General features: G+C 70.1%; 54 protein-coding genes (2 of these 54 only partly in view). 16 read left to right on the plus strand and 38 right to left on the minus strand.

Annotation, left to right across the window (positions count from 1 at the left end):
- On the minus strand, positions 1–403 hold the 5' portion of the coding sequence (locus tag VFK57_24885) for a VWA domain-containing protein (protein HET7698978.1). The gene continues 530 nt to the left of window position 1, outside the view; 403 of the gene's 933 nt are visible here — the first part of the coding sequence; it begins with the start codon at positions 401–403; its stop codon lies off the left edge, out of view.
- 129 nt (positions 404–532) lie between these two features.
- On the opposite strand from VFK57_24885, the gene VFK57_24890 reads away from it, so the two are divergent.
- On the plus strand, positions 533–931 hold the full coding sequence (locus VFK57_24890) for a response regulator (protein ID HET7698979.1): 399 nt from the start codon (positions 533–535) through the stop codon (positions 929–931).
- 159 nt (positions 932–1,090) lie between these two features.
- Complete coding sequence (locus VFK57_24895) at positions 1,091–2,683, plus strand: PhoPQ-activated protein PqaA family protein (GenBank protein ID HET7698980.1); 1,593 nt, start codon at positions 1,091–1,093, stop codon at positions 2,681–2,683.
- Here VFK57_24895 and pabB read toward each other — a convergent pair.
- Positions 2,640–4,394, minus strand: coding sequence for an aminodeoxychorismate synthase component I (gene pabB / locus VFK57_24900; protein HET7698981.1), 1,755 nt, complete (start codon positions 4,392–4,394; stop codon positions 2,640–2,642). The genes VFK57_24895 and pabB overlap by 44 nt on opposite strands.
- Positions 4,395–4,560: 166 nt before the next feature.
- On the opposite strand from pabB, the gene VFK57_24905 reads away from it, so the two are divergent.
- On the plus strand, positions 4,561–5,472 hold the full coding sequence (locus tag VFK57_24905; GenBank protein ID HET7698982.1) for a universal stress protein: 912 nt from the start codon (positions 4,561–4,563) through the stop codon (positions 5,470–5,472).
- A gap of 33 nt (positions 5,473–5,505) precedes the next feature.
- Here the strand turns inward: VFK57_24905 and VFK57_24910 are convergent, their stop codons facing one another.
- Genes VFK57_24910 through VFK57_24920 form a run of 3 tightly spaced genes read right to left on the minus strand, consistent with a single transcriptional unit; the run spans position 5,506 to position 9,260 of the window.
- A complete protein-coding gene (locus VFK57_24910) occupies positions 5,506–7,980 on the minus strand; it encodes an HAD-IC family P-type ATPase (protein HET7698983.1) in 2,475 nt (824 codons plus the stop codon).
- Between the two features lie 16 nt (positions 7,981–7,996).
- Positions 7,997–8,653: a BON domain-containing protein gene (locus tag VFK57_24915; GenBank protein HET7698984.1), complete on the minus strand. Its 657-nt coding sequence runs from the start codon at positions 8,651–8,653 to the stop codon at positions 7,997–7,999.
- A 16-nt stretch (positions 8,654–8,669) separates the two neighbouring features.
- A complete protein-coding gene (locus tag VFK57_24920; protein ID HET7698985.1) occupies positions 8,670–9,260 on the minus strand; it encodes a VIT1/CCC1 transporter family protein in 591 nt (196 codons plus the stop codon).
- 208 nt (positions 9,261–9,468) lie between these two features.
- Between VFK57_24920 and VFK57_24925 the strand changes: the two genes are divergently transcribed.
- Entirely contained in the window at positions 9,469–10,668 is a 1,200-nt protein-coding gene (locus VFK57_24925; GenBank protein ID HET7698986.1) for a serine hydrolase domain-containing protein, read from the plus strand.
- Positions 10,669–10,680: 12 nt separating this feature from the next.
- On the opposite strand, the gene VFK57_24930 is transcribed toward VFK57_24925, so the two are convergent.
- A complete protein-coding gene (locus tag VFK57_24930) occupies positions 10,681–11,721 on the minus strand; it encodes a dihydroorotate dehydrogenase-like protein (GenBank protein ID HET7698987.1) in 1,041 nt (346 codons plus the stop codon).
- A 216-nt stretch (positions 11,722–11,937) separates the two neighbouring features.
- Here VFK57_24930 and VFK57_24935 point away from each other — a divergent pair, with 216 nt between their 5' ends.
- Positions 11,938–12,909 (plus strand): universal stress protein, encoded by a 972-nt coding sequence (locus VFK57_24935; GenBank protein HET7698988.1) that lies wholly within the window; start codon positions 11,938–11,940, stop codon positions 12,907–12,909.
- Between the two features lie 18 nt (positions 12,910–12,927).
- On the opposite strand, the gene VFK57_24940 is transcribed toward VFK57_24935, so the two are convergent.
- The 4 genes from VFK57_24940 to VFK57_24955 all read right to left on the minus strand — a co-directional run bounded on the left by VFK57_24940 (position 12,928) and on the right by VFK57_24955 (position 15,432).
- A complete protein-coding gene (locus VFK57_24940; protein HET7698989.1) occupies positions 12,928–14,034 on the minus strand; it encodes an ATP-binding protein in 1,107 nt (368 codons plus the stop codon).
- Positions 14,019–14,243 (minus strand): hypothetical protein, encoded by a 225-nt coding sequence (locus VFK57_24945; GenBank protein HET7698990.1) that lies wholly within the window; start codon positions 14,241–14,243, stop codon positions 14,019–14,021. The genes VFK57_24940 and VFK57_24945 overlap by 16 nt, the downstream gene beginning before the upstream one ends.
- Positions 14,233–14,823 carry a hypothetical protein gene (locus tag VFK57_24950; protein HET7698991.1) on the minus strand — a complete coding sequence of 197 codons (591 nt, stop codon included), beginning with the start codon at positions 14,821–14,823 and terminating at the stop codon, positions 14,233–14,235. Before VFK57_24950 ends, VFK57_24945 begins: the two co-directional genes overlap by 11 nt.
- 90 nt (positions 14,824–14,913) lie before the next feature.
- Positions 14,914–15,432, minus strand: coding sequence for a hypothetical protein (locus tag VFK57_24955; protein HET7698992.1), 519 nt, complete (start codon positions 15,430–15,432; stop codon positions 14,914–14,916).
- Positions 15,433–15,658: 226 nt separating this feature from the next.
- Here VFK57_24955 and VFK57_24960 point away from each other — a divergent pair, with 226 nt between their 5' ends.
- Complete coding sequence (locus VFK57_24960) at positions 15,659–15,994, plus strand: hypothetical protein (protein HET7698993.1); 336 nt, start codon at positions 15,659–15,661, stop codon at positions 15,992–15,994.
- Here VFK57_24960 and VFK57_24965 read toward each other — a convergent pair.
- From VFK57_24965 to VFK57_25000, 8 genes are all read right to left on the minus strand, one after another.
- The gene (locus VFK57_24965; GenBank protein ID HET7698994.1) at positions 15,919–16,833 is read right to left on the minus strand and encodes a CHAD domain-containing protein; all 915 of its coding nucleotides are present in this window, start codon (positions 16,831–16,833) and stop codon (positions 15,919–15,921) included. The genes VFK57_24960 and VFK57_24965 overlap by 76 nt on opposite strands.
- A complete protein-coding gene (locus VFK57_24970) occupies positions 16,826–18,028 on the minus strand; it encodes a Na+/H+ antiporter NhaA (GenBank protein ID HET7698995.1) in 1,203 nt (400 codons plus the stop codon). The genes VFK57_24965 and VFK57_24970 overlap by 8 nt, the downstream gene beginning before the upstream one ends.
- A 17-nt stretch (positions 18,029–18,045) precedes the next feature.
- On the minus strand, positions 18,046–18,912 hold the full coding sequence (locus VFK57_24975; protein HET7698996.1) for a metallophosphoesterase: 867 nt from the start codon (positions 18,910–18,912) through the stop codon (positions 18,046–18,048).
- Complete coding sequence (locus VFK57_24980; GenBank protein ID HET7698997.1) at positions 18,909–20,546, minus strand: PEP/pyruvate-binding domain-containing protein; 1,638 nt, start codon at positions 20,544–20,546, stop codon at positions 18,909–18,911. Before VFK57_24980 ends, VFK57_24975 begins: the two co-directional genes overlap by 4 nt.
- Entirely contained in the window at positions 20,543–22,480 is a 1,938-nt protein-coding gene (locus VFK57_24985) for a hypothetical protein (GenBank protein ID HET7698998.1), read from the minus strand. The genes VFK57_24980 and VFK57_24985 overlap by 4 nt, the downstream gene beginning before the upstream one ends.
- 1 nt (position 22,481) lies before the next feature.
- A complete protein-coding gene (locus VFK57_24990; protein ID HET7698999.1) occupies positions 22,482–23,018 on the minus strand; it encodes a YIP1 family protein in 537 nt (178 codons plus the stop codon).
- A gap of 144 nt (positions 23,019–23,162) precedes the next feature.
- Positions 23,163–23,789: a chemotaxis protein CheB gene (locus VFK57_24995; protein HET7699000.1), complete on the minus strand. Its 627-nt coding sequence runs from the start codon at positions 23,787–23,789 to the stop codon at positions 23,163–23,165.
- Positions 23,786–24,448, minus strand: a complete 663-nt coding sequence (locus tag VFK57_25000) for a BON domain-containing protein (protein HET7699001.1) — start codon at positions 24,446–24,448, stop codon at positions 23,786–23,788. Before VFK57_25000 ends, VFK57_24995 begins: the two co-directional genes overlap by 4 nt.
- Before the next feature lie 218 nt (positions 24,449–24,666).
- Here VFK57_25000 and VFK57_25005 point away from each other — a divergent pair, with 218 nt between their 5' ends.
- Together VFK57_25005 and VFK57_25010 are read left to right on the plus strand one after the other, a co-directional pair.
- Positions 24,667–25,788 carry an alcohol dehydrogenase catalytic domain-containing protein gene (locus tag VFK57_25005; GenBank protein ID HET7699002.1) on the plus strand — a complete coding sequence of 374 codons (1,122 nt, stop codon included), beginning with the start codon at positions 24,667–24,669 and terminating at the stop codon, positions 25,786–25,788.
- On the plus strand, positions 25,785–26,264 hold the full coding sequence (locus VFK57_25010; protein HET7699003.1) for a universal stress protein: 480 nt from the start codon (positions 25,785–25,787) through the stop codon (positions 26,262–26,264). The genes VFK57_25005 and VFK57_25010 overlap by 4 nt, the downstream gene beginning before the upstream one ends.
- A 57-nt stretch (positions 26,265–26,321) precedes the next feature.
- Here VFK57_25010 and VFK57_25015 read toward each other — a convergent pair whose 3' ends face one another.
- From VFK57_25015 to VFK57_25050, 8 genes are all read right to left on the minus strand, one after another.
- Positions 26,322–28,991 carry a GNAT family N-acetyltransferase gene (locus VFK57_25015; protein HET7699004.1) on the minus strand — a complete coding sequence of 890 codons (2,670 nt, stop codon included), beginning with the start codon at positions 28,989–28,991 and terminating at the stop codon, positions 26,322–26,324.
- Positions 28,992–29,025: 34 nt separating this feature from the next.
- Entirely contained in the window at positions 29,026–30,393 is a 1,368-nt protein-coding gene (locus VFK57_25020; GenBank protein HET7699005.1) for a sigma-54 dependent transcriptional regulator, read from the minus strand.
- Positions 30,394–30,550: 157 nt separating this feature from the next.
- Positions 30,551–31,063, minus strand: coding sequence for a hypothetical protein (locus VFK57_25025; GenBank protein ID HET7699006.1), 513 nt, complete (start codon positions 31,061–31,063; stop codon positions 30,551–30,553).
- A 5-nt stretch (positions 31,064–31,068) separates the two neighbouring features.
- Positions 31,069–31,317 carry a hypothetical protein gene (locus VFK57_25030; GenBank protein ID HET7699007.1) on the minus strand — a complete coding sequence of 83 codons (249 nt, stop codon included), beginning with the start codon at positions 31,315–31,317 and terminating at the stop codon, positions 31,069–31,071.
- 123 nt (positions 31,318–31,440) lie between these two features.
- Positions 31,441–33,189, minus strand: a complete 1,749-nt coding sequence (locus tag VFK57_25035) for an HAD family hydrolase (protein HET7699008.1) — start codon at positions 33,187–33,189, stop codon at positions 31,441–31,443.
- Positions 33,190–33,202: 13 nt separating this feature from the next.
- Positions 33,203–34,828: a chaperonin GroEL gene (gene groL / locus VFK57_25040; GenBank protein HET7699009.1), complete on the minus strand. Its 1,626-nt coding sequence runs from the start codon at positions 34,826–34,828 to the stop codon at positions 33,203–33,205.
- Between the two features lie 30 nt (positions 34,829–34,858).
- A complete protein-coding gene (locus VFK57_25045; GenBank protein HET7699010.1) occupies positions 34,859–35,341 on the minus strand; it encodes an Hsp20/alpha crystallin family protein in 483 nt (160 codons plus the stop codon).
- A 16-nt stretch (positions 35,342–35,357) separates the two neighbouring features.
- The gene (locus VFK57_25050) at positions 35,358–36,128 is read right to left on the minus strand and encodes a L,D-transpeptidase (GenBank protein HET7699011.1); all 771 of its coding nucleotides are present in this window, start codon (positions 36,126–36,128) and stop codon (positions 35,358–35,360) included.
- 166 nt (positions 36,129–36,294) lie between these two features.
- Between VFK57_25050 and VFK57_25055 the strand changes: the two genes are divergently transcribed.
- Positions 36,295–37,335 carry a hypothetical protein gene (locus VFK57_25055; GenBank protein ID HET7699012.1) on the plus strand — a complete coding sequence of 347 codons (1,041 nt, stop codon included), beginning with the start codon at positions 36,295–36,297 and terminating at the stop codon, positions 37,333–37,335.
- A gap of 7 nt (positions 37,336–37,342) precedes the next feature.
- Here the strand turns inward: VFK57_25055 and ppsA are convergent, their stop codons facing one another.
- From ppsA to VFK57_25110, 11 genes are all read right to left on the minus strand, one after another.
- Positions 37,343–39,781, minus strand: coding sequence for a phosphoenolpyruvate synthase (gene ppsA, locus VFK57_25060; GenBank protein HET7699013.1), 2,439 nt, complete (start codon positions 39,779–39,781; stop codon positions 37,343–37,345).
- A gap of 85 nt (positions 39,782–39,866) precedes the next feature.
- On the minus strand, positions 39,867–40,388 hold the full coding sequence (locus VFK57_25065; GenBank protein HET7699014.1) for a universal stress protein: 522 nt from the start codon (positions 40,386–40,388) through the stop codon (positions 39,867–39,869).
- 159 nt (positions 40,389–40,547) lie between these two features.
- Positions 40,548–41,765, minus strand: a complete 1,218-nt coding sequence (locus VFK57_25070) for a hypothetical protein (protein ID HET7699015.1) — start codon at positions 41,763–41,765, stop codon at positions 40,548–40,550.
- 1 nt (position 41,766) lies between these two features.
- Entirely contained in the window at positions 41,767–42,516 is a 750-nt protein-coding gene (locus VFK57_25075) for an ABC transporter ATP-binding protein (protein ID HET7699016.1), read from the minus strand.
- The gene (locus tag VFK57_25080) at positions 42,513–43,748 is read right to left on the minus strand and encodes an FtsX-like permease family protein (protein ID HET7699017.1); all 1,236 of its coding nucleotides are present in this window, start codon (positions 43,746–43,748) and stop codon (positions 42,513–42,515) included. Before VFK57_25080 ends, VFK57_25075 begins: the two co-directional genes overlap by 4 nt.
- Position 43,749: 1 nt before the next feature.
- Positions 43,750–44,982 carry an FtsX-like permease family protein gene (locus VFK57_25085; GenBank protein ID HET7699018.1) on the minus strand — a complete coding sequence of 411 codons (1,233 nt, stop codon included), beginning with the start codon at positions 44,980–44,982 and terminating at the stop codon, positions 43,750–43,752.
- Between the two features lie 4 nt (positions 44,983–44,986).
- Positions 44,987–45,733: an outer membrane lipoprotein-sorting protein gene (locus VFK57_25090; GenBank protein ID HET7699019.1), complete on the minus strand. Its 747-nt coding sequence runs from the start codon at positions 45,731–45,733 to the stop codon at positions 44,987–44,989.
- Positions 45,730–46,857, minus strand: a complete 1,128-nt coding sequence (locus VFK57_25095; GenBank protein ID HET7699020.1) for a hypothetical protein — start codon at positions 46,855–46,857, stop codon at positions 45,730–45,732. Before VFK57_25095 ends, VFK57_25090 begins: the two co-directional genes overlap by 4 nt.
- Positions 46,858–46,867: 10 nt before the next feature.
- Complete coding sequence (locus VFK57_25100) at positions 46,868–47,320, minus strand: CBS domain-containing protein (protein ID HET7699021.1); 453 nt, start codon at positions 47,318–47,320, stop codon at positions 46,868–46,870.
- Positions 47,321–47,352: 32 nt separating this feature from the next.
- On the minus strand, positions 47,353–47,520 hold the full coding sequence (locus VFK57_25105) for a hypothetical protein (protein HET7699022.1): 168 nt from the start codon (positions 47,518–47,520) through the stop codon (positions 47,353–47,355).
- 1 nt (position 47,521) lies between these two features.
- Positions 47,522–48,214, minus strand: a complete 693-nt coding sequence (locus VFK57_25110; GenBank protein ID HET7699023.1) for a hypothetical protein — start codon at positions 48,212–48,214, stop codon at positions 47,522–47,524.
- 228 nt (positions 48,215–48,442) lie between these two features.
- Here VFK57_25110 and mgtA point away from each other — a divergent pair, with 228 nt between their 5' ends.
- The 3 genes from mgtA to VFK57_25125 all read left to right on the plus strand — a co-directional run bounded on the left by mgtA (position 48,443) and on the right by VFK57_25125 (position 52,235).
- Positions 48,443–51,031 (plus strand): magnesium-translocating P-type ATPase, encoded by a 2,589-nt coding sequence (gene mgtA / locus VFK57_25115; protein HET7699024.1) that lies wholly within the window; start codon positions 48,443–48,445, stop codon positions 51,029–51,031.
- Position 51,032: 1 nt separating this feature from the next.
- A complete protein-coding gene (locus VFK57_25120) occupies positions 51,033–51,803 on the plus strand; it encodes a Crp/Fnr family transcriptional regulator (GenBank protein ID HET7699025.1) in 771 nt (256 codons plus the stop codon).
- Positions 51,804–51,938: 135 nt separating this feature from the next.
- Complete coding sequence (locus tag VFK57_25125) at positions 51,939–52,235, plus strand: hypothetical protein (GenBank protein ID HET7699026.1); 297 nt, start codon at positions 51,939–51,941, stop codon at positions 52,233–52,235.
- Here VFK57_25125 and VFK57_25130 read toward each other — a convergent pair.
- The gene (locus VFK57_25130) at positions 52,232–52,678 is read right to left on the minus strand and encodes a response regulator (GenBank protein ID HET7699027.1); all 447 of its coding nucleotides are present in this window, start codon (positions 52,676–52,678) and stop codon (positions 52,232–52,234) included. The two genes, VFK57_25125 and VFK57_25130, sit on opposite strands and share 4 nt — an antisense overlap.
- Positions 52,679–52,789: 111 nt before the next feature.
- Between VFK57_25130 and VFK57_25135 the strand changes: the two genes are divergently transcribed.
- The 4 genes from VFK57_25135 to VFK57_25150 form a co-directional block, all read left to right on the plus strand.
- Positions 52,790–54,247: a PAS domain S-box protein gene (locus VFK57_25135; GenBank protein HET7699028.1), complete on the plus strand. Its 1,458-nt coding sequence runs from the start codon at positions 52,790–52,792 to the stop codon at positions 54,245–54,247.
- Positions 54,248–54,449: 202 nt separating this feature from the next.
- Positions 54,450–55,064, plus strand: coding sequence for an outer membrane beta-barrel protein (locus VFK57_25140; protein HET7699029.1), 615 nt, complete (start codon positions 54,450–54,452; stop codon positions 55,062–55,064).
- Between the two features lie 164 nt (positions 55,065–55,228).
- Positions 55,229–57,391 carry a S8 family serine peptidase gene (locus tag VFK57_25145; GenBank protein ID HET7699030.1) on the plus strand — a complete coding sequence of 721 codons (2,163 nt, stop codon included), beginning with the start codon at positions 55,229–55,231 and terminating at the stop codon, positions 57,389–57,391.
- A 14-nt stretch (positions 57,392–57,405) separates the two neighbouring features.
- Positions 57,406–57,547, plus strand: the 5' end (the start) of a protein-coding gene (locus tag VFK57_25150) for a serine protease (GenBank protein ID HET7699031.1). 1,031 nt of this gene lie beyond the right edge of the window; 142 of the gene's 1,173 nt are visible here — the first part of the coding sequence; it begins with the start codon at positions 57,406–57,408; the stop codon falls past the right edge of the window.

Below are 57,547 nucleotides of genomic sequence, written 5' to 3' on the forward strand. Positions count from 1 at the left end.
GCAGCGCCTCGTCGAACGCGAACAGGGCGACTTCGTCCCGCCCGCCCACCAGCTGCGCCAGCACCGAGTCGTAGGCCTGCCGCGCCATCGCCACCTTGCCGCTCAACCGCATGCTGCCGCTCATGTCCACGAGGATCGCGAGGGTAATCGGGGACTCGCGATCGGCGCGCAGCGACAGGACGCGGCGGAGCTGGCCGTTGTCGCGGATCTCGAAGTCTTCAGGCTTGAGGCCGGTGACCAGCTTGCCCTGGCGATCGCGGACCGACGCGTTGATCGTCACCACGTCGAGCGCGCTGCGGAACGTCGCGCGCGGCGCCTGAGGGTCCTGCGCCGACGACGCTGCCGGCACACCGGCGCACAGGGCCGCGATCGCCGCGGCGGCGGCAAAATGTCTGATGGACATGGTCGTACACTCCGCTCGGACGCGAGCGAATCGGACGCAAGCTGCTGGGGAGGCCAGGATTGTAGCACGAACGGCGCGCGCCGCAGCCGCCGTGCAACGGCGTGAAGTTGTTGTAGACTCTCCGCCCCCATGCCCGACCGGTCGCGCGGCGGCGGAAAGCCGCCCCTAATCCTCGTGGTCGACGACAACCTCGACGCCCGCGAGATGTACTGCACGTACCTGCGGCACGAGGGGTTCGACTGCATCGAGGCGGAGGACGGCGCGGAAGCGCTGCGTCTCACACGCGCCCATCGTCCGGTGGTCGTGCTGATGGACGCCACGATGCCTGGCGTGGACGGCTGGCAGGCGATCCAGCAGCTGCGCTCCGAGCCGGAGCTTCGCGGCACGGCGGTGGTCATGCTGACCGCGCACGCGTTCGACGAGCATCGCCGCCGCGCCGAGGCGGTCGGCGCCGACGCGTTCCTCGCCAAGCCGGTGCTGCCCGACGAACTCGCCAACCAGATCCGCGACCTGCTGCGCCTCGCCTGACCGGAGCGGGCGCGAGCGACAAGCCGCCAAGTGTGGAGGAACGATGAATTCCCTGAGTTTCACCGTCGTCGGCCTGCTCATGGTGGCGGTCCAGGCCGCCTACTACTTCGCGATCGTCTACTTCGCGACGCGACTCGCGATCCGTCACGAGCGGCGGTAATGGTGCGCCTGTCTTCCCGGCTCCGTCCGCTGCCCGCGCTCGTCTTCTTCGTGCTGACCGCCGCGGCGGCATCCGCGCAGCCCGCGCCGCTCGACGCGCTGTGGACGCCGGAGCGGCTGCAGAAGATCCGCGACCGCTCGACGCTGAATCTGCAGATCGTCCCGCGCACGGGCTATTACGAGGTGTTCTACGACTCGGAGGCGGGGGACGCGAAGTGGGCCGACAGCGGTCCGCCGTACGCGGTGCACACCGGGGGGACGATTCGGATCCACGGCTACCTGGCGGCGCCGGCCGGTCCCGCGCCGCGTCCCGCGCTCGTCGTCGGACACGGGCACGGCGGGCACGGCGATCCGGACGTGCCGCGGGCGCTCGCCGCACTCGGCTACGGCGCGTTCTCCATCGACGGACCGCGTTCGGGGCTGTCGACCGGCGGCCCGGAAGATACCGAGCAGGCCTGGATTTCCGTCGAGGAGCAGGCCAATTCTCCGTCGCCCGACGTCAGCTTTCTCTATCATTGGGCCTACGCGGGCATGCGCGCGCTGACGGTACTCGAAGCGCTGGCAACGATCCCCGGCAACCCGCTGCACATCGACGCCTCACGCCTCGGCATCGTCGGCGCCTCGATGGGCGGGCAGCTCACCTACTACGTGAACGGCATCGACGACCGCGTCAAGGCAGCGGTGGGCATCGCGGTGGCGGGCGACTGGCGGAACGTGATGCAGTACGAGGGAGCCTGGCTGTATCACGGCCTCTACTACTACACGCGGGATGGAATGCCGTCGGGACAGGATGCGCTGAACGCGATCGCCGGCTGCGACGATCCGACGCTGCAGACGTTTCTCGACTACTTCGATCCGATCCGGTATGCCCCGACGCAGCACGGCCCGCTGCTGACGATCGTCGGCTCGCACGATCAGTACTTCGTCGCGCCGGGGATCAACACCACCTTCGACGCGGTCGAGTCCGCGGGCACTTCCGATCGCTTCATCAAGCGGTTGTTCATCGCCCCCAACGGCAAGCACGGCGTCGTGGACGGTCCCGACGCGGTGTCGACGATTCTCACCCTGATCGGCACGATCGACGGCTGGCTGAAGTATGCCTTCGAAGCCGGCCCGGTTCCGGTACAGACACCGACGCTGACGACGGCGGCCGGGGGATCGTGGATGGCATTCCGCGTCGCCACGACGGCGGGCGCGGCGCCCGTGCTCGGGATCCGGCTGCACGTCGCCTCGCAAATGGACAGCGTGCCCGACCTCGCCTGCGACTTCGCCACGGTGCCGACCTTCCGGCTCGGATCCGATTTCTACGGATTCGTGCCGATCGGGCAGGCGATGCCGTGCGGTCCGCCGCTCACGCCCGCCAACGTCGTGTACTTCGCATCCGCCACCGACACGGCAGGCTATACGGCAAGCTCGAAGCTGCACTACCGCGGCAGCGAGATGGCGTTCGGCCAGGGATTCGTGCCGCGCATCGAGCATTGGCGCGGCGACGACTTCCCGGTCCCGCCCGCACCGGTCTGCGGCGGCGTGGGGCTGCCGCCACTGTCTGCTACGGCGTCATGGTCGCACGCGTCCAGCCGCTCACGGAATTGACGATCCAGACTGCAGTCGCGGCGGCCAGATCGTCCGGCGTGATGCGGGCGATTTGGATCTCGCCTCTGTCGAGCAGTTCGGCGCGAAACGTGCCGGCGAGCAGTCCGCATTCGACGGGCGGCGTGACTTTTCGTCCGGCAATCTCGGCGACGACGTTGTGCGTGGTGGCTTCGGTGACCTCGCCGGCGGCGTTCCAGAGGATGACGACGTCCGCATCGGGACGCGACGCGCGCGCCGCGTCGTAGACATCGCGCCGCGTCGTCTTGTGGTAGAGGAACACGTCGAGGGCGTCGATCGGGCCCGGGGCGAGCGCCGCGCGAACCGCCGCCGGACCGGGGATCAAATCGCTGACGTCGCAAGCGGCGGCGCCGCTACGGCCGACGCGCAGCCGCACGCGCGCCGGAGCGGTCCGGCCGCGAACCGCGGCGGCGAGCGCGGCGTCCAGCTCTTCACGCCGCAGCGGAACGCCGAAATAGCGCGCCGAGTCCGTGAGGCGCGCGAGGTGACGATCGAGCAGCGCGTATCCGTCCGCCGCGGTCCATTTCATCGTCTCGAGCAGTTCGAACGCCCCGGCATCTGCCCGGGACGCGCCGCTGGTGAGAATCGCCGACTTCAGCAGACACTCCGCGTACTCGTCGCGATCGGTCGAGTCCCACACGATCCCGCTGCCGACGCCGAATTCCGCCCGGCGCGCGGCTTTGTCGATCGTCACCGTTCTGATCGCGACGTTGAAGTGCGCGTCTCCCGCCGGCGTCATGCACCCGATCGCACCGGTGTAGATGCCGCGCGGGGCCGTCTCGAGCGCCCGGATGATACCCATGGAGCTGTGCTTGGGCGCGCCGGTCACCGATCCGGACGGAAACAGCGCCTGGAAGATGCGGGACAGGCGCGGACGCGCCGGTTGATCGAGCTCCGCCGTCACTTCCGATGTCATCTGCCAGTGAGCCGGATAGCGTTCGACGTCGTATAGCGACGTGACCGCGACACTGCCGTACCGGGCGATCCGTCCGAGATCGTTGCGGACCATGTCCACGACCATGACGTTCTCGGCGCGGTTCTTCTCCGACTCGCGCAGCCGCCGCGCTTGCCGCTCGTCGTCTTCGGTGTAGAGGCCCCGCCGCGCCGTCCCCTTCATCGGCCGGCAAGTGAGCCGTCCGTCCACCAGCGAGAAGAACAGCTCCGGCGACGCCGAACAGATGGCATGCGCGTCCGTCTCGACGTAAGCGCCCCACTGCCCTGCCTGCGCACCGGCGAGGCGGCGCATCAGCGATGCCGGGTCGCCGCCGAACGACGCGCCGAGACGGAACGTGAAGTTGATCTGGTAGGTGTCGCCGCCGGCGATCCGTTCCTTGATCGCCTGGATCGCGCTGTCGTACTGCCCCCGGTCGATCGACGGCTGCCAGGCGCCGGCCCGGTGCCCGCATCCGTCCGGCAGGGCGTCGAGCGTGCTGACGTTGGCGGGACGAAACAGACCGAAGCAGACGAGCGGCAGATCCATGGCCCGCGGCCCGACTGGCAGACCGAACGCGGCCGCCGCTTCATACGACACGAAGCCGGCGGCGAACAGACGCTCGCGCCGGACGCGCTCTTCGATCGTGTCGAGACATGCCGTTACCGCGCCGGCGCCGTCCGCATGGACGATCGCAACGGGATCCACGAAGCGGCGCCACGGCCCGCCCCAGGGCGTCTGGATGATGGCCTCGAATGCCACGCGATCATTGTGTGCCGCTCAGCGCCGTTTGGGGACTTTTGCGCGCGCGGTGAAAGATTTCCCGTCGCGCCGCTGGCGGCAAGAGGAGATCGGCCGTCACGGCTCTCGCTGCGGGTGTCCTGCTTCTTGCACCACTTCACGCAGACACTCGCAACGGAGGTGTACGGTGACGGCCATCACGCAGATTCTCTGCCCCGTCGATTTCTCTCCGGTCTCGCGCCGGGCGCTCGACCACGCGCTCGGGGTCGCGCGGTGCTACGGATCCGCCGTGACCGCCCTGCACGTCGTCGCGCCGGCGCCGGTCGTCGTTCCCGTCCCGTACTATGTCGGAGCGGAGGTCGCACCGCCGATGAGGCTCCCGCCGGTGGACCGCGAAAAGGTCGCGGCGGCGCTCCAGTCGTTCGTCGCGGACGAGCAGGCCGGCGGGACACGGGCGGCCGCCCTCATCACCGAGGCGCCGGACGTCTATCGGGAGATCCTGACGCAGGCCGACCGGCTCGACGCGGACCTGATCGTGCTCGGAACCCATGGCCGGTCCGGTTTCGAGCGGCTGTTTCTCGGCTCGACGACCGAGAAGGTGCTGAGGAAGGCGCGCCGCCCCGTCCTGACGGTCCCGCCGCACGCCCCCGACGTGATGCCGCGCGGTCCGGCGCCGTTCACGCGAATCGTCTGCGCCGTCGATTTCTCCGAGTGCTCGGGTGTGGCGCTCGACTACGCCCTGTCGCTGGCGCGCGAGAGCAAAGCGGCGCTGACGCTGCTGCACGTCCTGCAGACGCATCCCCTGTACGCGGACTTCTCGCCCCCGGCCGCCATCGATCTGCAGGCGTGGACGCGTGAGGCGTGCGCCCGGCTGAAGGCAATGGTCTCCGACCCCGACCGCGCCGCCTGCCCGGTCACCGAGGTCTCGCGCGAGGGGATCCCTCACCGCGAGATCGTCGGTCTCGCCGACGCGCTCGAAGCCGACCTGATCGTGATGGGCGTTCGCGGCCGCGGCGCGACGGACCTGCTGCTCTTCGGTTCGACGACGCACCACGTCATCCGCGAGGCACGATGTGCCGTGCTGACGCTGCACAGTTGAGGCATTCCTGTTGTCTGGCTCGGACGCGCGCGCCTATGGAGTTGCCGCGCGGACGGGCCAGACGATCCGCGAGATCGCTTCCGCCAGGCCCCATGACAGGAAGGCGGCAGCGAAGACGACCGCCCACAGCTCCACCGGGATGGCAACGGTCCCGAGGAGATCCGAGACCGCCGGAATCGAAGCCGCAAGAAACTGGATGCCCACCCCGCCGACGACCGCGGCGTGGAGCGAGGGATTCGCGAGCGGGCGCATCCAGGTGTGCCTGGACGGGTAGGTCAGGAAGAGCTGCCCGATCGCGATGACGTGGAACGCCGCGGCTCGCGTGGTCTCGAGGCTGTAGCCCAGCTCCGGGAGCAGGCCGAGCACGCCCAGCGCGATGAGCGCCTTCATCGTGCCCACCGCCGCCACGAAGCGCAGCGAGCTTGGATCCAGCAAAGGGGACCGCGGCGCGCGGGGCGGCTGCTGCATCACGCCCGGCGTGCGATCGAACGCCAGCACGAGCGCCGGGAGGCCATCGGTCACCAGGTTGACCCACAGGATCTGCGCGGCGGTGAGGGGCACCATGAGCGCGCCGGCGGCGTCGCGAAGATCGAGCAGGTAGGCCAGCACCGCGCCCGTCGAAATCAGCAGCACCTCCGACAGATTCGTCGAGAAGAGGAAGCGGAGGAACTTCTGGATGTTCTCGTAGATGCCGCGTCCTTCGGCGACGGCTCCGACGATGGTGGCGAAGTTGTCGTCGAGCAACACCAGGTCCGCGACTTCACGGCTGACATCCGAGCCGCGCTGTCCCATCGCGACGCCGACGTCCGATCGTTTCAGCGCCGGTGCGTCGTTCACGCCGTCGCCGGTCATGGCGACGATCTCGCCCTGCGCCTGCAGCGCCTCGACGAGCTGCAGCTTCTGCTCCGGCCGCACGCGCGCGAAGACGTTCACCTCGGCCAGCGCGGCCTGCAGCGCCGGCCGCTGGTATCCCGCCAGGTCCTCGCCGGTCAGCACGCGCAGCCCGGGAATGCCAATCTGATGCGCGATCGCCAGCGCCGTCTCGGGATGATCTCCGGTGATCATGACGACGCGGATCCCGGCACGGAGCGCCGTCTGGATCGAGGCCGGCACTTCGGGGCGCGGCGGGTCCCAGAAGAGGACCAGCCCGAGCAGCGAGAGGCGATCCTCGGCCTCGCCGGGCGCGTGCGCGAGCGCGAGCACGCGCAGTCCCTCGTGCGCGTACGCCCGGGCCTTCTCCGCCCACGATTCGCGTTCCTCCCCGGACAGCTCGCACCGTTCGAGCAGGACCTCGGGCGCCCCTTTGACGTAGCTGACCGTCGCGCCGCCGTCGCGGACGGTGACGCGCCTGAACTTCCACGCGCTGTCGAACGGCCGCTCGGCGACGACGGGATGAGCGCTGCGCAGCGTCGGAATGTCGACGCCGTTCGCGGCAGCATAGCGAAGCAGCCCGAGGTCGAGCGGATCGCCGGTTCCCGTCGAGAGCTCCGCGTCGTTGGCCAACGTGATCGCGATGAGGGCACGCAGCCTGTCCGGCGCATCCAGCGACCGCACGTCCATCCGGCTCTCGGTCAGCGTGCCGGTCTTGTCGGTCGCGATGACGGTGACGGATCCCAGCGCTTCGACCGCCGAGAGGCGGCGCACCACGGCGCGCTGCCGCGCCATGCGCTCGACGCCCAGCGCCAGCGCGACGGTGAGGATGGCCGGCAGCCCTTCGGGGACGGCGGCCACGGCCAGCGCGACGGCGAAGATGATCGTCTGCGGCGCGCGGCTGAGACCCTCGGCGGCGATGCCGAGCACGCACAGCACCGCGGCGATGCCGAGCACCCACCGCGCGATCTGGCGGCCGAAGGCATCGACCCGCCGCTCGAGCGGCGTCTTTCCCAGCTGGATCTCGCCGAGCATCGCGGCGAGGCGCCCCATCGCACTGCGCGGGCCGGTCCGGGTCACGTGCAGGAACGCCTTGCCGCGGACGAGCAGCGTTCCGCTGAACGCCTCGTCGCCGGCCGCCTTGTCGACCGGGACCGACTCGCCCGTCAGAATCGACTCGTCGACGAGCGTGCCGGCCGCGTCTTCGAGCGTGCCGTCGGCCGGAACGCGATCGCCGGCCTCGAGACGCACTGCGTCGTCGGGCACCAGCGCGTGCGTCGGCACGCGGACGAGCTCGCCGTCACGCAGCACCCATGCCTGCGCGCCGGCGAGCGCTTTGAGGTGGGCCAGCGCCGCTTCGGCGCGCTGTTCCTGGTAGACGCCGAGGGCGGCGTTGAACAGCAGAATCACCGCGATGGCGCTCGCCTCGAGCGGCCATCCGTGCCCTCCCTCGTACACCCACAGGCCGGCATCGAATGCCAGGGCGCACAGGAGAATGAAGATCAGCGGGCTGTTGAACTGCCGCCCGAATCGTCGCCAGAGCGGCTCGGGACGCGGCTCCGGCAACGCATTCGGGCCGACGCGCGCCAAGCGGTCGAGCGCCTCGGCGGACGACAGCCCGCGGCCGGCAGCCGTCATGGAGCGGTGCGTGCGCTCAACGCACGATGTTCAGGCGATTGTCGACGCTCGACACGCCGGGCGCCGACCACGCCGCCTCGACCGCTTCGTAGCGCTCGCGCGGCGACCTGACGTTGCCGGTGAGAATGACGCGGCCGTCCTGCGCCTCGACGCGGATGCCCCGCGCCTCGAGGTCGGCATGACGATGCAGCGCCTCGACAATCCGCGCCCGCACGTCTGCCGGCGAGAGCTTCGGCCGGATCTCGATCTCGTTGCTGATCCCGCGCACGCCGCGGAGCTGGTCCACCGCTCTCTCGGCCGCCACCTTCTGGAACATCCATTCCACGCCCCCGACCAGCGTAATGTGGCCGTCTCGAACCGTCACGCCGATGCCGTGCGGAACGTCGCTGTGGGCGTCGAGCGCCTGCACGGCGTCGCGCGCGATGTCGGCGTCGATGCGTTCGTCGGCAATCTTCACCTGGAGGTCGTTGGCGATGCCGCGGACGCCGTAGACACGGCTGGCGGAGCGTTCGGCGGCGATCTTGGCGCTGTAGGACTCCACGTATCCGGTCAGCGTGACGATCCCATCCTGCGCCGACACCCCGACCATCGCGTCGTCGACGGAGGGTTCCCACGCGAGCTGCCGGCTGACCGCCTCAGCCAGATCGCGGTCCAACTGTGTAATCGTAGTCATGGTCCCTGCTCCTTCATTACCCGTCCCGCAGCAGCGATGCCGCCGCCGCGCCGCTGCCGTACGCGGCCAGCGCCACCGATCCGCCGAGCAAGAGCATCTCCAGTCCGCCGACCCACCACCGATCAGCGGTGACCATGGCGCGCAGCGCGCCGACGGTGAACAGCATCGCAAAGGTGAGCACGACGGACAACGCGAACGCAAGCTCCACGCCGATGGTGAACGGCGCCAGCGGCACGGCGCCGGCGGCGACGAACGCCAGCAGCGTCATCGCGCCGTGTCTCGCGGGATGCGCCTCTTCCGGCAGGCGTTGCTGGGCGGCCAGCGCGCTCTCGTGAGCGCGGATGCTCAGGTAGTTCCCCACGCCCATCGAGAGTCCGTCGGCAAAGAGGTTGGCGCTGCCGAGGATGAGCATCGCGCGCGGCGACAGCCCGCCTCCGACGGCGCCGACCACGACGGCGAAGGTGGTGATGAGACCGTCGTTCGCGCCATAGACGACGTCGCGGATGTAATGCCGGACGATCGCCAATGCGCCGACCGGCTCGCCGTCGCTCCGCTGCGCGCGCCGAAGACGCCGGATGACCAGACCCTCGAAGATCGGTAGTCGCACAGAAACTCCCTCGACCCGCCCAGGGAGCAGGAGGGATGCCACTTGCGCCGCGGGCATCTCGCGTCAGATTGCCGCGGCGCGCGGCGAAAATTCAGCAGCACGGCGGGATATTCCCCACCGCCGCGGGCGTCGCCCGGACGCCCCGTGCGCCGGTTTCGCCGCGAGGCCGGCGGCAGGGTTCGTGCGTTCTGCAGCCCGAGGGCACATCATGCGAACTGCTGCAGCACACGAGATTGAGGGATCCGTCAGCCGCGGCTTCGAACCCGTGCGGAGGGCGTTCGAAGACAACTTCGCGCGGCGGGCAGAGTTGGGCGGCGCCTGCTGTGTGTATCGCGGCGGGGAGAAGATCGTCGATCTCTGGGGCGGGTCGCGCAACGAACAGACGGGCGAGCCGTGGGAGCGCGACACGATGGTCGTCGTCCACTCCGCGACCAAGGGGCTGGCGGCGATGACGCTGGCGATTGCGCACTCGCGCGGCTGGCTGGACTACGAGGAGCGGGTCGCGGCGTACTGGCCCGAGTTCGCTCAGAACGGCAAGGAACGGATCACGGTGCGGCAGCTCCTCGCGCACCAGGCCGGGCTGTTCGCCTTCGACGAGCCGGTCGATCGCGATGTCGTCGCGGACCTCGATCGCCTGGCGGCGGTGATGGCGAGACACAAGCCGGCGTGGGAGCCGGGGTCGCGACAGGCGTACCATGGCCTCACCCTCGGGTTCTACGAGGGGGAACTGCTCCGCCGCGTCGATCCGCGCCATCGGACGCTCGGTCAGTTCTTCCAGCAGGAGATCGCCGCCCCTCTCGGCGAAGACGTCTACATCCGGCTTCCCGAAGCGATCCCGAACACGCGTCTCGCCACGCTGACCGCGCCCACCCGGATCGAGATGCTCTTCGGCTTCCGGCCGCTGCGGCTCATGGTCGAGGGGTTCAAGCCCCATTCGAACATCCACCGCGCGCTGGCCGTGAATCCGGGCACATCCGTCTATTCCGACCAACGGCGGATCTACGCGCGGAACCTCGAGGTGCCGTCGGGCGGCGCGGTCGGGACGGCGCGCGGCATCGCCCACGCGTATGGCGTCTTCGCCGACGGCGGACGCGAACTGGGACTCCGGCAGGAGACGCTGGACCTGCTGGCGGCGCCGGCCGTTCCCTCGCAGCACGGATTCCATGACGAGTGCATCAAGGGGGAGGTGCAGTTCTCGCTCGGCTTCATGAAGCCGTGCGAGAACTGGCCGTTCGGCGGCCGGCGGGCGTTCGGCTCGCCCGGCGCGGGCGGCCCTCTCGGCTTTGCCGATCCTGACGCCCGCATCGGCTACGCCTATGTGACCAGCCGCATGGGGACGACGTTCACCGGCGATCCGCGAGACGTGGCGCTCAGGGACGCGCTCTACCGCGCGCTGCGTCGTGAATGACGGATCGCGGCGTCACCGCGCCGGGCGCCGCCACTCGTTGAGCGTGCGGATGTAGCTCGCGCGTTCGAAGTTCGCCGGCGCCGCGGCGTTCTGCAGACTCACCCGTCCGCGCACGTCGTCCAGCCGCGCGACGTCGTGGCGCTCCATCCAGGCAGAGAACCCGTTCACGATCGCCGCCAGGAACCCGGGGCCGTGGCGAAGCAGGGCCGAGACGACCTGCACCGCGTGCGCTCCCGCGAGAACGGCCTTGACGCCGTCGTTGGCGCTCTCGACGCCGCCGGTCGCGGCCAGCGACGCGCGAACCCGTCCGTGCAGGATCGCGAGCCAGCGCAGCCGCAGCAGCAGCTCCGATCGGCGCGACAGGGAGAGCGCCGGCGTCGCGGTCAGCGTCCGCAGGTTGATGTCCGGCTGATAGAACCGGTTGAACAGGACGAGCCCGTCGACGCCCGCCTGGTCCAGGCGGCTCGCGAGATTCGCGAACGCGGTGTAGAACGGCGGCAGCTTGAGCGCGAGCGGGATCTTCAGCGTGCTCTTCAGGTCACGCACCGCCTGAACCAGGTCGTTCTCCACGGTCTCGGCGGACACGCTGAACTCGGACAGCACGCGGTAGATGTTCACTTCCAGCGCGTCGGCGCCCGCCTGCTCGAGCTGCACGCCGTATTTCATCCACTGCCCGCGCGACGTGCCGTTGAGCGACGCGATCACCGGAATGCCCACCGCCGCTTTGACCCGGCGGAGGTGCTCCAGATACTCGTCGGGCGCCAACCGGTACTCGCGCGCCGCCGGGAAGGTGTCGATCAGCGGCGCGAAGCCGGCGTCCTCCAACGGATCGACGCCGTGGATCTGACCGCTCTCGGCCTCGGTGATCTGTTCCTCGAACAGCGAATGCAGCACGATGGCGGCGGCGTTGGCGTCTTCGAGGCGCCGGACGTCCCGCAGCTTTGCGCTCAGCGGCGAGGCGCCCGCGATGAAGGGATGCGCAAGCCTGAGCCCCAGATACACGGTCTCCGTCGCGGTGGAGGTGACGATGGCGGGCGGCTGCGAAACGGCCATGGCGGTAATCCCGCCGGTACTCAGGGCAACCACCGTGCCGCACCGATCGCCCGGAGTTTCCGCGGCCGGCGGCGAATTCACGCGTGCCGCCGCGGCCATCGAGCGGGAGAAATTCCCCGCGAACCGGAATATTCATCCAGTGGGTAGACGCGCCGCGCCGGATTGGGCCGAGCGCCGCGGGGCACGTGCGTTGCACAAACGATCGGCGGAGGCGATATGAACGTCCGCCCCTCTATCCTCTGCCCCATCGACTATTCGGAGCCTTCGGCGGGCGCTCTGCACTACGCCGCGGCACTTGCCGAACACTTCGTCACCCGGCTGATCGTCCTCGGAGTCGAAGATCCCCTGCTCACGACGGCGCTCGATCTGGGCTCGGGTGTCCACTGGACGCGCGATCTGTCGGAGCGCGAGATCGGCCGGTTCGTGACCGGCGTGTTCGGCGAAGACGCCGCCGCGCTCCAGATGTGCGAGTACGACGTCGCCGTCGGCAAGCCGCCGGTCGAGATCCTGCGCGTCGCGCGCGAGCGGTCGTGCGATCTCATCGTCATGAGCTCGCACGGGCTCACGGGCGCGCGGAAACTGTTCTTCGGCTCGACCACCGAGCGCGTGCTGCGCGAGACCACCGTGCCGGTGCTCGTGACGCCGCCGCAGAATCCCGGACCGATTCACGTGGAGGACGCCAGACGGCTGCTGCACCGGATCGTGGTCCCGGTCGACCTTTCACCCGCGTCGCTGCATCAGACACAGGTCGCGCGCGGCGTCGCGGAAGCGCTGAACCTCCCCCTTCTGCTGCTGCACGTGATCGAGCCGGTCAGGAGCCGCCTGCTCTCGCGGCATCACCTGCTGGGACTCGATTCGAACCGCCGCGCCCTGGCGGAGGACGGTCTCGAGGAACTGGTCGCCACGCTGCCGCGGAAGCTTCGCCCGGAACCGCTCATCGTCTTCGGCGATCCGGCAGAAGAAGCGGCCAAGGTGGTCCGCGATCGGCAGGCGGGGCTCGTCGTGATGGGGCTGCACGGATCGCCGCTGCTGGGACCGCGGATGGGCTCGGTGACGTACCGGATGCTCTGCCTCACGCCGACGCTCGTGCTCGCGCTCCCGCCCAAGGCGATCGGGCGGCCGAAGACCGACGGCCGTGAGGAGGCCGCGGTCGCGCGAACCGCCGAGGCCGGCGGACCGGATCGTTGACGGGTCGCGATCCGCGCGCTACTGCGTCCGTGACGCCGGCAGGCTGATCTCTGCGATCGTTCCGCCTCCCGGCCGATCCCTGACGGCGATCGTCCCGTCCTGCAGCTCGATCAGCCGCTTGACGATCGCCAGCCCGAGTCCGGTGCCGCTGACGCGGGTCGTGAAGAACGGCTCGAAGATGCGTTCGCGGATCTCGGCCGGGATGCCCGGTCCGCGATCGCAGACCGCGAAACGGCAGACTCCGTCCGCCTCGCTCACGCAGATGCCGACCTCTTTGTTCCCGGCGGCCTGACACGCGTTGATCATCAGGTTCAGCAGCGCGGCGCGCAGCATGTCCGGATCGGCGACGACGCTGATGCGCCCGTCGACGACGACGCCGATCGGAGCGCCGGATCGCCCGGTGCTCGCCTGCGCGGCCAGCGCGACGTCGCGCGCCAACGCTCTCGAGTCGACGCTCTGCCGGCGCGGCGGCTTCGGCCGCGCGTAGAGCAGCAGATCGCTCAGCTTGTCGTTCAGGCTGTCGATGCGCTGGATCATCGCCGTGATGGTGCCGCGATCCCGCACGTCGCAGCGGCCGTCGATGACCTGGAGCGACGCGCGCAAGCCGGCCAGCGGGTTGCGGACTTCGTGCGCCACCACCGCGGCGAGCGCGCCGAGCTGCGCCAGCGAGGCCTGCTCGCGCAGCCGCGCCTCCGCTTCCTTGCGGGCGGTGATTTCGTACCGGATCGAGAGGTACTGCCGCGGCTTGCCCGCCCCGTCCATGAAGGGGACGATGGTGGTCTCGACCCAGTAGAACGATCCGTCCTTGGCCCGATTGCGAATCTCGCCCCGCCAGATGCGCCCGCCCGCGATGGTGCGCCACAGATCGGCCATGAACTCCTTCGGATGGAGGCCGGAGTTGACGACGCGGTGATCCCGGCCGAGCAGCTCCTCGCGCGAGTACTGTGAGATCTCGCAGAACCTGTCGTTCACGTAGGTGATGACGCCGCGGTGATCGGTCGCGGCGACGATCGCCGATTGATCCAGCGCGTAGCGGAGCTCGTCGAGCGTCCGGAGCGATTCGGATATCGCCCGCGCCGCCCCCGCGTCGGCCGTGGCTCGCGGCTCCATCACCGTAGCGAGCATGTGACGACGTGTTCTGCGGCGATGTCCTCGCCGACGCGCTGCAGCAGCCGGCCCAGCGGCCCGCCCGACCCGGCGGCCCGCTTCAGCCGGCAGCTGCCGTCCGCCCGCTGGTACTCGGGACAGATCACGTGATCGACCAGTCCCTCGAAGTCCACGACGCGAGTGACGTGGGCGCCGAGCACCGGGCAGCGGACGTTCTCAATGCGCATCGTGCCGCTCCGTCGTGATCACCGGAATGGCGTCCGGCAGGAAATCGACGATCAGGTTGGCGTCGATGTCGAGCAGCACCAGGGCGCGGTCCATGAATCGGTACTGCAGCCCCGCGGGCAGCGGCGGCAGCGCCGCCAGTACGCCCGGGAGCATCAGCGGCAGCGGCACGTCCGCCGGCCAGCGGGCGTGGACCGCGAGCGCCGGCAGCGGCCCGACCACCTCCTCGCGCACGAGCGCGAGCTGCGCGGCGTAGTCCCCCTCACACCCCTGGCGGATCGCACGCCGCAGTGCATACCCGATCTCCGGCGTGAAGATGTCTCCCTGCTTCGCCGCCCACCGCGCGCTCTTGATGACGGCGGCGAGCGCGTCGGTGCGGCGGCGGATCTCGGCGGGATCGCGAAGCTGCACGAGCGGCAGCACGGTCGTCGCCGCGGCAGACTTGACCTCGACGTACGCGTTCACGCGCCGGGCGAACTCCGCCAGCACCGGCCGATCGGTGTCGGGCGGCTGCTGCACGGGCGCCGGGGCGGCCGCGGCGGCGGCGACGAGAACGATGATGAATGCCTGGAAGTTGGCCATGGGAACCTCCCCGAACGCCTCCTCAGCGTGCGCCTCGCTCTTTCGGTACCTCGACCCAGAACCATCCGCGCAGGTCGCCGGTCGCGAAATTCAGCGCCCGATCCGACGGATACCGCGCGGCGATGGCGGTTCGTATTGCCGGCGCCAGCTTGTCGGCCGGCCCGTGACACGCGGCGCAGACCGGCTGCTCGACGATCGGCCGGAGCAGCCCGACACGGTCGCCGAGATCGACCGCAAAGCCATCCACCCCGGGGCCGTTCGGCCGTCGTATCGCGCGACGATGTCGGCGGCCCAGGGGCGCGGCGCGTTCCGCACGTTGCGCAGGTGCGCGGACGTGCGCCCCGCCTCAATCCCTTCCCGCCGCGAGATGGCGAGTGCGAGGGCCGCGGCTTCGACGTGACAGGACTGCAGCGCGTGCTCCGGCCCGCCATGAGCGATGGCCGCGTTCAACTCGCGCAGCACCGCGGACTGCAGCGACACGATCACGAGATCGCCTCGCTGGATCGCCGGCCTCAGCGCCGCGGGGGCCTCCGCCACCGGATAGACCTGCCGCCCGCCGGCGACGAGACCCGCGGCAAGCGTGGCGGCGAGCAGTGATCCGGTGGACATCATGGAACGCACCTTGTACTGCCCGAGAAGAGCAACGGTCGTACCGCCGCCCTGCGCTCCGGTGGCCGTCGTTCGCCGGGGGGATGTCCGCGGGGGCGCGAAGAATTTCGCACTGTGGGGAAACACTCCCCATCGCCGGAACCGCCCGCCCCCGGCATTGCAGGGGCGCAATCGGGCATCCGATTTGCGGAGGGCCTGGCTGGCTATCAGCGCTCAGGAGGCGTCCATGGATCTCTTCGTCACGCGCGCCGCCACCATCGCTCACGATGTGGAGGCGGCGGGTTCGTCACGGGCATTTCGCTCGGCGGTGCAGGATTTCGAGCGGCTGCTGTCGCGCATAGCGCGCTACCCGTCCGACTTCCTCACCGACGGCGACGCTCACGCCCTGGCGTCGCTCGCCGACATCGTGGTGAATCGCATCGAGGATCGGCTGGACGCGCACGCCGATCGCAGCAAGGTGCAGCTCGAGCTCGCCCGCCGGATCTATCAGGTCCGCCGCGATCTCGAGACCATCTTCGCGGTGGTGCGGACCGCCGACGAGGGTGCCGCCCTGCGCGCCTGAGGGCGCCGCACCAGACGCAGCGCCGCCTGCGCTTCCGCGGCGGCGCGCGTCCGCAGCTCCGACCGATAGTGCCGCAGCAGCCGCAGCGCCGTCGCGGTGTCCCGCCGCGACGCCACCCCTTCTTCGACGAGCAGCCGCTCCAGGATCGTCACGTTGTGCGCGTCGTCGAGGATGCCGTCGAGGACGTCCAGCCGCCGGCGAAGCGCCTGCAGCCCGCGACGATACGGTTCGAGCAGGCGCACGTGCAGCCACAGGCGCGTCGTGCTCCGCCGCCACTCGCGCTCCCGCCGCGGCGTCGGCCGATCGAGCGCCCGGGCGAGCGCCGCCGCCGCCTGCCGCCGGCTCTTCTCGAGCCCGGTCTCGACCGGCACGGTCTGCCGCTCGATCTCCCACGTGCCGATGCGCGCCCGCTCGACCGCCACCGCCGTCTCGGCTCTTTTCAACAGCCGCGTTGCGGCGGCGCTGAGGTCGGCGCGCTCCGCCCGCTGCACGAGGGCGGTCCTGACGGCGTCGAGCGCCGGCCGCGCGTCGCCCGCGTCCGGCCGCGACGCGAGCCGGGCGAGCGTCGCGAGCGCGGTGAACTCGGTCTCGACCGCCGCAAGGCGCCGGTTGAGCGTGCGCAGCCGGCGGTTGCCCTCGTCGAACGCCTCGTCGGTCAGCCGCGGGCGCAGCAGCCGCAGCAGCGCGCGCACCCGGCGGATGCGGCGGCGCGCATCGTGGACCCAGTCGCCGTGGTTCGATCCGGCGCGATGCAGATCGTCCAGCGCCAGCGCCAGCTGATCGTCCGCGAGCCGTGTCGCCTGCTCACCGAGGGCGGGCTGGCGTGACCGGTCATGCATGATGCGCCTCCGAGTGGTGCTTGCGTGAATACCTGCCGAGGCCGAATGCCCGCGCGGCGAGGAGCGCCGCCGGCGCCGCGACCACGGACAGCAGCGCGCCGAGCTTCAGTTCCGCGAGCATCGGGCCCACCGGCACCAGCCCGACGGAGAAGAACAGCGCGAACGTGAAGCCGCTGGACATCGCCAGCGCGATGACGATCATCGCCGGCCAGCCGAGGCGCCGCGGCAGATGGAAGCCGAGTGCGACGGCGACGGCGACGGCGGCGAGAATGCCGACAGGGCGGCCCACCAGCAACGCGGTCAACAGCGCCCAGGTCCCCGTATCGTACCCGCGCAGCATCACGCCGGCGTTCACCAGCCCGAAGGTGAAGAGAATCAACTGGACGGCGACGTTCCACCGCTGCTCGAAATGATGCACGTCGTCGGTGTCGTGCGGATCGGCGAAGAACTCGAGCCGCCGCGGCGCATGCGGCAGCAGCGGCACGATCGGAATCAGCGCCAGCGCCGGATGGATGCGGTTCAGGTACAGGCCCCACCACGCGAGCGGTCCGCAGAGCGCCAGGTACGGCCAGAAGACGTGCACGCGGCGCCGGCGCAGCATCGCCGCCGCCGCGACGGCGGCCAGCACCAGCACGAGACCGGCGGGGTGCGTCTCGACCCCGCGAGGGCGCAGCGCCATCGCGACGACTCCCGCGGCGTCGCTGGCGAGCGCGATCAGCAGGACGAACGGCAGCGCGGCGCTGCGGCGCCAGACGCTCTTGATCACGTAGTACGCGGCGGCGACGTCGACCGCTCCCGCGATCGGCCATCCCTGCCGCAGCACGAGCTGGTGGCTCATGCCGACGTAGATGACATAGGCGCCGTATGCCCCGGCGAGGCCGCCCCCGGCGGCGACCAGCGCCATGCCCCACCGCCGCCAGGTGTGCAGCGCGCCGCCCGGCATCATCGCGTCGTAGACTTCCTGCGCCATCAGCGCGAGGAACAGCGCCATCGCGATCTCGTTCACCGGAAAATCGAGCGCGCGCGCGAAGCGGAAATAGCTCTCCGGACTGACGTTCGCCCAGACCACGGCCAGCGCCGCGCCCAGGGGCAGGAGCAGGAACCGGTCGAAGACGAAACGGGCGATGCGTTCGAGCGGCGCCAGGCGCAGCTCCGGCAGCGTCATCGCCTCCTGCGCTTCGGTGTGGTGTCTCATGACGCACTCTCCGCTGTTCACGTCGTCGGGCGCAGGCGGATGATGCCCGCGTCCACGACCCGGCCCGTTCGCGAGATGGTCTGGAAGAACATCGTGGGTCCGGCGATCTCGACGAGCGTGAAGCTCTGATCCTGATCGAAGGCCGCCGCGGTCATGGCGCTCGGCTCGACGTCGCCGCGCCGCAGCTGCCCGCTGGCGCCCTGGACGAAGTGGGTGATGCCCTTCTGCGGCACCACGCGTTCGTAGATGTGCTCGTGCCCGGCGAAGACGACCGACACCCCGTAGCGCACCAGGATCGGCTCGAGCACGACGCGCAGCTCCACGTTCGAGCCGTGCCGCCCGCCATCCGAATAGAGCGGATGGTGGAAGTAGCAGATCTTCCACTCCTCCGTCGCGTCCCTCAGCGTGTTCTCCAGCCAGCCGACCTGTGCCCGATCGAGGGCGTTCGTATCGAGCACCACGAACCGCACGTTGCCGCGCGCGTAGGTGTAGTACCGCGCGCCGTTCATGTTGAAGCCCTTGTAGGTGCGATTGTCCGGATCGTCGTGGTTGCCGAGCGCGGCGTAGAACGGGAGCCCGGCCTCGAGCAGCGGCGCGTACGGACGCTCGAACTTCTGCACGAAATCCGCGGCCTGCTGGCGCCCGTACATGTTGTCGCCGAGCATGACGACGAACTCGAACGGGAAGCGCGCCCGTGCGGCCGTCATCTGGGCGCCGACTTCGTACTGCGGCCGGTCGCCGGTGCCGTTGTCGCCGATGACGGCGAATCGCACGGATCCCGGGACGAGGGGAAAGCCCGTGTCCTGCGCGGCCGTCCAGGCATGCCCCGCGAGCAGGATCGCGAGCAGCGCGAGGCAGCGTCGAGCGTGCGGCTGGATGGTCATGCCGGTCCCGTCCCTTCTGCTGTGGTCAGCGCTTCCGGAGGCGCCTGCCGGGTGCGCCAGCGCCGCACGAGCGCCAGATCCTCGACCGGCCGTTCCGTCACCACCGGCACGCGGCCGTCGTAGATCACGCCGCTCTCGCCGTCGAGCGTGATCTCGTCTCCTTCGCGGAGGCGGCGGCCGCCGAGCGACCCGCTGCGTCCTCCCTCGTCGCAGCGGAGCGACGCGCAGCCGACGAGACAGACCTTGCCCAGCTGCCGCGCCACGACGGCGGCGTGAGAGGTGCGTCCGCCGAAGGTCGTCAGCACGCCGGCGGCGGCGGCCAGCCCCGCAATGTCGTCGGTGGTCAGCTCCGATCGCAGCAGCACCGTCGGCCGTCCCCCGGGGTCGCGCGTCCGGGCGGCGTCGAAGACGACGGCGCCGGTCGCCACGCCGACGCTCGCCGGGATGGCCTGCGCGATCGGGCGGTCGAGCGGACCCGGCGCGACGACTACCCGCCTGATCGCGTCGAGGTCGTACGGCGCCAGCCGCTCGACCGCTGTGGCTTCGTCGAGCACACCTTCGCGTACGAGGTCGGTGGCGATTCGCAGCGCCGCCCACGGGGTTCGCTTCCCGGGGCGCGTCTGCAGGTAGAACAGGCGCCCGTCGTCGACGGTGAACTCGAGATCCTGCATGTCGCGAAACTCGCGTTCGAGCAGCGAGCGCGCCGACTGCAGCTGCGCCCAGACCGCGGGCAGAAGCGCCGGCAGGCGCGCGCCGCCGGCGACGGGAAGGCGTCCGGCGACGACGTCCTCTCCCTGGCCGTTGGACGCGAAGTCGACGTACAGCCCGGGGTTGCCGGTCGCGGGATCACGCGTGAACGCAACCCCTGATCCCGAGCGCGGACCGCTGTTGCCGAAGACCATGGCCTGAATGAGCACACCGGTGCCGGTCGCGTCGTCCAGGCCGTTCAAGCGCCGGTAGGCGCGCGCGGACGGCGAGGTCCACGACGCGAGCACCGCTGCGACCGCCTCGAGGACCTGCGTGACGCGATCCCGCGGAAGCGGCGCGCCGGTGAGTTCCTCGAACCGGGCGGCGGACGCGCGCGCCAGGCTGCGCATCGAGATCGGATCGAGATCCTGAAGCGTCTCGGCCCCCGCCGCGGCGAGATGCTCGGCGGCGATTCGTTCGAACGGCGCCGCCGGACAGTGCCGCACGCGCTCGGCAAAGGAGCGGATGAACCGCCGGTAGGTGTCCCACGCCAGCCACGGGCTGCCCGTCTGCCGGATGAGTGCGGCGACGGCATCCTCGTTCATGCCGGCGTCGAGCACGGTGCCCAGCATGCCGGGCATCGACTTGGGCGGGCTGGAGCGGATGGACACGACCAGCTGCGTGGGCGCGCCGAGCGCCGTCGACGCGGCGTGCTCCAGGCCGCGCAGCCACGGTGCAATGCGCCGGCGCAGACCGGCAGGCAGCGCGCTCCCGCGCATGAACGCACGCGCGAGATCGGTGGTCAGCGCCAGCGCGGGGGGCACGGGCAGCCCCAGCCGCTGCAAGCGGGCGAGGTTGGCTGCCTTGCCGCCGACGACGGCCGGGTCGAAGGCGGCTGGCGGCATCTGGCCGCCGATGAAGTACGCACGGCACGGGTCGCGGCTCACAGGTGGCCTCCTCCGAGTCCGAGGGCATGGTCGCGAATCGCCGTGGCGCATCGGGCCAGGCCGTCCGCGGCGTCCTCGAGGCAGCGCGCCGCGCCGGTCAACACGTGCAGATCGCGGGATGAGGCACTTCCGTCGAGGAACACCGCGCGGGCGGACCGCTCCGCGGCATCGACGGCGTGCTCCAGCGCCGTGATCCGGTCGACCGCGATCAGCACTTCGTCGACCGCGGCGGGGCCGGCGGCCCGGAGCGCCTTCGCATGCTCGAGCGCGCGGACGTAGTCGCGCGCGCCGGTCCCGACGAGCTCGGCGATCGATCGCAGCGAGGCGATTCCCGCCGGCGGCACGTCGGCGGACGCGAGCGTCAAGACGAAGGCGCACTCTTCCAGCGCGCCGGCGACGGGTTGGGCGCGGTCGAGCAGTTCCTGCAGGGCGGCGTCAGCGGCCGATCGCGCGAGCGTCCGGCTGAAGCCGGCGATCGCGGCATCGGCCCGCTCCTCCCACCGCGCGGCCAGCGCCGCGGTCTGTGCCGCCTTCCCGATCGCGAGACCCTGCTCGCTGCCGAGCGTCTGCTGCAGCCGCTCGATCAGCGCCGAGATCAGCATCGCGTGCTCGGCGACGACTTCGATCAGCTGCTCGGCCGGCGTCGCGAGATGACGCGCCAGCTCGACCTCCACTTGATCGGCGATCAATCGCACGGAGCGGCCCTGGTTCAGGGCGGTGGTGGCGATGCGCAGCACCGACTCGAGGAACGCCGTCGCGGCGTCCGCGCCGATCAGCTCGTCGAGCCGCAGGCCGTAGCGCGTGCGGTTCGGCGCGATGCGATCGAAGACGCTGCTGATCAACTGCGCGCCGCCGGCCTGAAGGAACGCGCGATGGCCGAACTGATTGTCGGCGGCCCATTTCAGCACGCGGACCGCCTCGCGGCGCGAGACGAACCGGCCCAGCTGCTTGCGCGCACGGTTCCAGTCGATCAGGAACACCAGGCGCGAGGCGACGAAGGTCAGGAACTGCTCCAGCTCCGCCTGTCCCGGTGCGGCGAAGTCGCCGACGATCGTTTCGAGCTCGTCGGTGCGCGACAGCGGACCCTCGCGCCACTCGACGCCGTACGGCGAGAGCGTCTCCTGCAGGAAGAGCAGACGCTTGCGGTGGACATCCGCATACGTCAGCCCGGCGGTCAGCCCGGCGACCCGGATGACGATCACGTGCCCGTCGGTCGTGCCCAGATCGTTCTGGATCGACAGCGCGTCGCGCGATCGCGCGGCGGTGGTGCCGAGGCCGGGATGATCGAACTTCAGCCCCGCGGTGGCGTTCAGCCCTTTCATGAACGCCGCGATGAGCGGACGATCCTGCGGGGCGACGCCGAGCACCCGCGCGCCGTCGATCGACTCGACGGCGACGCTGGCGAGCAGCGCGTTCAGCTCCTTGTGCACGTCCATGACCAGCCGATGGAAGGTCTCGTCGCCGACGCGGGTCAGCGCTTCGATCGCGCGAACGTCGACCTGGTCCTCCTGCCAGACCGGCGCTTCGGCGGCGCACGCCTCGAGACGGCGGACATACGAGTCCAGCCGCGTGTGCCCCGGGTATTCGGGAGGCGCGGCGCGCAGCGGTTCGAGCATGCGCCGCATATCGGCGAAGAGGGCCGCGCGAACGCGCTCGGCCCCGGGAAACACCAGCAGCGTGTCGGACAGGCTCTGACTGAGCGCGACGGCTTCGTCGAGCGCCGCGTCGGTGACGCCGGCGGCGGCGCGCGCTGCGCGCAGGTCGGGCACGGCCGCAAACGGCCGCCCGGCGTGCGCCGCGACCGCCTGCAGGAGCGTGAGGTAGTACTTGATCCGATCGTTGGCCGCCAGCCCGCCGCGGATCAGATCCGCCAGCTGCAGCGGCCCATCGGCAAGGGTGTCGTCGATCGAGTCGAGTCGTGGGGTCGGAGTCACGTCATCCTCCGGAGACGGCGACTGCGAGCGTGGCGGCGATGGCCAGCGGCAATCCCCACCCGACCAGGCAGACGGCAATCGCGCGGCCCGTGCTGTTGAAGTCGAGCGCCTGCCTGACGGCGACGACGCTCGCGGCTATGGTCCACGCGAGCGCCAGGACCGCCGTGGCGATCGGCGCGGGGCTGAACAGGCCGAACACCTGGATGACTCCGGGTGCTGCCGCGAATCCCAGGGTGCGCAGCAGCTCGCCGGCGTCGGCGCGGGTGCCGTCCACCGGCAGCAGCCGCGACCCGACGTGGAACGTCACCACCGCGAACGTCGCCCACGTCGCGAGCGCCAGCACGCTCGCAAGCGCGGCGAACGACAACGTGGCCGCCACGCCGCGCGCGCCGTTCAGGCCGATTCCCGCGGCGATGCTCGAGAGCAGGACGACACCCAGGGCCTGCTTGGTGGCGCTGCGGTCGGCTTCGACTTCTTCGTAGGTGGCGGCATCCAGCATGGCGGCGCCGGCGAGACGGCGCAGGAAGGTGACCAGCATGTCAATCTCCTGCGTCAGCAATCAGCACGGAGCGTGCCCGGTGCCGTCTTCGCCGCGTCCCCGGCGGATTCGGGCGGGCGCGGTATGGGTCGTCGATTTTTCCCCGGTGGTGGTGATTCTTCCGCGGCGCGCCCAGGCGTCACGTCATGCGATTCCTCCGGAAACGGCGGGAACGGCCTCGCCGCGGACGAGGTGGGCGATTGCGGGGGCGATGGCGTCGATCGGAAGCACGTAGTCGACGGCGCCGGATGCGATCGCGGAGCGCGGCATGCTCCAGTGCTCCGCGGTGGCCGGGTCCTGCGCGATCACCACGCCGCCGCAGGCCTTCACTTCCTGCACGCCGTCCGTCGCATCGCTGCCGCCGCCGGTGAGGACCACGGCGATGAAGCGCCCCTCGAAGACCCTCGCCGCGGACGCGAACAGCGGATTGGCGGACGAGCGGACGAACTTGATCTTGGTGCCGTCCCGGTACTCGAAGGTCCGGTCGGGACTGACGATCAGGTGTCGGTCAGGACGCGCGAGATAGATCTGCCCGGTACGAAGCGGTTCGCCTGCCGCGGCGAGACGTATCTGCCAGGGTGTGCCGCGGGTCAGCACGGCGCCCATGCCGTCCTGGCGGATGGGCGACCGGTGCTGCAGCAGCACGACCGCGGCAGGCAGATCGAGCGGCAGCGCCGCGAGGATCGTGCGGATCGCGCCGATGCCGCCGGCGGACGCGGCGATGCCGACGAGCCAGTCGGGGCGGCGCTCATCCGCCGGTATTCCGCTCACGGCACCACGTCGATGCGGTTGTCCACGCTCGAGACGCCGGGCGCCGACCACGCGGCATGCATCGCGTCGTAGCGTTCGCGCCACGAGCGGACGTTGCCGGTCAGGATCACCCGCCCGCCCTCGGCGGTGACGTGAATGCGGCGCGCCTCCAGGTCGGCATAGCGATGCAGCGCGTCGGCGATGCGCTTCTCGACGTCGCGGGGGGAGGTCCGCGGCTTGATCTCGATCTTGTTGGCGACGCCGCGCACGCCGCGCAGGTAGCGCACGGCGCGTTCCGCCGCCAGCTTCTGGAACATCCACTCGACCTCTCCGGTGAGCGTCAGGTGGCCGTTGCGCACCGTGACGCCGATGCCCAGCGGAACGTCGACGCGCTTCTTCAGCGCGTCCAGCGCTTCGCGCGCCAGGTCCGGATCGATGTGGTCGTGCGCCAGCTTGACCTCGAGCTCGTTGGCGATCCCGCGCACGCCGTAGACGCGCCGCACCGCGCGCTCCGCCGCCAGCTTGGCGCTGTAGGTGTCGACGAACCCCGACAGCGTCACGACGCCGTCCTCGGCCGAGACGCCGACCAGCGATTCGTCGAACGAGGGCTCCCACGCGAGCTGGCGGATCACCGCTTCGCGCAGGATCTGATCCTTGGTGGAGATGGCTGTAATACGCATGGCATTCCCCTTCGTCCGGCTCGCACGGCAAGCCGCGTACCGGCGGCGCCGGCCGTGCGGGTCCGGGCGCGTCGCCGCAGCAGGCGCGGAAAGTTTCGCGCCGGTGCGGATTGATCCGCGCGGCGCCGAGGCCCGCGCGGGCAGATCGCCGTCTTTCATGGGGGGCGTGTCCGGCACTCCGATTGCTCTCTGTCGCATGAACTCGAACAAGGCCGGACATGGACACGATGAAAGCGGTGCTGTTTCGTGGCGTCAATGACATCCGCGTCGAGGAGGTCGCCCGGCCGCGGCCCCGCGCCGGAGAAGCGGTCATCCGCATCACCGCCACGACCATCTGCGGGACCGACGTCCACATCGTAAAAGGGGAGTACCCCGTCAGGCCCGGCCTCATTCTCGGACACGAGCCCGTCGGCGTGATCGCAGAGCTCGGCGAAGGACTCAGCGACGACTACACGGTCGGACAGCGGGTCATCGCCGGGGCGATTACGCCGTGCGGGCAGTGCTTCTATTGTCTCAACGGCGCCCATTCGCAGTGTCGCGGCGCGCTCGGCGGCTGGCGTTTCGGCAACACCATCGATGGTGCGTGGGCCGAATACCTGCTGGTGCCGGATGCGCGGGCCAATCTCGCGGTCGTGCCGGGGGAGCTCACCGACGACCAGGTGCTGATGCTCCCCGATATCGCCTCGACCGGCATCGCCGGCGCCGAGAGCGGTCAGGTACGGCTCGGCGACAGCGTCGCAGTGTTCGCGCAGGGGCCGATCGGCCTGTGCGCCACGCTCGGCGCCAGACTGCGGGGCGCCGGCCTCATCATCGCCGTGGATCCGATCGCCGCGCGGCGCGACATGGCGCTCAAGTTCGGGGCCTCGGTCGTCATCGATCCCGGCTGCGTGGACGCCGTCGACGCGATTCGCGGACTGACGGACGGCCGCGGTGCGGACGTGGCGATCGAGGCCCTGGGGCGTCAGCAGACCTTCGAAGCGGCGCTGCGCTCCGTGCGCCCCGGCGGCACGGTCTCGAGTCTGGGCGTCTACTCGGGCAAGCTGGTCGCCCCCTACGACGCCCTGCACGCAGGTTTGGGTGATCAGCGCATCGTCACGACGCTGTGTCCTGGCGGCAAGGAACGCATGCGGCGCCTCCTCCGGATGGTGCAGCATGAGCGCGTCGATCTGACGCCGCTGATCACCCATCACTTCTCCCTCGAGCAGCTCCCCGACGCCTACGAGCTGTTCAGCCGTCAGGCCGACGGCGTCATGAAAGTGGCGATCCACCCAACCGCGCCGGACGCGCCGCACACGCCGTCCCGCGCCGCGGCCGCCGTGGCAGCCGGAGAACGACGATGACCGACTTGAACAAGATCCTGGTGCCGACCGACTTCAGCGATGCATCCGCCGCCGCCCTCAAGTACGCCTGCGGGCTGGCCGACGCGCTGCACGCCGAGCTGAGCGTGCTGCACGTCGTCGAGAACCCCTATCCGCTCGGCGCCTACACCGAGTTCTACACGCCGCCCGTGGAGTTCTTCGAGCGCCGCGAGCGGCAGGCGCGCGAACAGCTCGATGCGCAGCTCACGCCGGAACAGAAGGAGCGCTATCACGCCTCGATGGTGCTGCGCCACGGCGAGCCGGTGCGCGAGATCCTGCAGTACCTGCACGAGCACGGCGCCGTTCACATGATCGTGATGGCGACCCACGGCCGCGGCGGTGTGGCGCGGCTGATGATGGGCAGCGTCGCCGACAAGATGGTGCGGATGGCCCCCTGCCCCGTCGTCACCGTCAGAGTGCCGGAAGTCCACGCGCCGGAATCGACTCGCGCCGCATAGTCCGACTGCATGAGACGTGAGACGTGCGGCCGGCGCACGTCTCACCCCCCGCCCCCGTCAGTACTCCACCCTCCGGCCGTGCTTCGCCGCAGTGGCGGCGCCGATCCGCACCCGAACGTCGGCGGCGCAGGCTCCTGTGGGAAGGACGATCACCGGGTTGAGATCGAGCTCCTGGATTTCCGGCGCGATTCCCACGATCTCCGAGACGCGCAGCAACACCTCGCGCAGGGCCTGTTCGTCGGCGGGCGGCGATCCCCGGTAGCCGCGCAGCAGCGTGGCGCCGCGAAGCTCGCCGATCATGTCGGCGGCATCCGTCGCCGTCAGCGGGTGCAGGCGGAACGAGGTGTCGGCGAGCACGTCGACCATGACGCCCCCCGTCCCGCACGCGATCAGCGCGCCGAACAACGGGTCCTGCAGCGCGCCGACGATCATCTCTGCACCTGACGCGACCATCCGCTGCACGAGAACGGATGTCATGTCGGAGCCGAGGCGGGTCGCCAAGTCCGCGTACGCCGCCTCTACCCCGGCGGCATCGGTGAGATTGAGCGTGACGCCCTTGCGTTCGGTCTTGTGCAGCAGCGCCGGGCCGAGCGCTTTCAGAACGACGGGATATCCCATCCGCGACGCCGCCTCGACGGCCCCGGCGGGGCTGGTGACGACCCGAGATGCGGGGATGGCAATGCCCGCAGCCGTCAACAGCGCCTGCGCTTCCTCCGCCGAGAGCCAGCCCGGCCCCCGCGCGCCCGCCCCCTCGACGATGCGGCGGATGGCATCGCGGTCGAACCGCTCGAGCGCGGGCGCGGGCAGGATCGGCGTCTCCCGCCACTTCCCGTACGCGGTCACGCGGGCGAGCGCGAGGGCGGCCGACTCGGGAAACGCATACGACGGGATCGGCGCCAGCGATGCCGGCGCCCCCTCGGCGCGCATGAACACGCCGAGCACCGGCTTGTCGTGATGATCCGCCGCCGCGGCGGTGAGCGCGCCGGCGACCGCCTGCGGCTCGGTGACCAGCGGCGGAATGAAGATCGCGATCACGCTGTCGATCGCGGCGTCCCGCAGAATCGCCCCGAGCGCACGGCCGAAGTGCTCCGGCGTCGCCGAAGCCAGCAGATCGACCGGATTGTTCACGCTCGCCGCCGCGGGCAGGAACGATCGCAGTTCCAAACGCGTCGCCTCGCTCAAGGAGGGCAGCTCCAGCCCGTTCGCCTCGCAGGCGTCCGCCGCCAGGATGCCCGGACCGCCGGCGTTGGTGAGAATCGCGACGCGCGCGCCGCGGGGAACCGGCTGGTGCGACAGGAGCGCGGCCACGTCGAACATCTCTTCGAGGCGCTCCGTTCGAATGACGCCGGCCTGGCGGAACAGCGCGTCGACGACGACGTCGTTCGAGGCGAGCGCGCCGGTGTGCGACGCGGCCGCCCGGGACCCGGCGGTCGATCGGCCGGCCTTCACGGCCACGATCGGTTTCGTCCGCCCCACCCGGCGGGCGATCTCGGCGAACTTCTTGGGATTCCCGAAGCTCTCCAGATACAGCAGGATCACCGACGTGTGAGGATCCTCGGCCCAGTACTGGATGAGGTCGTTGCCGGACACGTCCGCCTTGTTGCCGACCGACACGAAGCTCGAGATCCCGATGTCGAGCCGCCGGGCGTAGTCGAGAATGGCGAGCCCCAGCGCGCCGCTCTGCGTCGACATCGCCACCGTGCCGCGCGGCGGGTAGACCGGCGAGAAGGTAGCGTTGAGCCGCACCGACGGATCCGTGTTGAGCAGCCCCATGCAGTTGGGGCCGATGAGCCGGCAGCCGGCGCGTCTCACCTTCTCCAGCAGCAGCGCTTCGCGGGCGCGTCCTTCCGTCCCGCACTCGCTGAAGCCGGCGCTGATCACGCAGATCGCGCGGACGCTCTTGGCGATGCAGTCGTCGACCGTGTCGAGCACGCGCCCGGCCGGGACGACGACGATCGCGAGATCGACCGGGCCCGGAATGTCGGTGACGCGCGGGTACGCTCTCCGGCCGGCGATCTCCTCCGCGGTCGGGTGGACCGGCACGATCGTCCCGGTGAACCCGGCCTCGACCAGGTTGTTCAGGATCTCCGATCCGATCCGTCCGCGCTGCCGGTTCGCGCCGATCACGGCCACGACCTGCGGCTCGAAGAAGGCGCGCATCGATGCCGCCGCGGCGTTCTGCGACCGGACAGCGGAATGCTCCACGAACTCGTCCGTGATCGCGAGAGACAGCGCGAAGTGCCAGGTCCCCGCCTGGAACGACACGGTGGCCGCCAGTCCCGAGTCGCGGAACACCTGCAGCATCTGCCCGTTGTCGCCGAGGACGTAGGCGTCGAACGTCTCGATCCCTTCCCGCCGCGCCAGGTTCGCCAGCTGCTCGAGCAGCCGGGTGCCGATGCCGTGCCCCTGGAACCCGTCGGCCACCGCGAACGACACTTCGGCGCGGGTCGACGGCCGCTGGACCTGGTGCCAGGTCGCGAATCCCACGATCCGCCCGCCCGACTCCGCGACCAGCGTCGTCGCCGGACAACCGTCGAGTCCGATCAAGGCGCGGATGCGCGGTTCGGTGAGCTGCGGGATGCCGTGGAAGCGGTAGTACAGACTCTGGGGGGACAGCGACTGCAGGAACGTCAGCAGGGGTTGCACGTCTCCGTCGGCGGCGCGCCGCACGGCGATCGTGGATCCGTCACGCAGCACGACGTCCGTGCCGCTCTCGGTGGTAATCATTCGCGGGTCCGTCCTTTTCGCCGGAGCGGCGAGATCAGCGCGAGCCGACCGGCGCCAGATTGAATTTCTCGATCCGATAGCGGATCTGATCGCGATTCAGCCCGAGGAAGGTGCCGGCCTTGGTCTGATTGCCGCCGCTGCGCTTGAGCGCCTGCACCACGAGGCTGCGCTCGAGCTCTTCGAGATCCACCCCTCCCGCCGGCAGCTCGAACTCGCTGGCGACGCTCGCGGCGGTCGCCGACAGCGTGAAGTCGTGCGCGTCGAGGCGGGTGCCGTCCGACAGCAGCATCGCGCGCTCGATGACGTTGCGCAGCTCGCGCACGTTGCCCGGCCAGCCGTACCCGCGCAGCAGTGCATGCGCGGCGGTGGTCGCGCCCTGCACACGCTTCTTCAGCTCGGCGTTGAAGCCGTCGATGAAGTAGTCGACCAGCAGCGGAATGTCGTCCGGCCGCGACCGCAGGGGCGGCAGCTCGATCGGCAGCACGTTCAGCCGGAAGAACAGGTCGGCGCGGAAGCGGTGGCGGCTGACTTCCTCCTCGAGGTTGCGGTTGGTGGCCGCGATCACCCGCACGTCGACGCGGATATCCTGCGCGCCGCCGACGCGCTTGAAGCTCTTCTCCTCGAGGAACCGCAGCAGCTTCGCCTGCAGGCCCGCCGACATCTCGCCGATTTCGTCGAGGAAGACGGTGCCGCCGTCCGCGATCTCCAGCAGCCCCTTCTTCTGCAGCCGGGCGTCGGTGAAGGCGCCGCGCTCGTGGCCGAACAGCTCGCTCTCCAGGAGCTGTTCGGGCAGCGCGGAACAGGTGATGTTCATGAACGGCCGGGACGCCCGCGCGCTCGCGTAGTGGATGATCTTGGCGACCAGATCCTTGCCGGTGCCGCTCTCGCCGGTGAGCAGGACGGTCGATGCCGGGCTCGCCGCGACCCGCCCGACCAGCGAGCGCAGCGCGCGCATCTCCGGCGATTCCCCGACCAGCCGCTGCAGGCTGTACGGCCGCGCCGCATTGGTGCGGTACTGCCGGACCTCGCGCCGCAGCCGCGTCGTCTCCAGCGCGCGCTCGACCATCGCCGCGACCTCGTCGAGGTTGAACGGCTTGTGAGCGAAATGATAGGCGCCCTGCTTCATCGCCTCGACGGCAGTGTCGACGTTGGCATAGGCGGTGAGCATCACGATCAGGATGTCCTGGTCGAATTCCTTGATCTTGCGGAGGACGCTCACGCCATCGGTATCCGGCAGCCGGTAATCGAGCAGCACGAGGTCGATCCCCTCGGCCAGTTTCTCGAGCGCCTCCTCGCCGGTGCCCGCTTCCAGCACGCAATACCCGTCGGAGGTCAGCCGTTCCCGCAGCGACCAGCGAATCAGCGCCTCATCATCGACGACGAGAATGTTGGCTTTCGACATGACTCACCCGGGCCTCAGTGCAGGCAGGATGCCGGGGCTGGATCCGCGGATTCCGGCCAATTTTCGCCAATCGCCCCTGGGTCATGCGGATTTTTCCCCAGCGCCGGCAGAATATTCCCCGCGGGCCCGACGGCGTGGGCGGCCTGGACGGGCCTGGTCAATGGCTGCGGGAACGGCGTCGGGTGACTTCCCACCGGCCGCTGGCGATCGACTCGCCGAACCGGGAGACGAACGTGCCGGCCACGCGGCCGTCGCCGATCTCCCCGTGAAACGCGGTGAGCACCCAGCAGGCGCATGCCGGGTCCCAGTAAGGGTCCAGGACGCCATCGACGCGGCCATCCGCGGCGCGGACGAACCGGATCGTCAGGAACGCCTCGTTCGGCGGGCGTCGATCGGACGGGTGGAGATATCCCTCGGGCCCCTGCCGCCCGTAAGCCGTCGATGCGCCGGCCGCCGTCATGACGACGTCGCCGTGCGCGTGGTCTTCCCCGTCGATCAACTTGAACCAGATGGACCCGCTGCGGCCGGTCGCGCGGCTGCTGTAGGTGCCGTCCCACTCCCCGGCCAGCGACGCGACGGCTGCAGGCGCTCCCCGCAGCGGAACCGCCGGCGCGGACGCGCAGCCGCTCGCCAGCAGCGCCGCGGCGATCGCGCGATGGAGGATGGTCATCGCCGCTATGCCGAACGCCGGCCGCTCCAGGCCCAGACGAAGGTCCTGCCGTTGGTGGCCAGCGTCCCCTCCTCGACGAGCGTGCCGAGCACACGCTCGCATCGCACGACGTCGATAGCGAACAGGCGCGCGGCCTGCGGGAGCGTCAGCGTGAGTCCCGGCATCTCGCGAAACTCCGCCTCGACGCGGGTGCGCAGGCGGGTCTCGTCGTGCGGATCGGCGGGTGACGATTCGGGCTGGTGCAGTGCCGACATCGTGAATGATCTCTGCGGCCACCTCAGCAATCGCTGTGCCCGGCTTGGATCGCGCATTCGGGCCCGAGTCGGACGGAAGGCGGACCTACGGTGCGGAGGAGTTCGCAGCGCGGTGGGAAGAGTTCACGCCAGTGCCGGCTGGGGTTCCCCGGCGAGGTCGTAGCGGGCGCGCACGGCGTTGGCCAGGTCCGGCACGATCTCGTCCCGCGAGCCGGATCGATAGCGCTCCTCCACCGCCCGCAGATCGCTGGCGAGCGCACGGTCGCCGAAGACGTCTGCAATCCAGCGGGAGAAGTCGCCCCGCGTCAGGTGGCCGGCGAGCAGCGCCGGCGGCGTGCCCTCGAGTTCCTCGACGAACTGCCGCAGGGTGCGGGCGCGGAGCGGCTGCCCGTTGGTGTTGAACACGAAGGCGCGGTGCGCGCTCACCGGCACGTCGACGTATTTCTCGCGGTGCCGGACGTGCGGGGTGATGCGGGGGGCGATCGTGAACAGCCGGAGCTCACCGCCCGCCTCCTCGGTAATCGGCAGGGCGATGGCCTGGCCGGCGTGCAGCCGGGACAACCCCACCCAGGCCGCGGGGTCGACGGCGCCGCACCCCGCGCACTTGGCGCGCAGCGCCGCGATCTCCGCCGGGTCCGACTCGCACGTGACGATCATGACCTCCGTCGCGGCCAGCAGCGCCTTCGGCAGGTGCGACGCGCAGTAGGTCACGACGGTGTAGCCGTTCCGCTCCAGATCCAGGAGCTGCGGCGCGTCGGCGTCGTGCAGGTAATAGTGCGCCTCGTCGAGCAGGATGCGATGCGGCAGCCCGGTCCGCCGCCGCAGCACGTTCAACGCCGGCAGAACGGAGCGTACGTACTGCAGCTTCTCGTCGTGCGGCAGCCGGCACAGATCGATGACCACGCTGCGATCGGGATAGCGCAGCGCCCGCAGCAGGTCGCGCGGCGTGGGCGGAGCGTCTTCGCGGCCGAGCACCGTGACGCCCGGCAGCCCTTCCAGCGAGCTGTAGTCCCCTTCCGGATCGATGGCGCAGACGCAGTAGCCCTGGAGAATCAGCTGCTCGCACAGCAGCCCCGCGACCCAGGACTTGCCCGATTTCGCGTCCCCGGTGATCAGCACGTTGCGGCCGCGGGCGGCGAGCGAGAACTCGCGGCCGTCCTCGAGATGGCCGAGCAGCAGCCGGCGGCGGGCCTGCCGCGGCACCGGCAGTCGGGCCGTCGGCGTCACGCGGTTCACGTACTCGGCGATCGCCGCCGGCGTCGCGCCGGGAACGACCACGTCCGCCGCGGCCTGCAGCGCCGGGCTGCCCCATGCCACGGCCGCGCCGACTTCCGCCAGGCGCAGCAGCTCGTGATCGTTCTCGGCGTCGCCGATCGCCAGGGCGTTGCGCGGCGACAGCCGCAGGGTCTCGAGCGCCGCGCGGAGCCCCGTCGCCTTGCTCATCCCCTGCGACGTCACCATGACGCGGCCGCGGTTGAAGATCAGCACCAGCGGCAGCTCGCAGGCGCGGATGACCTCGAGCAGACGCGGGGCGTCGTTGGCGTCCGCGTCCACCAGGCACTGCCCTGCGACGAACGGCAGGCCGCGCAGCCGCAGCTCCGCCAGGAACCGTTCCGGCACCACCGGCGCGAGCAGCGACGTCCGGCCGCTCTCCGGCAGGTGCAGCACCGCCCCGTTCTCCGCGACGACGCCGTCGACGAAGTGCAGATCCCCGGCGACGCGCTGCAGCTCGGCGAGAATCCTCCCGGTCACGAGCAGCACGACGATGCCGCGCGTGCGGGCGGCGGCAATCGCCGTGCGCACGCCGGGATCGAGCACGTCGTTGCGTGCGATCGTTCCGTCGTAATCGAGTGCGAGGACCGCGAGTTTCACCGGCCGCTCCGCGTCACAGGTCGCCGTCGCCTCTCGAGACCGCCGACTCCGCCTTCGGATCGGGGACGTCGGTCAGCGTCGCTTCCGTCAGCAGCAGGACGCCGGCGGTCGACGCCGCGTTCTCCAGCGCCAGCCGCACCACCTTCGTCGGGTCGATGATGCCGGCCTCGACGAGATCGACGTAGCGGCCGGCCGCGGCGTCGAACCCGAAGTTGCCCGTCCCCGAGCGCATCTTCTCGACGACCACGCCGCCGTCGACGCCGGAGTTCTCGGCGATCTGCCTGGCCGGCGCTTCGAGCGCGCGGCGAAGGACGTGGGCGCCCGCCCGCTCGTCTCCCTGCAGCGTCGCCGCTTCGGCTTCGACCGCCGGGATCGCCCGCAGCAGCGCCAGTCCGGCGCCGGGAACGACCCCCTCGACGATCGCCGCGCGCGTCGCGTGAATCGCGTCGTCGAAGGCTTCGCGCCGGCTCTTCATCTCGGCCTCGGACGGCGCGCCGACACGAATGACGGCGACGCCGCCGGAGAGCTTCGCCAGCCGCTCTTCGAGCTTCTCGCGGTCGTAGTCCGAGGTGCTGTCGGCGATCTGACGCCGCAGTTCCTGGCAGCGGCCGGCAATCGCCGCCTTCTCCCCTTTGCCGCCGACGATGGTGGTGTGGTCCCGATCGACGACGACCCGCGACGCGCGCCCCAGCTGCTCCAGCGTCACCGTCTCGAGCTTGATGCCAAGCTCCTGCGCGATCAGCGTTCCACCGGTCACGACGGCCAGATCCTGCAGCATCGCCTTGCGGCGGTCGCCGAAGCCCGGCGCTTTCACCGCGACGTTGGCGAGCACGCCGCGCAGGCGGTTGACCACGAGCGTGGCGAGCGCCTCGGCTTCGACGTCTTCGGCGACCACGAGCAGCGCCAAGCCGCGCTTGGCGATCTGCTCCAGGACCGGCAGCAGATCCTTGAGATTCGTGATCTTTCCTTCGTAGAGCAGGACCAGCGCGTCGTCCAGCACCGCTTCCATCTTCTCGGGATCCGTGACGAAGTACGGCGACAGATAGCCGTGGTCGAACTGCAGTCCCTCGACCACTTCCATCGTCGTTTCGGTGCCCTTGGCCTCTTCGACCGTGACGGCGCCCTCCGAACCGACCTTCTCGATCGCCCGGGCGACGAGCTCGCCGATGGAGGGATCGTTGTGGGCCGAGATGGTGGCGACCTGCTGCTTCTCCTGCTCGCTCTTCACCGGACGTGACTGCGCCCGCAGCGCGTCGATGGCGGCGCGCGTGGCGCGATCGAGGCCGCGCTTGAGATCGATGGCGCTCGCGCCGGCGGCGATGTTGCGGACGCCGTCGGCGACCATGGCGTGCGCCAGCAGCGTCGCCGTGGTCGTCCCGTCGCCGACGGTGTCGCCGGTGCGCTCGGCGGCGCCCCGCAGCATCTGCGCGCCGAGGTTCTCGTCGGCGTCTTCCAGCGCGAACTCCTTCGCGATGGTGACGCCGTCGTTGCAGACGAGGGGCTTGCCCCACTTCTTCTCGATGAGCACGCAGCGGGACCGGGGGCCCAGCGTCACCCGCACGGCGTCGGCAATCGCGGTGGCGCCGCGGAGGACCTTCTCACGTGCTTCCGACCGGAACAACAGATGTTTGTGCGACATGATCCCGCTCCCGTGCTCTGCGCGGCCGCTTCAGGCCGCCGTCCTGGCCGGCGTCTGCGGCTCGTCGATCTGGATTCGCTGCGCCTCCGCCTTGATGCGGGCGGGCAGCGGCATGCTGACTTCGAGCACCCCATCCGCGAAGGTCGCGCGGATGTCTTCCGTCTTCACTCCTTCGGGCAGCGGAACGGTGCGGTAGAAGCTGCCGTACTCGCGCTCGCTGCGGAACATCTGATCCTTCTTCTCCTCGATCTCGCGCTTCCGCTCGCCCGAGAGCGTCAGCTGCCCGTCGATCACCTCGACCGCGACGTCTTCCTTCTTCATGCCGGGAAGATCCACGCGGGTGATCAGCCGGTTGTCGCGCTGAAAGACGTCCACCTTCGGGAACCACGGTGCCGGCTCGGGCGTCGTCACCCGGGCGAAGAACGGCCGGCGGAAGGAGGTCCAGTCCTCGAACATGCGATCGATGTCCGACGAGAGGTTGCGAAGCCGTGCGATCGGGTTTCGCTCAGACATACTCGCCTCCTGAACGCTAGGGATTGGAAAAGTGTGCCGGGGGCGGCAGCGTGATCTCGCGCGAGAGCCACTCGATCGATCGCCACGGCGGCGGCGCCGCGAAGTCGTACGTGCCGACGAACAGCACCGGCGTGCCGGACGCGAGCAGACGCAGCCGCGAATCGATCGCCCACCCGTCGCCCCACTGGTACAGCCACTGCGCATCGCTGTCGAGCAGACGGATGCAGCCGTGGCTCGCGGGATACCCGGGAAGCGAGTAGGCGTGGAACGCCAGTCCTTCCCGCACGTCGAAGTTGAAGTACCACGGCATGAACCAGTCGGGATTCACCGTGCTGTGGCGTCCCGGCGAGCGCCAGGTCAAGTGAAAGAGCCCCGGCGCGGTCGCACTGTCACGCCGGCCGGAACTGATCGGTCCCCAGCGCACCAGCGCCCCGAGCTCGTAGGCGCCGAAGAGCTGGCCCGGCAGGTGGACGACCAGGAACGTCGGCGACGACGCGGCCGGCTCGTAGCGGCGCGGCAGCACGCTGTCGGCGAGGCCGTCTTCCGCCGCGGACAGGGGAATGACGAGCGCCCGCAGCCGCGGCAGGTGCGCTTCGTCGGCGCGATTCAGCCGCTCGAGGCGCGCGATGTCCGGCGGCGCGGCTGTCGCGAGAACGCCCGCGATCTCCTGCCGCGACTCGATCACGCGATACCGTTCGCCGCCGCTGCGTCCGCTGGCGGTCCCGTCCGCCAGCCACAACGCCGCCAGCATGCAGACCAGCGGTGCGCAGACCTGACGCCTCGACATACCGTGCGAGTGAGCAAGCCGGGTACCTGCGGCGGCGCAGCCGTGCGCCGCGCGCGCGCCCGCCGCGGCGCGGAGAAGTCCGCAGGCGCGCGAAAGAATCCACGGCACGGATGCCGACTTCGCCGCGCGGCCGTGCTGGTCTGTTCTGTGCTTCCGGACTCTCCAGATGCCTCGCCTTCGAATGCTGCTGCCGCTGACCCTCGCGATGCAGGCGGCCGTCCTGGCCGCGTCGCACCTCGACCCGTTCGACATCTTCCGGCCGGCGATCGTGCTGCGGCCGGCCGAGCGGCGGGCGCTCGATCGCGGAACGCCGGTGCTGACGCTGCCGCGGGCCGGGGGCCGCCAGCTGGCGGTGTTCTCGGCGATCGGGATCGACAGCCGCGACGACCGCCATCGCGCGCGCGGATGGATTCGGCGCACGGAGCAGCTGCGCAACAACCCCAACGTGATCGCGACCGGCCGCTTCTCGACACCGCTCGCGGCGACCGACCTCGGCGCCGCGACGCTCGACGATCGCGACCTCGAGGACATCCGGACCTGCCGCCCGGGCCACTGCAACGTCAAGCTCACCGCGGCGGAGATTCTGGAGCTGCAGCGGACGATCGCCGGGGCGGGGACGGACTGGCGCAATGCCGTGCAGCGCGGGTTTCGCGCCATCGTGCTGCGGCGGGTGGCCGCCTACCTGCGCGGCAGCCACGCGGCCCTCGATGACAATGCCGATCACCGCGTGCCGCGGTCTCCGTCAGCCGCGTTCAGCTCGATCGCCGCGAACACGTCCGTGCTCGAGCAGATCGCTCCGGGGATCCTCGACGAAGCCGCCCGCTGCCCGGCGGCCTTCATCGGCCCGCACCAGGGCTTCATCTACTGGTCGAAAGAGCTGCTCGGCGGCAAGACCATCGTCAGCGCGACGCACGTGCTGCTCGTCGAGCCGGACGCCGGCTCGCCGGTCGAGACCTTCGCGATCGCGATTCAGATCTTTGCCACCCATTACCTCGATGCCTCGCTGGAGATCTTCGCCGTGGTGAGGAATGCGGACTGGTCCAGGCGGTACCTCGTGCACGTTCACAGGTCGGAAGTGGACCTGCTGGACGGGTTCTGGGGAGGCGTGGCGCGTGCGGCGATCACGTCACGAATCAAGAGCGACGGTCCCGCGATACTCGAGGCGGCGCGCCGCCGTCTCACCACCGTCGATCCGCCGAGTCCGTAGCCCGCGGTCACGCCCCCGCAACGGCGGGCATCGCCGCTTCGGCCGATGCGATCCGCAGCAGCGCGCCGATGGCGGCGTCGGGGTTCAGTGAAATCGAGTCGATGCCCTGGTCGACCAGCCACGCGGCGAACTCCGGGTAGTCCGACGGCGCCTGGCCGCAGATCCCGATCGGCTTGCCGGCATGGTGCGCCGCCGCGATCGCCCGGGCGATCAACCAGCGCACCGCCTCGTTGCGTTCGTCGAACAGGTGCGCCACGGTCCCGGAGTCGCGATCGAGCCCCAGCGTCAGCTGCGTCAGATCGTTCGATCCGATCGAGAAGCCGTCGAACACCTGCAGGAACTCGTCGGCGAGGATCGCGTTGGACGGTACTTCGCACATGACGTAGACGTCCAGGCCGCCCTCACCTCGCTTCAGGCCGTGCTCCGCCATCGCCGCCAGCACGCGGCGCCCTTCGTCCACCGTCCGGCAGAACGGGATCATGACCTTGATGTTCGTGAGTCCCAGTTCGTGCCGCGCCCGCGCGATCCCCTGGCACTCGAGCGCGAAGCCGTCGGCGTATCGCGGATCGTAGTAACGGGAGGCGCCGCGGAACCCGATCATCGGGTTCTCCTCCGCCGGCTCGAACTCGGCGCCGCCGAGCAGCCGCGCGTACTCGTTGGTCTTGAAGTCGCTCATCCGCACGATCACCGGCTTGGGATGGAACGCCGCCGCCAGGCGGGCGACACCCTCGCTGAAACGCTGAACGAAGAAGTCTCGCGGCGCCTGCTCGCCGATCCTGGCGGCAATCGCCGCAACCGTCGTCGGACTCTTCAGCCGGGGAAAGCGCGCCAGGGCCATCGGATGGATGCCGATGTGGTTCGTCACGATGAACTCGGTGCGGGCCAGTCCGACGCCGGCATTCGGAATGGCGGCGAGCGCGAACGCCTGGCTCGGATCGCCGGCGATCAGCATGACCCTGGTGCGGGTCTGCGGAACGTTCGTGACGTCGACGTGCGCCACCTCGAACGGCAGCGCCCCGGGATACACGTGGCCTTCGGTTCCCTCCGCGCAGCACACCGTGACGTGCTCGCCCTCGCGGAGCGCGGCGGTCGCATTTCCCGTTCCGACGATGCACGGCAACCCGAACTCGCGGGAGACGATCGCCGCGTGCGCGGTGCGTCCTCCCTTGTCCGTGACGATGGCGGCGACTCGCCGCATGACCGGTTCCCAGTCCGGATCGGTGATCTCGGCGACCAGCACGTCGCCGGGGGCGACGTCCTGCAGTGCGGCGACGTCGCGTACCACCCGCACGCGGCCGGCGCCGATGCGCTCCCCGACGGCCTGACCGCGGACCAGCGGGGCGGGCGGCGCCTCTTTCAGCCGGTACACCTCCGCGGCGGCGGTGCGCGGCTTGTTGGCGTGCACGGTTTCCGGCCGGGCCTGCACGATGAAGAGCGCCCCGGTCACGCCGTCCTTCGCCCACTCGATATCCATCGGCTGGGGGTGCCCGGCCAGCGCCGAGTAGTGCTCCTCGATCAGGCAGGCCCATCGGGCAAGCGTCAGGACGCCGTCGTCATCCAAACAGAATCGTGCGCGTTCGGCCGCGAGCACCGGCTCGCTGCGCGTCGCCTTGCTGCCGTCCGCGTAGACGAGACGGACTTCCTTGGTGCCGAGGCGGCGGCCGATGATGGCGCGATGCCCGGTGGCCAGCGTCGGCTTGAACACCGTCCATTCGTCGGGGGACACGACGCCCTGCACGACGAACTCGCCGAGCCCGTAGGCCCCCGACAGCGTGACGACGTCGCGGAATCCGGACTCGGTGTCGAGCGTGAACATCACGCCGGAGCTCGCGCGGTCCGAGCGCACCATCGGCATGATTCCGACCGACAGCGCGACCTGCAGCTGGTCGTAGCCGAGCCGCGCCCGGTAGCTGATCGCGCGATCGGTGAAGAGCGACGAGAAACAGGCGTGCACGGCGCGCAGCAGCTCCTCGCGGCCGCGCACGTTGAGGAAGGTCTCCGCGGCGCCGGCGAACGACGCCTCGGGGAGGTCTTCCGCGGTCGCCGACGATCGTACGGCGAGCTCGGGCTCGCGCCCGAGCCGGGCGCACAATCGTTGATACCCGTCGAGGACCGCGGTCCGCACGTCGTCCGGGATTGGCGTTTCGAGGACGGCGGCGCGCGCCAGCTGGCCGCGCCGGGCGAGCTCGGCGAGGTTCTCGGGATCGAACGCGGAGAAGATCGACCGCAGCCGCGACTCCAGGGCGCCGGCCCGCAGCAGGCGCCGGTACGCGGCGGCGGTCGTCGCGAACCCGTCGAGCACGCCGACGCCCCGCGGTCCGAATGTCCGGAACAGTTCTCCGAGCGACGCGTTCTTGCCGCCGACGCGCGCGACGTCGTTCAGCGTGATTCCCGCGAAGTCGAGCACGAACAGGGTGTCTTGCAGGCCGACAGAACCGGCGGACATACGGTACCTCGCTGTGCGCCGGGACATCCGGTCCCGGCCGATGGCTGACCCGACCAACCCGCGCGGCTCTGTCCCGCGCGCGCTCTCAGTCGCGCGATTTCGCCGCCGGCTCGTACTCCGCGGCGGGCACGAGGGCGTCGGGCAGCACGAACTCGTGCTCGTGCTCGCGGACCGTGAGCACCGGGCACGGCGCGATGCGGACCACCCGCTCCGCCACGTTGCCGAGCAGCAGGTGCGCGACCGGACCGCGTCCGTGAGTGCCGATGATGACGAGATCGATCGCATGCGTCCGCGCGTACTCGACGATCGCGTCTGCCGGACTGGTGCTGGTCATCGTCGCCGCGACGGCATGCAGGTCGCGACGGTCGTCGTCTCCGAGCAGCGCCTCGGCCTGGCGCCGTCCCGCCCGCTCGAGGTCTTCCTGCACCGCCGGTGATATCGCGGCATACGCATAACCCATCACCGCCCGGGCGAACAGGTTGTCGACGACGTGCAGGAGGTGCAGCTCGGCGCCGAATCCTCGGGCGAGCGCCCGTCCGTAGCGCAGGGCCGACTCCGCGGCCGGGCCAAAGTCGGTCGCCACCAGAACTTTCTTGAGCGCGATCATGATTGCCTCCGTCACTCCTGGGCTTGCCCGGCGCGCGCCGCCGCGCATTCCAACGGCAACATGGCAACGGCCATGCCACGCGGACGGACGGCTGTGCGGGATGCGAAGCACGCGACGCTGAGGAATTGTTCGCGGTGGTGCGGAGCTTTACGCGCCGTCTCAGCGGTACATCCGGACCTGGAGGAACGCGGCGACGGGCGTCGCGCCGAACTCGCGCGCCACGCCGTCACGTCCGCCGCGGCCGTACGGCAGGTAGATGCTGGACAGCACCGACCAGCGATCGTCGACGGTGTAGGTGATCGACGGCACGACGAGGCCGGACGCGTCCGATGGGCTGTGAAGCCACTGGGCGCTCGCGCTGACGGCGGCGGAGTGCTCGTAGGAGGCGAGCACGGCAAGGGCGTGGCGGCCCAGAATCTGTGTGTCTCCACGCAGGTACCGGGCGCGGAATCGCGGATCGCCCAGGGCGGCGGCGATGCCCGAAGAGGCGCGGGCGCCGAAGCCGGAATAGTGGTACTCGGCGCACGTGAAGATCCCCTTGCCGAGCGGGATCCGGTACGATCCGCCGGCGACCGCCTTGCCGACGGCCGCGCCGTCCGCGCGAAAGAACGACGCGTCGGCGTGGAACTCCATGTCCCCGATCGCGGCGGAGGCCGCCGTTCCGGCGAAGGGCTCGCCGGCGCGCGAGCCGCCGAGCACCTCGAGGTCGATCCGGCGGGAGTAGCCGCGCACCCGCACCGCGCCGGTCGACCCGGCCCGCGTGCGATCGAATGCGGCCACCGCGTCCATCGAGACCCGATCCGTGATCTTGATCTCGGCGCGGACCGCGTCCACGCCGCGCCGCCACTCGCGATCCACTTCGAGCGGCGTGAACGGCGCGAACAGGTCGACCGCGCCGAACAGGGTGCCGCGCCCCCAGCCGATCGCCTGGCGTCCCGCCGTCACGTCCATGCGCGGGAGGCGCAGCCGCACGGCCGCGCGATCGATCTCTGCGCGCCATTCCGCGCTGCCGCCGGATGCCACCGTCCAGTCCAGTTGCGCGATCCGATACGGTGCGTCTCCGCCGGACGGCGCGAACATCGCTCCCGCCCCGGACGCGGACGAACGCACCTGGATCCGCTGCTCGAACGCGAGCTCGAACCCGATCGGGCCGTCCAGGCGCGGCTGCGGCTCGAGACGGAACCGCCAGAACCCCGCCGCCAGCGTGCCCCCGGCGGACACCGGCGGGGCGTCCGGCAGGCGCGCCAGAAGGGCGCTGCTCTTCATCGAATAGCGCCACGCGACCGCCGGCGCGCCCGCCTCCGGCTGCTGCGCGCTGACGGCGGCCGGCTGAAGCGCCAGCGCCATCAGCGTGAGCCGCAGCAGGCGCGCCCGCACGCTACCTCCGGGCGGCAACGGCGGGCACGCCGGTGCCGGGCACGATCTCGTGCGGCGCTTCGCCTGGCGTCGCTTCGTCGCGCGCGACACGGCCGTCGACGAGCGTCACCACCCGAACCGCGTGATTGACGACGCGCTGATCGTGCGTCGAGAAGATGAACGTCATCCCGTGGCGCTCGCGAAGATCCCGCATCAGGTGCATCAGGATCTCCGCGTTCTCTCCGTCCAGATTGGCGGTCGGCTCGTCGGCCAGCACGAGACGCGGCCGGGCCGCGACCGCTCTTGCCACGGCGACGCGCTGCTGCTGCCCGCCGGACAGCTCCCCGATCCGCCGGTCCGCCAGATCTCCCAGTCCCAGCTCGCCGAGCACGTCCTTCGCGCGCGCCCGCCGCCCCGCGCCCATCCCCTGCAGCTCGAGCACGAACTCGACATTCTCGAGCGCGGTCAGCACGGGCACCAGGTTGTAGGCCTGGAACACGAAGCCGATCGAGTGCAGCCGCAGGTGCGCCCGCGCACGCTTCGAGAGCGCGGCCACGCGTTCGCCAAGGACGGTCAGCTCCCCGGCGGTGGGAACGTCGAGCGCGCCGATCAGATTCAGCAGCGTCGTCTTGCCGCTGCCCGACGGGCCCACGAGCGCGAGAAACTCGCCGGGCGAGACGTCGAAGTCCACGCCGCGCAGCGCGAGCACGCGCTGCCGGCCGGTCGAGAACTCCTTGGTGAGGCCCCTCGCAGAGACCACGGTCCCGGTCATTGCGCCACCCGCAGCGCCACCGCAGGATCCGTCCGCGCCGCGTACCAGGCCGGATACAGCGACGCGACGATCGTTGCGCCCATGGCGACGATGAAGACGTAGGGAACGATCCAGAAGCCGAAGTCCCCCAGGATCACGGGATCGAACAGCACGCCTTGAAACGCGTACGCGCTCCCCACATAGCGGCGGAAGTCGAGGCCGGTCCGCGCCAGGCGCCAGACCATCGGGACGCCGACGGTGAGCGCCAGGAGCCCCGCGGCGGTGCCGAGGATTACCGCCTCCTGCACGACCAGCTTCACCATCCCGGCGGCGCTCATGCCGAGCGCCGACAGCACGGCGAATTCGCGGCGGCGTTCGAGCACGGCGGCGAGCTGCGCGCTGGCCACGCCGAGCACGACGATCAACAGGATCACGAGGCTGACGAACCGCGCCGAGGCCGCGTCCTGTCTGAAGTGCCCCTCGATCTCCGGCGCCAGCTCGGTCATGGTCATGACCCGGTCGCCGGATGCGATGCGCGCCGCCAGCGCCGCCCGCACCACGTCCGCCTGCCGGTAGTCCGCGAGAACCAGGCTGACCTCACCGGTGCCCGCCGATCCGCTGAGCCGCTCGACGTCAGCCTGCGGCACCTGGCACACCGTTGCGTCGGCGTCTTCGCTCCCCGTGCTGACGATCCCGACCACGCGGAACAGCGCGCTCTGAATGTCGCCGTGCGGATCGACGGCGGTGGCGACCACTTCGTCGTCGACCGTGATCGACAGCCGTTCGGCGATGGTTCTGCCGAGCACGAGAGTGTTGGATTCGCCGGCGTTGAGATACCTCCCCTGCTCCACGCGGCGGACGTAGCGGAAGAGGTGCGGCTCGATCTCCGGATCGACGCCGACCATTTCGATCGGCACGACGTGAGTGCCCACGGCAAGCAGAACGTCTGCGCGGGTGCGCGGCGCCGCCCGCAGCACGTCGCGGCGGGCGCGGGCGGCCGCCAGCGCGGCATTGGCATCGGCCAGCCGCAATCCCGGATCGCGCCGGACCGGCCAGCCGGCCGGGACGATGCGCAGATGGCCGACGCCGCTGGTGGCGCCGACGCGGGCGAACAACTCGCCGCGTCCGCGGTTGAGACTCTCCATCAGCAGCGCGAGCACGCAGCCGACGGCGATGCCGACGATCGCCAGCACCGTGCGCCGGGCGTTCCGGCGTACGCTGCGGCCGGCGTAGCGGCTGGCAACCCAGATCATGTCAGTCTCGCAGCGCGCGCGCCGGCTGCAGCCGCGCCGTGCGCGCGGCAGGCCAGGCGGACGCAATCGTCGACGTGATCGCCACGGCCACGACGACCCTCACGATGTCGATCCATTCCAGGCGCGGATAGACCCGCAGCGACCAGTTCATGCCGAACGCGGAGAACTGCTGCGGGCCGCCGCCGGTGAGGGTGGCGTAGTCGACGCCGTTCTGATGCGCCCACAACACCAGCAGGCCGCCGGCCACCGTCCCGAGCAGACTTCCGATCGTCCCCAGCGCCACCGATTCGAGCAGGATCATCTCCACCAGACGGCGAGGCGCCACGCCGAGCGCCAGCAGCATGCCGAGTTCGTGCGTGCGTTCGTAGGTCGCCATCAGCATGGTGTTGGCGACGCCCGCCGCGGCAGCCACGAGTACCAACAGCAGCACGAACACCCACGCGATCTCGACCAGCTCGATCAGGTCCACCATCGACGGGGCGAGCGTCTGCCAGTCGAGCGCTTCGGCCCCCTGCACGGCGGGCGATCCGTTCAGCCGCGCCGCCAGCGCCGCGGCCTTCTCCGGATCGCGCGCGTAAATCACCAGTTCGTGGGCCTCGCCCGGCATCGCGAACAGCGCCTGGGCTTCCTCCAGCGCCATCATCACCGCCTGGCGGTTGACGAAGTCCACCGGCGTGTCGATCACCGCCGCCACGGTGAAGAGATCGTTCGCCAGCGACCCATCCACCGCCTGCCCCACAATCGCGATCTCGACTCCGGGGCTGACCTGCATCTGCTCCGCGAGCGCGCGGCCCATCAGCACGCGGCGCCCCTCGGCGCGGGCGGCGCTGCGCTCGAGCAGTCCGCCTCGGCGCGACTCGGCGCTCATGTCGAGGCCGAGGACGATCACCGCGAATCCCTCCTGTCCCATCGCCGCAAGCGCCGGACCGTAGACGCGGGGATTCACCGCCGCGACATCCGGATCGCGCGCCAGCGCCGCAACCGTGGCCGGGACATCCCGCAGCGTGCGATCCATGGCGCGGTTCCGCCGCCATTCCGGGGCATGCACCTGGACGTGGCCGAGCATCGGTCCGGTCACGGTCTCGCGCATGTAGTCTCCCTCCCAGCGCAGCATGCCGTCGTAGAGGAGCACGAGCGTCACCGACAGCGCGATCGCCGTCAGCGCCAGACCGGTGCGGCGCCGGTTGCGCCACAGGTTGCGCCAGGCGATTCGCACGATGGTCCGGGTGGTCATCCGCTCAGCGCCGCCTCTCCAGTCGCGCCAGGCTGAAGGTGTCGTCGGGGATCGGGAGATCGAACTGCGCCTCGAGGTAGCGCATCTCGGTGCGCTGCCCCTCGGCATCGGCGGGGACGAGTGTCATGTGAGCCGGCAACCGGCGGCCGCCCAGCACCCGAATCTCGTCGAAGAACAGCGTTCGCGCCAGCCGTCCCTTGCGATCGAAATGCCGCTCCTCGATCGGCAGGCTGTCGTCCGACACCAGCACTTCGATGCGGGCCCAGCGTCCGACGATGCCGGGCTTGACGTCGAGCGTCAGCCACCACCCGGCGGGCGCCTCCGAGCGGCGCGCGATCCGTCCGCTGAAGTCCTTGCGCAGCGACGACTCCTTCACCAGATCGTCGTTGGTGAAGTCGGTCCCCATCCACGAGCCGAGCATCATCGAGGGGGGGACGCGGATGGTGCGGGCGATCCGCGGCAGGTAGTTCCACAGATTGGATCCGACGCGCAGCGTGGCCGTGCCCTCCTCCCGCGGCGGCGCCTCGATGACGATCAGCGCCTCGTCCTCTCCGCGCGTCCACGCCTTCAGGCGCATCGACCGTACGGTTCTCGACGACGTCACCTGGATCTCCATGCGCGCGATGCTGCTCTTCGACCGGTAGAGCTCGTCGAGGTGATTCAGGATCGTCTCGACGTCCGGCCGAGGCACCTGGCCGGCGCCGATCAGCAGCGGGCCGGCCAGCAGCGCGATCCAGGCGGCGAGGTTCATGCCGCCGCCGTGCCTGGCGAACGGCGGTAGGCGTCGTAGGCCGCCAGGGTCAGCGCGCCCAGTCCGAACAGCACGCAGATGAACACCACGACTGCGCCGACCACGGGAATCGCCCGCAGGATGGCGAGGCTCAGCACGCCGGCGAGCAGCCACACCGCTCTCGACTGCGCCGTCGCCGTCGTCCGCTTGAAGAAGCGCGACTCGACGTCCCCGACGAAGAACGCTGCGGCAAGGACCGCCGCCAGCAGTCCGACGACGTAGAGGGCCGCCAGCGCCACCCCGATCGGCAGCGCCAGGATGCTGAAGATCAGGAACAGCGCCGTCACGGGGATCACGAACACCAGCGCGAAGCCGAGCAGCGCGCTCTGCGCCGGCGCGGCGCGCAGGGTGTCGACCACGCGGGAGGTGAACTGCGGCATCAGCCACAGCAGCAGCAGGCCGGCGATCGAGAGGTGGAGCATGAAGAGCACGCTCGAGACGGCACGGAAGGAATGAGCCCGCCGCGCCTCCCGGGCCTCGATCCGGGTGAAGGTCACCGGGCCGGTGATGGCCGCGCCGCCGGCAATCACGGCGGGCGCCGGAGCCTTGTACTCGAGCGTGCTGAGAATCCGCGCCGTCGGGAGCACTTCGAGCTTCTCGGCGATGATCGTGACCGGGCGTCGCAACTCGCCGCCGATCTGCACCGTGCCGCCGGCGATCCGCAGCTCTCGATCGAACTGGCCGTCGATCCGCACGTGGCCGCCGGTGATCCAGCTGCGGCCGTTCACGCGGCTGCCGGTGCCGAGCGCCACGTCCCCTCCGGCAATGGTCAGGTCGCCGTTGACCGGCGCGTTCACGGCGATCTCCGCGCCCGCCATTCTGACGTCGTCATCGGCGCGCGCCGACAGCGACACCCGCCAGCCGGCGGCGAGGATGTCCCCGACGACCGGCTGCGTGATCTCGATCTGGCGGCCGGCGACGACGACGTCGCCGAGCATGGCGCGCGAGACGTCGATCCGGTTGCCGGCGGCGTAATAGTTGTCGGGCCTGGTCGCCGGCAATACCGGCGGCGGCTGGGCCGCCACCACCGCCGCGAACGGAATGGCGGCGAACCCGAGCGCTCGAATGAATGAGGATGCAGTCATGATCGTTCTCCTACCAGCGTCCGGTGGCCGACTTCTGGCGGCGATGCGGCACGCGGAAGTGCAGCGCCGCGCGCGCCGGCCGCGCCGGACGATCGACGCCGTGCCCGAGGAGGGCGAGCAGATCCGAGACCGTGACGATGCCGACGGTGCGGCCGCCGTCCGTCACCGGCAGGCACCCGATCGTGCGGCCGCGCATCAGATTCGCCGCGCGCCGGACGGTGGCATTCGCGTCGATGGTGACCGCCTGCCGCGTCATCAGGTCCCCGACGGTGGCGGTGTCGCGTACCGCGGCGCCGTTGGGACCGCCGGCGTCCTTGTCGCTGAGAATGCCGAGCAGCCCGCCGCCGTCGGCCACGAGCAGGTGGTGAATCCGATCGCGGCGCATGATGTCCCAGGCTTCACGGGCGGACAGCGACGGCGCCACCACGCGCACCTGACTGGTCATGAGTTCGTTGACGCGCATACGTTCCTCCGTTCTGGTCGCCTGCACCGCGCTCAGCGGTGCAGGACCCCGCTCAACGCTGCACCGAGGTAGTACGGCCACAGCAGGATCGCCAGCACCCCCTGCCAGAACAGCAGCTGCAGGAAGCCGATGGTGAAGAGCCAGCCCGCGACCCACACAGTGCCCATGAAACTGTGCTGTTCGACGCGAATCCGTTCCATCTCAGTGCTCCCTCGCGGCGGCGCTTTCGGCGGCCGCTTTGACCGGTTTCAGCATGGCGAGGCGGATCAAGGCGACGCCCGGCGACACGAGCGCCCAGTAGCGGCGGAACAGCCGCCGCGCCTCTGCATCCGTCGCGATCGCACGGGTTTCGGTGCGAAACACCGATCGGTCATCGCCGAGCGCGTCGGCGCGGAGGGTGAGCGCGATCTTCACGTAGCCGGGCTCGTTGAAGGCCGCGAACTCGCTCGCCGGGATCGTCCGGAAGACGGGGCTCGGTTCCCACGGACGCGTCACCGCCCCCAGCACGATCTCCCGTTCGGGCTGCTCGGCGAGCACGCCCCAGCCGATCTGGAGCATCGCCGCGAGGAGCCCTCCCGCGGGCATCGGCTTGTTCTCCGCGCCCATGACCAGTTCGCGCGTCTTGAAGATCGCGCGCGAGAGATACGAGCCGCCGGCGTTCAGCGCACGCGCGGACGCCAGGGTCACGCTCGCCGGCGCGTCGACGACGATATGATGGCGCTCGACCACGTCGTACACCGGCACGAACGCATCCAGCAGCGCATCCTGATCTTCGCGCGCGTGCCCCCCGGGCCCCCGCCCGAATCGCATCCAGGCGTTGCCGACGAGAGTCACGTAACCTGCTGCCGCGATCGCGGCACCGGCCGCGGCCGCTCCGACTGCCGTTCGAACCACTTTTGATTTCTGCATTGCGCACCTTCGCGTGCCGTGGAGTCGCACAAAGCCTGCCGGGCGAATACGCGCGGGAAACCGTCAGCAGCAGTGCAGAGACGGCGCGTGGCGGGAACAGCGGAGGGGGATTCTTCCGCAGCGATGCGCAAGAATTCGCAGCGCAACCGGGCGGGAGGGCCCCGCGGCCGGATGACCGGAGGCGAGGCGCGGGTCTTGCTCGACGGATCGGCGATGGCTGCCAGCCGCTTTGTCGCGGAGCGAGCGGTCGCATCACGCGAACGGAGTGGAGGCGAACCGTCTCCGCGCGCGTACTGGTCGCTGGGTGCGGACGAACTTCTCCACCGTCTCGGGTCGAGTCGGGACGGGCTGTCGCCGGCCGAGGCCCGCCGCCGACTGCGGCAGGACGGCCCCAACGAGCTCGGCACGCAGCGCCGGCTGTCGCGGCTCCGGGTCTTCCTCCAACAGCTCCGCAGTCCGCTGCTGCTCCTCCTCATCTTCGCCGCCGGCGCTTCAGCCGCCACGCGCGAGTGGATCGACGCCGGCATCGTCGCGCTGATCGTGCTCGTCTCGGTGCTGGTGGGATACTCGCGTGAGTACAGCGCGCAGCGCGCCGCCGACGCATTGCGGGCCCGCATCGGCACGCGCGCCACTGTGGTGCGCGCCGGCGGCGTCGCGCACGTGGCCACCGGGGAGATCGTGCGCGGCGACGTGGTGCTGCTTGCCGCCGGCAGTCTCGTTCCTGCCGATGCCGTCGTGCTCGAGGCGGCGGACTTCTTCGTGAGCGAAGCGGTGCTGACGGGCGAGAGCTTTCCCGTCCGGAAACAGGTGGGTGCCGTGGGGATTCGCGCGGCGCTCCACGAGCGCAGCAACTGCGTGTTCCTCGGCGCGAACGTGCGGAGCGGCTCGGCCCGCTGCGTCGTCGTCGCGACCGGGCCCTCAACCGAGTTCGGTGCGATCGCCCGGCGGCTCACGCTGAGGCCGCCGGAAACGGAGTTCGACCGCGGCATCCGCCGCTTCGGCTACGTGCTGACGAGCGCGATGACCGTCATGGTGCTGCTGGTCTTCGGGGCACACGTGCTCCTCGGCCGCGCGCCGATAGAAACCCTGCTCTTCGCGGTCGCCCTCGCGGTCGGCCTCAGCCCGGAACTCCTGCCGGCCATCCTGAGCGTGAACCTCGCACGCGGCGCGCAGATGATGGCGGGGCATGGCGTTCTGGTGCGGCGGCTCCCCGCCATCGAGAACCTGGGGAGCATGAACATCCTGTGCACGGACAAGACCGGTACCCTCACCGACGGCGTCGTGCAGCTGGACGGCGCCTACGACATCCACGGCCGTGCCTCGGAGCTGGTGCTGCAACTCGGCGCGCTCAACGCCGCCCTGACGACTGGCGTCAACAGCCCGCTGGACGACGCGATTACTGCAGCCTGCACACCGCCGCCGGGCCAGGCCGCCAAACTCGGCGAGATCCCGTTCGACTTCGTGCGCAAGCGCGTCAGCGTGGCGGTGAAGACGATCGAGGGCACGGTGCTGATCACCAAAGGGGCATTCCCCCGCGTCATCGAGGTGTGCACCCGCACGCCGGACGGAACCCCGCTGACGCCGGCGGTGCTCGCCGCGGTCCGTGAGCGCTACGACACGTGGTCGCGGCAGGGCGTCCGCGTGCTGGGGGTGGCTCAGCGGGCCGCGGCCGACCAACCCGATTACCGCCGGGACGACGAGCGGGAAATGACCTTTGCCGGCTTCCTCACATTCGTGGATCGGCCGAAGGAAGGCGTGGCCGAAGCGATTGCCGCGCTCGCCGCGCTCGGCGTCTCGGTGAAACTGATCACGGGTGACAACACGCTGGTCGCGCAGCACATCGCGGCGCGGGTCGGCCTGCCCGCCGCGCGCCTGATCACCGGCCGGGAGCTCGACGAGCTCCACGACGAAGCGCTGTGGTCCGCAGCCGAGAGGACGGACGTCTTCGCCGAAGTGGATCCGAACCAGAAGGAGCGCATCATCCTCTCGCTCAAGAAGATGGGACACGTCGTCGGATTCCTCGGCGACGGCGTGAACGATGTGCCGGCGATGCATGCCGCCGATACCAGCCTCTCGGTCGAGGGCGCGGTGGACGTCGCCCGGGAGGCGGCGGACTTCGTGCTGCTCGAACGCGGACTCGACGTGATCCGCCGCGGCATCGAGGAGGGGCGCAAGACGTTCGCCAATACGCTCAAGTACGTCCTGATCACCACCAGCGCCAATCTCGGGAACATGGCGAGCATGGCGGCGGCATCCGTGTTCCTGCCGTTCCTGCCGCTCACTGCCGGACAGATCCTGCTGAACAACTTCCTGTCGGACATCCCGGCGGTCGGCATCGCCGGCGATGCCGTCGATCGCGAGCTGGTGGACCGGCCGCGGCGCTGGGACATGGCGTTCATCACGCGCTACATGATCGAGTTCGGCGCGCTGAGCTCGCTGTTCGACGTCGTGACGTTCGCTGTCCTGCTCGTGCTCTTTCACGCGGATCCGTCGGCGTTCCGCACCGGCTGGTTCGTCGAGTCACTGCTCACGGAGCTGCTGGTCGTGCTGGTGATGCGGACGCGGCGTCCGTTCTTCCGCAGCCGGCCCGGCCGTCTGCTCCTCCTGTCCACCACGGCGCTGATCCCGATTACGTTCGCCCTTCCCTACGCGCCCTTCGCGGCCGCGTTCGGATTCGTGCCGCTGCCGGCTGCCGTGGTCGCCGCGATCGGCGGCATCGCCTGTCTGTATGTCGCGGCAACCGAACTGCAGAAGCAGTGGTTCTATCGCGCGACAACCGGCGTGATCGCCGATGGAGCGTAAGATGGCCCCCCGTCGCATCCGCGCCCAGGAGCGAATGACGCTGCCGCCGAACCGGCAGAAGCCCTCGCCGCACGCCGCTGACGCGCAGCAGAACCGGCTGCTCGCGCTGCTGCCGCCGCGAGTCCTCGGGCGCATCGTCCCGCATCTCGAGCCGGTGCATCTGCATCGAAAGGAAGTGCTGTTCCGCGCGCACGAGCCCGTCAGGGCCGCCTACTTTCCGAGCAGCGCGGTGATCTCGCTCGTCTCGACGCTGGAGTCGGGCCAGTCGCTCGAGGTCGGCCTGATCGGCCGCGACGGACTCGCCGGGACGGCAGTGTTGCCGGGGATCACGCAGATGTCGTGCGACGGCGTCGTGCAGATCCCGGGCCTCGCCCACCGGATGAGCGCGGAGATCCTGCGGCGGGAAGTTCTCGGCGACGAAACCCTGTACTCGACGGTCGGACGTTTCGCGCAGGTGCTGCTCGTGCGCAGCATGCAGATGTCGGTCTGCAACATGTTTCACTCCGTGGAGCAGCGGTGCATCCGCTGGCTGCTGACCGTCAGCGACTTGATCAACAACGGCGACATTCCGCTGACCCACGACCTGATGGCCACGATGCTGGGAGTGCACCGGCCCACGGTCACCGTGGTCCTCCGGTCGCTGCACCGGGCCGGTCTGGTCAACGAGAAGCGGGGCTTGATTCTGATTCGCGATCGAGATCGTCTCCAGGACGCGTGCTGCGAGTGCTACCGCGTGATGCGGGACGAGCAGTGGCGGCTCCTCGGCTACTGACGCTCACCCGCCGCTCGCACGACCGCGTTTGGTCATCTGCAATACCGACTTCTCCGCCGGCTCGTATGACAATCGTACGGCGATCGGGCCGCATCCCTGGTCAGGTTCGACGTCCGTTCGCTGAAAGGCGGAGTCATGTTCCCGGGAGAACGTCACGTTCCAGCTGCGGCTGGCCGGGAGGTCAACGCCCTCCGCCCGGATCCGAAAGGGGCGGCGGACGGCGACGTCCTCGTGACCAGCCACCCGGAGTCCCCTCCGGTCTTCACCGTCCGGCAGGTGCCGTCCACCGCCCAGGTGAGAGCCGGATCGCGAGATGAGGCGATCGCGCTGGCGCGAGCCTTCGCGGTCGCGCACGCGGTCGACGTCTGGTTCGACGACAACGGCGCGTTCCGGCTTCTCGAAGCCTACCGTCCTCGCAGCGCCGCCCGCTAGTGATAGCGGGATGGCCGGCACGCCGCCATCACCAGATCTTCGAAGCCGCGCATCTCGAAGGGTTTCGTCAGGACGCAGTACGCTCCACGCTCCAGCGCCGCCCGGGTCATTTCCGGGGTCGCAAAGGCCGTCATGAGTATCACGGCGCTCCGCGGCACGGTGCGCCGGACCTCCTCGAAAAACGTCAGATCGTGCGCGTCGGGCAATCGGTAATCGAGCAGGATCACGTCGAGACGCTGCGCCGCGCGGTTGAGCGCGCCGCGGGCGCTCTCGGCGCTGGCCGCCTCGAGGACCGTATGTCCCCCGCGCCGCAGCAGTTCGGCGATCGACCAGCGCAGGAGCGTCTCGTCGTCAACGACGAGCACGGTCAGCGATCGCTTCCCGTTCATTGAAAAACAACACGGCGACCGCGGGTTTTTGCGCGGCGCGACGGCGTCGCGCACGCGGTCGAAGGGCGCCGGGATCAAGAAGCGTTCCAGAGTGAGGCTGTCGGCGCGCGTGTAGTGATCCCCGCCTTGCGCCACGGTGAACCAGCGCGTATGGTAGACCTACACGTGAGCCGCTTTCTGCAAAAGGTGCGAACCGCCTGGTGCGCCTCCGCATCGCGCTACGCCGCTGCGCTCGGTCTGTTCGCCGGCGCGGTCCTGCTTCGGGACCTGTTCACGGAATCCTTCGGCACCGACGCGCCCTACCTGCATTTCTACCCCGCGATCATCATTGCGGCCTGGTATGGCGGTCTCGGCCCGGGGCTGCTGACGACCGCCTTGTCGACCCTCGCGGCGATGTACTCCCTGCTGCCGCCGGCGGGGTTCGCGGTGGGCGATCCCACCGACCAGTTGTCGCTGGCCGTGTTCGCGGCCACCGGCATCGTGATCTCCTCGTTGAATCATCGGCTGCACGTGACGCAGCAGGCCCAGCGGGAGGCCATTGCGACGTCCACCGCGCGGGCCGAGCGCCTCGACGCCATCCTCAACATGACGGCGGACGGCATCATCGTCATCGACGCCGCGGGACGCATCGAAGCGTTCAATCGCGGCGCCGCGGATCTTTTCGGCTATCCGGAGAGTGAAGTGCTCGGGCGGAACGTCAGCATCCTGATGCCATCGCCGCACCACGAACAGCACGGCGGCTATCTCGAGCGCTATCTGCGCACCGGCGATCCGAAGATCATCGGCATCGGACGGGAGGTAGAGGGCCGCCGGCGCGACGGCAGTGTGTTCCCGATGGAACTGTCGGTCGGCGAGATGCTGATCGACGGGGAACGGAAGTTCACCGGCATCATCCACGACCTGACGAGGCGCGTGGAGTCTGAAGTCCGGCTGCGGGAACAGGCGGCGCTGGCGAGGCTCGGCGAAATGGCGGCGGTGATCGCGCACGAGGTGAAGAACCCGCTTGCCGGAATTCGCGGCGCCATTCAGGTCTTTGGCAGCCGCATGGTGCAGGACGGCGCGAGCGCGCAGATTCTCGGCGAGATCGTGTCCCGCATCGACGCGCTCGACCGCATGATGAAGGATCTGCTGCTCTTCGCGCGTCCACCGAACCCGAAGCGGGCGCCGGTGGACATCGTGCCGCTGGTCAAGACCACGGCGAATCTCCTCAATGAAGATCCCGCACTGAAGCACCTGGACATTCAGATCGGCGGGACCGCGCCGCCGGTCGCCGCCGATCCCGACATGCTCAGAATCGTCTTCCAGAACCTGTTCCTGAACAGCGCTCAGGCGATGCGCGGCAAGGGCCGGATCCTGGTTGGCGTGGAGATGGTCGACGGGAACTGCCAGATCGCGTTCTCGGACGGCGGCCCCGGCATCCCCGCGGACGTCCGCGAGAAGATCTTCACGCCGTTCTTCACCACGAAGGCTCGAGGATCGGGCCTGGGTCTGCCGACGGTGAAACGGTTCGTCGAAGCGCACAACGGCGAGGTCGACGTCGACTGCCCGCCCGCCGGAGGCACGACCGTCGTCATCCGGCTCCCAATCGCGGAGGCCGCGGGCGGACAGCCGGCGGTCGTCTGACGCTCGCCCCAAGGCTCGAGGCCCGGCGCGCCCATTCCGCCCGCGGGCAATTTCCCGCACGCACCCGAAGGAGTTCCCGGCCGCCGCACCGCCCGGGGGGCCGAGCGTAACAGCGGCGCCGCCCGCCCGCAACGCGGCGGTGGCCTGCTCTGTGCTTCTCGCCCTGGTGACAACGCTGGAGATCCTGGAAGACAGGTGCTTTATGCGCGTCGCTTCCCCTCTCGCGGCACTTCTCGTGCTGGTCCTCGCCTCCGGCTCCGCTTCCGCACAAACCGCCGGGCGCGGAAACGTCTGGCGCCACGGCACCACCGTGACCGGGTTTGCCGGGATCGCCACCGATGGCTCGCGCAGCGGTCCGTCGATCGGCGGCTCCATCGGGTGGGAAGTCACGCCCCGGGTCTCTCTGGACGGGGACGGCGCGTGGCTCGAGTTCGGGGATGGCATGTCGACGTTCGCGGCCTCCCTCAAAGCGCGCGCCCGCATTCTCGGAATCCGGCCGGTCGATCCGTTCATCGAGGCAGGCGTCGGGTTCTGCCGCACGTCGGTGGCCATGACGACGAGGCGGCCGCCCGCGTTCTACGCACGGCGACTGTCCGCCGGCATGATGCCTGGCGGTCCCGAGATGACGTTCACCGATCCGACGTTGGCGATCGGGACCGGCGTCCACATCTTCGTCAGCCGGCGTTTTTCGCTCAGACCGGCGCTGGATGCGACGGTCGTGCTCCGTGACCGGCGGCATTACGTGATCACCACCGCCGCCCTGCAGGCGGTCTTCCATCTGGAGGACCACCCCGTCACGCCGTCCGGGAGACGGTGACGTCCCGGCCCCTGTTCGGTACGCCGCTCTCCGTCGTTATAACCGGGTAGCCCCGCTGCAGACGCCCCGGGTCTATCGAGGCGCCGGACGACTGCGCGGGTTCAGCCACACCATCGCCGAAAAAGCGGTTGACGTCCGTCCAGGTTCTTCGATGGAGGACTTACATGCTGCGTCATGGCGTCCTGGGCGCTTCAGCTCTTCGAGTGCTCTGCCGCTCGCTGGTGCTGCTCGCCGGTGGTACGACGATCAACGCCGGCGTCGGCGCACAGGCGGATGTCAAGACCACCACGGCCCCCAGCGAACTCGTCGTTCACTTTTCGGGTGGCCTGGTCTCGAGCAACTTCGCTACCACGATTGTCGACCTCGCGGCCGCGGGCCTGATCCCCCTGCGCGTGTACGTGGATCGCGACGGGCTGACGCCGCAGCAGATCCTGCTGAAGCTGAATCTGCTGCCGGTCGAGACCGTTGCGCCCGAATTCGACCGGTATCTCTGCTCCATCAACGCGCACGTCTGTACCGTCCGCAACGGGCACGGCGTCTGGACGAACGAGAAGGCGCCGCCGGACGCGGCGGTTACGAGCACTCTCTGCCCCGACCGGCGGCTGCCGGACTACGCCCTCTGTCTGCCGCAGCTCGACGTGCGCTCCTTTACCAGCGTCAGCAAGCTGAAATACACGGCCGGCGTCGATGAACCGCTCGGCGCGATTGTCACCTCACGCACCGAAGGATGCGCCCGCTGGGACGAACGCTGTACCCGGCTCGTCGCCGGCTTCAATCCGGGTGTGGACTGGAACGCCAAAGGATTCTCGGGGGAGCTGCTCCTGCCCGCCCGCCGTGTAACGCTGCGTCTGCCGGTCGGATCTCCGGATCACCTCACCCGCCTGACGAAGGTGCTCGACCTCTCTGCCGCGAAGCTCACCAAGGCTGGCCAGACCACGGCCGCCAACCCGCGGATCGTCTACGCCGTCCCCAACGCCGCGATGAAGGGCGGGGGCGGGTCGCCGGTTCCCATGGAATCGCCGGCCGACTCCCGGGACGTGCTCCTCAAGATGAAGTATCCGTACGCGACGGCGGCCGAGATCGACAAGGTCCACCTCAGGAAGGTCACCGTCGGCATCTGGGACAACCCCGTCGACGGCAATCACTGCGACTTTCTCGGGCGCGGCGGCGAGCGCAATCCGTTCATGAAACCGCCGGACAACCTGCCGCCCGATCCCAATGGCCCGCGGCTTCCGGTGAAGGTCAAGGCGTGCGGCGAGGCGCGCGTCCCCAGCTCCTTCAGCGAGCACTTCGATCACGGCACATTCGTGGCCGGGTTGATCGCCGCCCGGGAGAACGGCGTGGGCGTGGTCGGCGCGGATCCGCGCGCGACCATCTGGGCGTTCGAGTACGCGAAGGACCGGTTCGTCAACAACGACCCGATCGTCCGCATCGCCAGCGAGCACGGGCCGCCCGACATCGTCAATCTCAGCCTGCAGGATGAACTCCTGCGCACCGTGCGGTCGGAACTGGAGCTGATGGTCGAGCAGTACCGCTCCGTCGTCCTCTACGTCGTCGCCGCCGGCAACAACGGGGCGACGGTGAGCGCGGGGCAGAACTGCCCGTTCGTGCCCGGCTGCTTCTCGACCATCCCCGCGCTCGCCGAGAACGTCGTCAGCGTGGTGGCGCTGGCGGCCGATGGCGAGTCGCCGCTGGAAGGGGCGCATGCGACCAACCGGGGCACCGCGTTCGACGTCGCCGCGGTCGGCGTCGCGACCAGTACCCTGTACGGCGACTCCACGGGCGAGATGGACGGCACCTCGGTCGCGGCGCCGTTCGTCTCCGGGCTGGCCGCGCTGCTCAAGGCGCAGTCGGTGCGAACCTCCCTCGCGCCCGCCACCCTGCGGCAGCGGATCCTCTATACCGCCGACTTCTCCGAACAGCTCGACGAGATCGCGCGCTTCGGGCGCATCAACTTCGCTCGAGCGCTCGCCACCGCCCGCGACTCGACGACGTTCAAGCCGAACCGGCAGCCGGGCGTCGACGGCAGCCGGCAATTGATCAAGCAGGGCGAGTCGATCGTGATCAATGAGGCCGTGCAGAACGGCGTCGAGCTGCCGGCGGTCACCGGCGGGCGGCCGCTGCCGCTGACGCGGCTTCGGCGCCTGGCGTTCGACAGCGCCTCGGGGAAGTACTGGGTCGTCTTCGTCGACGAGCTGGGGGCGCTGCAGAAGTACAGCAAGGTGGTCTTTGCCGCGAACTCGTTCCTGAGGTACCGGGGAGGGCCCGCGACGCAAGTCAACCTGACCGACGTCCAGGACTTCACCTGCGCGCTCGACTGCAAATGACCGCGAGGACTCCCATGCGCATGCGATTCGCGACCACTGCCCTTGCATTCGTCGGCGCGCTCGCCGGAGCCCGGATCGCTCAGGCGCAGATCCACCGCGAAGGCCTGCCGCAGGCACTCAAGGAACCGTTGAAGGCGTCCGCCTTCAAGGACCGCG

This window comes from Vicinamibacterales bacterium, assembly GCA_035699745.1.
GTDB lineage: Bacteria > Acidobacteriota > Vicinamibacteria > Vicinamibacterales > 2-12-FULL-66-21 > JAICSD01.

Coding starts and splice junctions, on each gene's coding strand:
- VFK57_24890 (HET7698979.1), top strand. CDS start 533: ATGCCCGACCGGTCGCGCGGCGGCGGAAAGCCGCCCCTAATCCTCGTG.
- VFK57_24895 (HET7698980.1), top strand. CDS start 1,091: ATGGTGCGCCTGTCTTCCCGGCTCCGTCCGCTGCCCGCGCTCGTCTTC.
- VFK57_24910 (HET7698983.1), bottom strand. CDS start 7,980: ATGACGGCTGCCGGCCGCGGGCTGTCGTCCGCCGAGGCGCTCGACCGC.
- VFK57_24915 (HET7698984.1), bottom strand. CDS start 8,653: ATGACTACGATTACACAGTTGGACCGCGATCTGGCTGAGGCGGTCAGC.
- VFK57_24925 (HET7698986.1), top strand. CDS start 9,469: ATGCGAACTGCTGCAGCACACGAGATTGAGGGATCCGTCAGCCGCGGC.
- VFK57_24930 (HET7698987.1), bottom strand. CDS start 11,721: ATGGCCGTTTCGCAGCCGCCCGCCATCGTCACCTCCACCGCGACGGAG.
- VFK57_24935 (HET7698988.1), top strand. CDS start 11,938: ATGAACGTCCGCCCCTCTATCCTCTGCCCCATCGACTATTCGGAGCCT.
- VFK57_24940 (HET7698989.1), bottom strand. CDS start 14,034: ATGCTCGCTACGGTGATGGAGCCGCGAGCCACGGCCGACGCGGGGGCG.
- VFK57_24945 (HET7698990.1), bottom strand. CDS start 14,243: ATGCGCATTGAGAACGTCCGCTGCCCGGTGCTCGGCGCCCACGTCACT.
- VFK57_24950 (HET7698991.1), bottom strand. CDS start 14,823: ATGGCCAACTTCCAGGCATTCATCATCGTTCTCGTCGCCGCCGCCGCG.
- VFK57_24955 (HET7698992.1), bottom strand. CDS start 15,432: ATGTCCACCGGATCACTGCTCGCCGCCACGCTTGCCGCGGGTCTCGTC.
- VFK57_24960 (HET7698993.1), top strand. CDS start 15,659: ATGGATCTCTTCGTCACGCGCGCCGCCACCATCGCTCACGATGTGGAG.
- VFK57_24965 (HET7698994.1), bottom strand. CDS start 16,833: ATGCATGACCGGTCACGCCAGCCCGCCCTCGGTGAGCAGGCGACACGG.
- VFK57_24970 (HET7698995.1), bottom strand. CDS start 18,028: ATGAGACACCACACCGAAGCGCAGGAGGCGATGACGCTGCCGGAGCTG.
- VFK57_24975 (HET7698996.1), bottom strand. CDS start 18,912: ATGACCATCCAGCCGCACGCTCGACGCTGCCTCGCGCTGCTCGCGATC.
- VFK57_24990 (HET7698999.1), bottom strand. CDS start 23,018: ATGCTGGTCACCTTCCTGCGCCGTCTCGCCGGCGCCGCCATGCTGGAT.
- VFK57_25000 (HET7699001.1), bottom strand. CDS start 24,448: ATGCGTATTACAGCCATCTCCACCAAGGATCAGATCCTGCGCGAAGCG.
- VFK57_25005 (HET7699002.1), top strand. CDS start 24,667: ATGGACACGATGAAAGCGGTGCTGTTTCGTGGCGTCAATGACATCCGC.
- VFK57_25010 (HET7699003.1), top strand. CDS start 25,785: ATGACCGACTTGAACAAGATCCTGGTGCCGACCGACTTCAGCGATGCA.
- VFK57_25015 (HET7699004.1), bottom strand. CDS start 28,991: ATGATTACCACCGAGAGCGGCACGGACGTCGTGCTGCGTGACGGATCC.
- VFK57_25020 (HET7699005.1), bottom strand. CDS start 30,393: ATGTCGAAAGCCAACATTCTCGTCGTCGATGATGAGGCGCTGATTCGC.
- VFK57_25025 (HET7699006.1), bottom strand. CDS start 31,063: ATGACCATCCTCCATCGCGCGATCGCCGCGGCGCTGCTGGCGAGCGGC.
- VFK57_25030 (HET7699007.1), bottom strand. CDS start 31,317: ATGTCGGCACTGCACCAGCCCGAATCGTCACCCGCCGATCCGCACGAC.
- groL (HET7699009.1), bottom strand. CDS start 34,828: ATGTCGCACAAACATCTGTTGTTCCGGTCGGAAGCACGTGAGAAGGTC.
- VFK57_25045 (HET7699010.1), bottom strand. CDS start 35,341: ATGTCTGAGCGAAACCCGATCGCACGGCTTCGCAACCTCTCGTCGGAC.
- VFK57_25050 (HET7699011.1), bottom strand. CDS start 36,128: ATGTCGAGGCGTCAGGTCTGCGCACCGCTGGTCTGCATGCTGGCGGCG.
- VFK57_25055 (HET7699012.1), top strand. CDS start 36,295: ATGCCTCGCCTTCGAATGCTGCTGCCGCTGACCCTCGCGATGCAGGCG.
- ppsA (HET7699013.1), bottom strand. CDS start 39,781: ATGTCCGCCGGTTCTGTCGGCCTGCAAGACACCCTGTTCGTGCTCGAC.
- VFK57_25065 (HET7699014.1), bottom strand. CDS start 40,388: ATGATCGCGCTCAAGAAAGTTCTGGTGGCGACCGACTTTGGCCCGGCC.
- VFK57_25075 (HET7699016.1), bottom strand. CDS start 42,516: ATGACCGGGACCGTGGTCTCTGCGAGGGGCCTCACCAAGGAGTTCTCG.
- VFK57_25080 (HET7699017.1), bottom strand. CDS start 43,748: ATGATCTGGGTTGCCAGCCGCTACGCCGGCCGCAGCGTACGCCGGAAC.
- VFK57_25085 (HET7699018.1), bottom strand. CDS start 44,982: ATGACCACCCGGACCATCGTGCGAATCGCCTGGCGCAACCTGTGGCGC.
- VFK57_25090 (HET7699019.1), bottom strand. CDS start 45,733: ATGAACCTCGCCGCCTGGATCGCGCTGCTGGCCGGCCCGCTGCTGATC.
- VFK57_25095 (HET7699020.1), bottom strand. CDS start 46,857: ATGACTGCATCCTCATTCATTCGAGCGCTCGGGTTCGCCGCCATTCCG.
- VFK57_25100 (HET7699021.1), bottom strand. CDS start 47,320: ATGCGCGTCAACGAACTCATGACCAGTCAGGTGCGCGTGGTGGCGCCG.
- VFK57_25105 (HET7699022.1), bottom strand. CDS start 47,520: ATGGAACGGATTCGCGTCGAACAGCACAGTTTCATGGGCACTGTGTGG.
- mgtA (HET7699024.1), top strand. CDS start 48,443: ATGGCTGCCAGCCGCTTTGTCGCGGAGCGAGCGGTCGCATCACGCGAA.
- VFK57_25120 (HET7699025.1), top strand. CDS start 51,033: ATGGCCCCCCGTCGCATCCGCGCCCAGGAGCGAATGACGCTGCCGCCG.
- VFK57_25125 (HET7699026.1), top strand. CDS start 51,939: ATGTTCCCGGGAGAACGTCACGTTCCAGCTGCGGCTGGCCGGGAGGTC.
- VFK57_25140 (HET7699029.1), top strand. CDS start 54,450: ATGCGCGTCGCTTCCCCTCTCGCGGCACTTCTCGTGCTGGTCCTCGCC.
- VFK57_25145 (HET7699030.1), top strand. CDS start 55,229: ATGCTGCGTCATGGCGTCCTGGGCGCTTCAGCTCTTCGAGTGCTCTGC.